The organism is Micromonospora sp. NPDC047793 (assembly GCF_040642635.1).
GTDB lineage: Bacteria > Actinomycetota > Actinomycetes > Mycobacteriales > Micromonosporaceae > Micromonospora.
On the sequence record NZ_JBEYSG010000002.1, the window covers coordinates 281,334 to 336,546 of the forward strand.

The following is a 55,213-nucleotide window of genomic DNA, read 5'->3' on the forward strand; positions in this document are numbered from 1 at the left end:
GGACCTGACCCGGTTCTGCCGTCGGGGGCTCTTCCTCGACGGCGGCCGGTTGAGCGTCGACGGCACCATCGCCGAGGCGCTGGCCGCGTACCACGACGCGGTTCCCCGGTGACCCTCGCGATCGTGCTCGCCGCCGGTTCGTCGGCCGCGAGCCTGCCGACGGAGACGGTGCCGGGCGGCTCCCTGACGGACCGGCTGGCCGAGCAGTGGCGCCGGGCCGGGGTGGCCGACGTGCGGTTCGCCGCGTCCCTGGACGAGGTGGCGGACCTGGCTGCCACGGCGGGTGGCCCGGTGGTGCTCAGCGGTGTGGACCTGGTGGCGCACACCGCCGTACTGCGGCATCTGGTGACCAGCCCGGTCGGGCCGACCGTGGCGCTGGTGCTCACCGATCCGCCCACCGGCGGTCGGACGGCCGTCCGCGAGGAGCGCGGCCAGGTGGTCGACGCCGGTCCGGTCGAGCGGCTCGACGGCGAGGCCACCGGCATCTTCGGGGGTGCGGTACGGGTCGGTCGGGACGACGTACCGGCGCTGGTCTCCGCAGCCCGTGCGGCCGACGGCGACCGGCAGGCCGCGGGCCCGGCGGTGGACCGGGTCTTCGCGGGCCTCGCCGGGCAGGGGGCGCTGGTCTTCGCCCACCGGGTACGCCTGCTGGTCGCGCACCGGGTCGACGACCGGACCGGGCTGGCCGTCGCCGAGGCGGCGGTGGCCGCCGTCGACGAGGACCGGGCCGAGTTGCGGCTCTCGGTGAAGGAGAAGGACGACTTCTTCACCACGTACTTCGTCAGCACCTGGTCGCCGCAGGTCACCAAGGTCTGTGCCCGGTTGGGGCTGAGCCCGACGGCGGTCACCATGATCTCGGTGGTCTTCGCGGTCGCTGCCGCCGCGTTGTTCGCCACCGGCGGCCGACCGGCGCTGGTCGGCGGTGCGGTCCTGCTCTATCTCGGCTTCGTGCTCGACTGTGTGGACGGTCAGCTCGCCCGGTACACCCGCAACTTCAGCGCGTGGGGCGGTTGGCTGGACACCATGGCCGACCGGGCCAAGGAGTACCTGGTCTACGCGGGTCTCGGGTGGGGTGCCACGGCGGCCGGGTTCCGGTACGGCTGGGCGTTGGCCATCGCCGCGATGACCCTCCAGACGGTGCGGCACATGACCGACGCGTGGTACGGCGTGCTGCACGACGAGGCGGCCCGTCGACCGAAGACGGTGGGCACCGGGGGCGGCGGTATCGGTGACCGGCTGAACGCCGCGTCCAACCGGGTGCAGGCCGACTCGGGGTCGCTGTCGTACTGGCTCAAGCGCACGGTGGTCTTCCCGATCGGGGAGCGGTGGGCGCTGATCGCGCTGGCCGCCGCGCTGTTCGACCAGCGGATCGCCCTGTTCGCGGTGCTGATCTGGGGGGTGCTGGCGTTCGGGTACACGGGTGCGCTGCGTACCCTGCGGGCCCGCTGGATGTGGGTGCCGGTGCTGGACACGGTCGACGCGACCCTGCACCGCGACGACGGCCCGCTGGCCACCCGGCTGCCGGTGCTGCGTCGACCCGGGCCGCTGGTCCTCGCGGTGGTCGCGGCGCTGGCTGCGGCGGGGTTGGTGCTGGTGACGCTGGTGGGCGGCGTGGGTGACGGCAGTGATCCGGCGCCCTGGCTGCGGTGGGCGGCGGTGCCGGTGGTGCTGCTGGTCCTGCTGGCCGCTGCGGCGGGGACCGGGGCGGCGCACAACGGGCCGCTGGACTGGCTGGTACCGGCGGCGCTGCGGGCCGCCGAGTTCCTGTTCGCCGTCGCGGTCGGGGTGATCGGCGGCGCGCCCGCGTGGCTGATCTTCGGGTACGTCTTCGTGCTCACCCTGCACCACTACGACCTGGTCGCCCGGCTGGAGAAGCGGCAACCCGCGCCGCCGCTGCACTCGGCCACGCTGGGCTGGGAGGGGCGCTCGGTGGTGCTGGCGCTGACGGCGATCGCCGGAATCGTGAGTATTGGTCTGGCTACACTCGGTATCTACCTTCTGGTGCTCTTCGTGGCAAGTGTGGTGCTGGCCTGGTTCGTCCGGCCGAGCCGTCCCACCCGGGCTCCGGCGGGTACACGACAAGGCGCGACGCTCTGACGGGAGGCCGGGACGATGACGCTGATCAGCTTCGTCGTCCCGGCCTTCCGCGTGCAGGGCTACCTGCGGGAGTGCCTGGACTCGATCCTCGGCCAGCCGATCGCCGACATCGAGGTGATCGGCGTCGACGACTGCTCGCCGGACGCGGTCGGGGACATCCTCGACGAGTACGCCGCCCGCGACGACCGGGTCCGGGCGATCCGGCTCGATCACAACGTCGGGCTCGGTCCGGCCCGCAACGTCGGGCTGGACCTGGCCGTCGGCGAGTACGTCTGGTTCGTCGACGGTGACGACTGGCTCGCGCCGGGTTGCCTGGTCGAGGTGGCCGCCCGCCTGCGCGAGACCCGCCCCGACGTGCTGCTCGTCGACCACGTCCGCACGTACTGGGACGAGCGGGTCAGCGCCAGCGCGATGGCGGAGGTCTTCCCGGAGCCACCCGGGCCGGAGACGTTCCGGCTGGCCGAGCGACCGGAGACGCTGGACCTGCTGCACACCGCCTGGAACCGGCTGCTGCGCCGGCAGTTCCTCGCCGACGTCGGGCTGCGCTTCGCCCCCGGCTGGTACGAGGACGTGTCGTTCAGCTACCCGGCGCTGCTGGCCGCCGACCGGATCGGCGTGCTCGACGTGGTCTGCGTCAACTACCGGCAACGACGGGCCGGGGCGATCACGAAGACCCAGGGCGAGCGGCACTTCGAGGTGTTCCACCAGTGGCGCCGGGTGTTCCAGGAGCTGGACCGGCTCGGTGCCGAGGACCTGCGGCCGGCGGTCTTCGCGCGGATGATGTGGCACTACCTGACCGTGCTCGGCACCGACGAGCGGATCCCGGCCGACCTGCGGCCCACCTTCTTCGCCCGGATCACCATCGAGCACGCCCGCTTCCGCCCGCCCGGCGGCCACCCGGTCCCGGACGGCATCGACGGGCTCAAGCACCGGCTGGTCGCGGCCGGTCGCTGGCGGACGTTCAGCGCGCTGCGGGCCACCGGACGCGCGGGCGAGACGGCGCGTCGGGTCGCCCGCCGGGCCCGACGCCGGGTGGGCCCACCGGCCCGTCGGGGCGTACGCATCGCGCGGGACGTCGCGCTCCGTGAGTTCCAGCGGGTCGAGCGCCGTCGGCCGGTGGACGAGAACCTGGCCGTGTACGCGGCGTACTGGTACCGCGGGTACGCCTGCAACCCGGCCGCCGTGTACGAGGCGGCGCGGCGGCTGGCACCGCACGTGCGGGGTGTCTGGATCGTGCGGCGGGACCGGGTGCACACGCTGCCCGACGGGGTTGAGTACGTGGTGGCGGGTACGCCCGCGTACCACCGGGTGCTGGCCCGCGCCCGGTGGCTGATCAACAACGTCAACTTCCCCGACTCGGTCCGCAAGCGGCCGGGCACGGTGCACGTGCAGACCCACCACGGCACCCCGGTCAAGGTGATGGGGCTGGACCAGCAGCGGTACCCGCTGGGCGCGACCGGCATGGACTTCGCCGGGCTGCTGCGGCGGGTGGACCGGTGGGACTTCTCGGTCAGCGCGAACAGCTTCTCCACGCAGATGTGGGAGCGGGCCTATCCGGCCGCGTACACGACTCTGGAAGTGGGTTATCCGCGCAACGACCGGTTGGTGACCGCGAGCGCCGAGGAGGTCCTGCGGCTGCGCGCGGAGCTGGGCGTCGGCCTCGGCGAGCGGGTGGTGCTGTACGCCCCGACGCACCGGGAGCACCTGCCCGGATACCGTCCGCCGTTCGACCCGGAGCGGTTCCTGGACGCGCTCGGCCCGTCCGGACTGCTGCTGATGCGCAGCCACTACTTCCACGACCGGGACCGCCGGACGTCCGGCCCGCGCAGCCGCGCCAGGATCCTCGACGTCAGCGACCATCCCCGGGTCGAGGATCTCTATCTCGCGGCGGACGTGCTGGTCACCGACTACTCGTCGGCGATGTTCGACTACGCCGTCCTGGACCGGCCGATCGTCGTCTACGCGCCGGACTGGGACGCGTACCGGTTGACCCGGGGGGTCTACCTCGACGTCACCGCCGAGGCGCCCGGTGCGGTGGCGCGGACCTTCCCCGGACTGCTCGACGTGTTCCGCTCCGGCGCGCTGGAGACGCCGGAGGCCGACCGGGCGCGGGCCGCGTTCCGGGAACGCTTCTGCTCACTGGAGGACGGGCACGCCGCCGAGCGGGTCGCCAGACGGGTCTTCCTGGGCGAGACGGCCCTCTGAGTCCCTCTTTCCGAGCAATCGCCGTCATTCGATGGACCGTAATAGGTCTGTCACGATTCGAACATGGCACGTTTACCCGATGTGCTCGCCGCATGATCCTGGCGACAGTCATTCCGGGTTCGCCGACGAGCTGGGGGAGGAGACGGTGACAACCGTCGCGCTCAAGGATGTGACAAAGGTCTTCCGGGACGGCACCGTCGCTGTCGACACCATCAATCTCGACGTCAACGACGGCGAGTTCCTGGTGTTGCTCGGGCCGTCCGGCTGTGGCAAGTCCACGGTACTCCGGATGATCGCCGGGCTGGAGGAACCGACCACGGGCGCGGTCATGCTCGACGGCGAGGTGGCGAACGAGCTGCCGCCACGGGAGCGGCGGATCGCGATGGTCTTCCAGGACTTCGCCCTCTATCCGCACATGAGCGTCAACGACAACATCGCCTTCCCCCTCAAACTGGCCGGCGTCGAACCGGCCCCGCGCGGCGAGCGGGTCACCGACGTGGCCAGCGCCCTCGGCATCGGCGACGTGTTGGCCCGACGTCCCGGCCAGCTCTCCGGCGGGCAGCGGCAGCGGGTCGCGATGGGTCGGGCGATCGTCCGTCGACCCGGTCTGTTCCTGATGGACGAGCCACTGTCGAACCTGGACAGCGGGCTGCGCGCCGAGCTGCGCGCGGAGATCTCCGGTCTCACCCGCGAGCTGGGCGTCACCACCGTGTACGTGACCCACGACCAGGCCGAGGCACTGACCATGGCCGACCGGGTCGCCATCATGCGCAAGGGCGTCCTCCAGGACGTCGGCACCCCCACCCAGGTGTACGGCCGCCCGGCCACCCTCTATGTCGCCGCGTTCCTCGGCAGCCCCCGGATGAACCTGCTGGAGGCGTCGGTCTACGTCCACCTCGACCGGTACATCACCCTGACTCTCGGCGATCAGGCGCTCTATCTGCCCTGGAACGACATCCGCAGTCGGGCCGTGGCGCATTACCACGGCGAGCGGATCGTGGTCGGCATGCGGGCGGAGGCGCTCACCCCGGTCGCGCCGGACACCTCCGGAGACGTGCTCCAGGGCCGGATCCGCTACCTCGAACACCACGGTCACGAGTCCCTTGCCTTCCTCGACATCGGGGCCTCGGCGATCGTGGTCGACGAGGTCGGTGCCCCGGCCGACGGCGACGCCCCGCTCGGTCAGCGCGGTCTGCGCCGGTTCGGCCAGATGATGCAGCGGTTCACCGGCCGGGTCGCGGTCGACCAGGGCGGGCAGGGCGCGAACGGCAGCACCGGCACCAGCATCCTGAACGATCCGGGCCGCCACCACCGCCGCCCGGCCGAACTGGCCGTCCGGTTGGCGCCGTACCCGGCGGTCTCCGCCGGACACTCGCTGAGCGTCAAGGTCCGCATGGACGCCCTGCACTTCTTCGACGACCGGGGCGACCGCATCGACGTCGGCTGGCGCTGACGCAAGGAACGCGCCGCGCCGGCTGGCGCTGATGTAAGGAAGGGCACCTTATTAACGCCTGCCGTATAGCAGGGGTCCCCTGCTAACGCGCCGCCACGAGCGGCTCGCGAATGATCGGCCGCTAGCACGGCTCGACGAGTGGGCGGCGGTAGGGGGACCAGGCGACGAAGCGGGTGAACAGGTCCCGTGGAGTGGGGCCGTCGTCGGGGTTGAGGCGGTAGAGGTCGCGGGTGGCCTCGTAGAAGAGACCCGACAGATAGATCGACAGTCCGACCTCGTTGGGGCCGTACTCGGTCTTCAGCAGGATGCGCGCGGTCGCGCACGGCCACGGGTGCCCGCAGGCCCGGCAACACCACATCGGGCGCAGCGGGGTGTGCGGCTTCTCGTGCAGGGGGTACGCCCGAGGCCGGTCCGGCGTCGGCCCGTCACCCGGTTGCGGCAACTGGTGAGTGATCATCGAAAACTCCTCTGCGCGGTTGCTGCGCTCCCGGCGGAGCGGCTGACCTGGGCCGGGGCCCGTCCAAGCGGGGGACGAGCGGACGGGCCCCGACAGAAATCCCCACGATCTGCCGCAATCGGGGAACTTTCTACGTGACAGTCTGGTGAGGACACCACTACTTTCGGAAGGGAATCACCCCCCACCAGCCCGGCCGTACGAGCCGGTCGTCACCGAAGTGCAGAGGTGTGCAGATGGATCGGTTACCCATGTTGGAGCTGTTCGCCGGTGAGTTACGCCGGCTGCGGACCAAGGCGGGCCTCTCCCAGGAGGCGCTCGGCACGCAGATCAGCTACTCCGCCTCGCTCGTCGCCTCGGTCGAGCAGTGTCGCCGGGCGCCCCGGGAGGAGTTCACCGTGCGCTGCGACGACGTCCTGCACGGCGAGGGGCTGTTGGTGCGGGTCCGGGAGGCGATCCTCAAGGAGAGCCTGATGCCGTGGTTCCGCGAGTGGGTCACGATCGAGCAGGAGGCGACCTCCCTGTGCAGCTTCCAGCCGTTGGTGGTGCCGGGCCTGCTCCAGACCGAGGGGTACGCTCGCGCGCTCTACGAGGGCGCGAGCCAACTCTTCGGCGACCAGGTCGAGGCGCCGCTGGCCGCCCGGCTCGCCCGGCAGCAGGTGCTCGCCCGGCCCAATCCGCCGCTGCTGGTGGCGGTCCTCGACCACACGGTGCTGGAGCGCCCGGTCGGCGGGCCGAAGGTGATGCGGGAGCAGTTGCTGCACCTGGTGGAGGTGGGGCGTCGGATCAAGGTGCACCTGCACATCGTGCCGAAGGGGGTGGGCGCCTATCCGGGGCTCAACGGTGCCTTCGTGATCGCCACCCCGCCGGAGGGCGACGACATCGCCTACCTCGACAACCAGATGCGCGGCACCATCGTGGAGCGCGCTGTGGACGTAAACTCCCTGCGGCAGAACTGGGAGGCTGTCCGGGCCGAGGCGTTGCCCCAGGGAGCCACCCTCAAGATGATCTCGGAGGCGGCGGAAGCATGGACCTGACCGGTGCGATCTGGCGCAAGAGCACCCGCAGCAGTGGCAACCAGGGCGACTGCGTCGAGGTGGCCGACAACCTGGCGCAGGTCGTCGGCGTGCGCGACAGCAAAGACCGGCAGGGGCCGGTGCTCACCTTCACGCCCGAGACCTGGCGAGCCTTCGTGGAGTCCACCAAGAGCCGCTGACCCCGCTCCGTCGCGTGGCCTTGTCGGTTAAGTTACTTACCGGTAGCGTGCGGGCATGACCATCGACTCGCGGCAGGTGGCAGCCGCCATGCTCCAGGCGGTGCCCTTCGCCCGTACGCTCGGCTTCCAATTCGTCGAGGTGGCACCGGAGGCGCAAGGCTCGGTCCGGGCCGTGGTGCGCCTGCCCGACTCGCCGGCCACCCACAACCACGTCGGCGGACCGCACGCCGGGGCCGTGTTCACGCTCGGCGAGACCGCGTCCGGCGCGGTGGTGATGGCCGCGTTCGGCCACCTGCTCGACCGGGCCACGCCATTGGCGGTACGCGCCGAGATCGCTTACCGCAAGCTCGCCCTGGGCCCGGTGCTGGCGACGGCGCGGCTCGGTCGCCCGCCGGCCGAGGTGATCGCGGAGCTGGACGCCGGCGAGCGACCGGAGTTCCCGGTACGCGTGGAGATCGCCACCGAAGAGGGCAAGCCGACCTCGGAGATGACCGTCATCTGGACGCTGCGCCCGAACTGACGCAAGGGCCTGGTCGAGCTGACGAGGGTCAGCGGCGCTGCTGCAACGCCTCGGCGTTGCGGACCTCGTTGTCGCGGTCGCCGCTGCCGGTGGCGATCAGGGTCCGGAGGCTGCTGCCCACGTAGCCACCCCAGGCGTTCGCGCAGACGTCGTAGCACTCGTGGTGCCGGGTCAGGCCGACGTGGGTGAAGCGCAGCCGGGTGCCCTCGCCCTCCGGCGCGATGTCGAATCGGATCCGGGTGTCGGTCCACTCCTGCGGGTCGGCGGTGAAGTTGAAGTAACCCTCCACGCAGAGCCACTCGACCGTCTCGCCGGGCACGAACTCCACGATCCGGAAGCGGCACCGGTGGATGTCCTTGTAGTGGTAGGAGAACTCGGCACCGGCGACGTCGGTCGGCCCGTCGATCTCCGTCGACCACCAGCCGCGTACGTCGTTGACGGCGTCGAACACCCGCATCGGGGTCTGGTCGACCACGAACGTCGTGGTGAAACTCTGCTCGGTCATGGTTCCTGTCTCTCGGTCGGTGTCATTCGAGGTGCGTGCGGAGGGCGGCGAGCGGGCCGTCCCAGTCCCGGGCCAGGGCGGCCAGGAACTGCTGGGCGACCTGCATCGGCGCTGATCGCAGGCGGTAGCGCACGCGGCGGCGCTCGCCCGGCTCGGCGCTCACCAGGCCCGCCTCGGCGAGCAGGGCGAGGTGCTTGGCGATCCCCTGGCGGGTGATCGGCAACCGGGCGGCGAGGTCGGTGGCGGTGGCCGGGCCGCCCTCGGCCAGTGCGGCGAGGATGGCGCGCCGGTTCGGGTCGGCCAGGGCGACGAACACCGCCTCCGCGACGGCCTCGGACGCGGGGTCAGTCATGGAGATAGGCGACCAGCTCGTCCAGCTCGCTCGCCCAGCCTCGGGTGTTGCCCGCGAACGCCACGTCGTGTTCGTCGGGGCCGAGCTGGGCGAACCCGGTCTCGACCACGGTGAGGCTGGTGCCGTCGCCGTCGGCGGTCAGCGTGAACTCGACGTACGTGCGGCGCGGGTCGTCGGCGGGCAGCCCGTGCACGGGCCAGGTGTAGCCAAAGATCGTCTTCGGTTCGAGTCGCTCGATCCGCAACTGCGACCGCTCGCCGGTGTCCCAGGCGACCGTGGCGATGCCGCCGACGCGCAGGTCCACCTCGGCGCGCTGGCCGAACCAGGTGCCGAGCCCTTCCGCGCTGGTGATCGCCGCCCACACGTCGTCCACCGGGCGGGCTATCCGCACGGTGCGTTCGATCCGGTCGGGAAATCCCATCATCGCACCCCTTCTGTAGCAACCAGTAGGTTGCTACAGAAGGTATGGCAACTAGATGGTTGCGTCAACTGTGGCGGCGAACCTCGTCGGTCGGGCGACCCTGAGAAGGAGCGCGACCGGAAAGGACACGATGCGCCGTCTCATTGCGACCGCCTCAGGGCAACTCGACCGGTGACGGCCATCAGGACGGAGCAGACCGCCATGAGTACCAGCGTGATCCAGGGAACCGTCCGGACGACGGCGCCGTCATCCGCGAGCATGGGCAGGACCACGTTGATCGCCGCCCCCAGGGCAACGAGAGCCAGCAACGCGATGCCGGTGCTCGCGAGTCTGTGTGCCTCCTTCGGTGCGACGTTGCGACGCCAACCGCCGCGTGTCAGCCGCCAGGAGACCAGCATGATGAGCGTCAGCGCGACGCCGAACAGGGCGCCGAGCCAGGCCGTCACCGGCCAGAAGACCACCACGAACAGGCCGGTCAGGCTGGCCATCGACGACATCAGCAGGGCGAGGACCAGGAGTCCCGGGTCCTTGGTGGGCTGCGTACCGGACAACGAGACTCCCCGTGATGACTCGCTTCACGATGCTTGCTGCGATGAACGTATGAGTGAGCCTCACTTCCGGCAACTTGAGGCGCGACGTGCCGAGCAGAGGACCCACTGCACGGCACGCCCGGGTCGGTCGAAGTGCGTTTGCGGGCTGGTGGCCGTGGATAGATTGGTACGGTGCTCGGCCTGCCTGACCATGTGACCGCTTGTCTCTTCGACCTGGACGGTGTGCTGACGCAGACCGCCCGGCTGCACAACGCCGCCTGGACCGAGACCTTCGACGACTTCCTGCGGCGGCACGCGGCCTCCACCGGTGAGCCCTTCCGCCCGTTCGACCCGGGTCCGGACTACCACCGCTACGTCGACGGGCGGCCCCGCCTGGACGGCGTACGCACCTTCCTCGCCTCACGGGACATCACGCTGCCGGAGGGAACGCCGGAGGACCCGCCGGGCGCGCAGACCGTGTACGGCCTGGGGAACCGCAAGAACACGCTGGTGCTGGAACGGATGCGGACCGCCGGTGTGGACGTCTATCCGGGCTCGGTGGCGTACCTCAAGGCGGTACGCGACGCGGGGCTGCGTCGGGCGGTGGTCACCGCCAGCGCCAACGGCCGGGACGTGCTGGCCGTGGCCGGGCTGGAACCGCTGCTGGAGGCCCGGGTGGACGGGCTGACCGCACGGGCCGAAGGGCTGCGCGGCAAGCCCGCGCCGGACACCTTCCTCGCCGGGGCGAAGCTGCTCGGCGTCGATCCCGCGAACGCGGTGGTGTTCGAGGACGCGCTGGCCGGTGTCGCGGCCGGGAAGGCCGGCGGATTCGGGTACGTGGTGGGGGTGGACCGGGCGGGTCAGGCCGACGAGTTGCGCGCGCACGGCGCCGACGTGGTGGTCGCCGACCTCGCTGACCTGCTCACCGGGCGGCACGAATGATCCGGGAGCGGGCGTACCCGGTCGAGCCGTGGCACGTGCGGGAGACCCGCCTCGACATGGACGTGCTCGCCCAGTCCGAGTCGGTCTTCGCCCTCTCCAACGGGCACGTCGGGTTGCGTGGCAACCTGGACGAGGGCGAGCCGCACGGGTTGCCCGGCACCTACCTCAACTCGTTCTACGAGTTGCGCCCGCTGCCGTACGCGGAGGCGGGTTTCGGTTTTCCGGAGTCCGGCCAGACCATCGTCAACGTCACCAACGGCAAGCTGATCCGGCTGCTGGTCGACGACGAGCCGCTCGACGTCCGGTACGGCGAGGTGCTCGCCCACGAGCGGGTGCTCGACATGCGGGCCGGGACGCTGCACCGCTCCCTGCACTGGCGCTCGCCGGCCGGGCGCGAGGTGCGGGTGAACACCACCCGGCTGGTCTCCTTCCGGCAGCGTTCGGTGGCCGCCATCCGCTACGAGGTGGCGGTGGCCGACGGCAAGCCGCTGCGGCTGATCGTCCAGTCGGAGCTGGTGGCCAACGAGACGCTGCCGCCGCAGAGCCGCGACCCCCGGGTCGCCGCCGTGCTGGAGTCTCCGTTGGAGGCCGAGGAGGAGCTGACCACGGAGGACGGTGGGCTGTTGATCCACCGGACCAAGGTGTCCGGCCTGCGGGTCGCCGCCGCGATGGAACACGAGGTCGACTCGCCCGCGCGGACCACCGTGGAGTCCGAGGGGTACGAGGACTGGGTGCGGACCACCATCGGTTGCGTGCTGGAGCCGGGTCAGACGCTCCGAGTGGTGAAGTACCTGACCTACGGCTGGTCCAGCCGCCGGTCGTTGCCGGCCCTGCGGGACCAGGTCGGTGCCGCGCTCGCCGCCGCGCGACTCGACGGCTGGGACGGGCTGGTCCGCGAGCAGCGGGAGTATCTCGACGAGTTCTGGGACGCCGCCGACGTGGAGGTCGAGGGCGATCCGGAGGTGCAGCAGGCGGTCCGGTTCGGGCTGTTCCACGTGCTCCAGGCCGGTGCCCGCGCGGAACGTCGGCCGATCAGCGCCAAGGGGCTCACCGGTCCCGGGTACGACGGCCACGCGTTCTGGGACACCGAGATGTTCGTGCTGCCAGTGCTCACGTACACCCATCCGGCGGCGGTGCGGGACGCGCTGTACTGGCGGTTCTCCACGTTGGAGCAGGCACACGAGCGGGCCCGGACACTCAACCTCCAGGGTGCGGCCTTCCCCTGGCGCACCATCGAGGGGCCGGAGTCGTCCGGCTACTGGCCGGCGGGCACGGCCGCGTTCCACATCGCCGCCGGCATCGCCGACGCGATGCGCCGGTACGTGCTGGTCAGCGGTGACCGCGAACTGGAGCGGGAGATCGGGCTGACCCTGCTGGTGGAGACCGCCCGGTTGTGGCGGTCGCTCGGGCACCACGACCGTAACGGCCAGTTCCACATCGACGGGGTGACCGGCCCGGACGAGTACACCGCCGTGAAGAACGACAACATCTACACGAACCTGATGGCGCAGCGGAACCTCCAGACCGCCGCCGAGGTGGCGATGCGCTACCGCGACGAGGCGTTCCATCTCGGTGTCACCGACGAGGAGGCCGCCGCCTGGCGCGACGCCGCCTCGGCCATGCACATCCCGTACGACGACGAGATCGACGTGCATCAGCAGGTGGAGGGCTTCACCCGGCTCCAGGAGTGGGACTTCGCCGACACCCCGTCGGACAAGTACCCGCTGCTGCTGCACTACCCGTACTTCGACCTGTATCGCAAGCAGGTGGTCAAGCAGGCCGACCTGGTGCTGGCGATGCACTGGCGCGGGGACGCGTTCACGCCCGAGGAGAAGCTGCGCAACTTCCTCTACTACGAGCGGCGTACCGTCCGGGACTCCTCGCTCTCCGCCTGCACGCAGGCGGTGCTGGCGGCCGAGGTCGGCTACACCGAGCTGGCGCACAGCTATCTGCGCGAGGCCGCGCTGATGGACCTGCACGACCTGAACGAGAACACCCGCGACGGGGTGCACATGGCCTCCCTCGCCGGGGCGTGGATCGCGCTGGTCGGTGGTTTCGGGGGCCTTCGGGACCATGACGGGGTGCCGTCGTTCGCGCCGCGCCTGTCGAGCGGGTTGAGCCGGTTGGCCTTCTCGCTCCAGTGGTGCGGGATGCGGCTACGGGTCGACGTGCGTCCGCACGAGACGACGTACTCGCTGCACCACGCCGCGAACGACGCGTCGATGGAGGTCCGGCACTACGGCACGTCGATCCGGGTCACCTGCGACGAGGCGGTCACCGTACCGATCCCGCCGGCCGCCGACGACCTGCCGCCGCCGGAGCAGGCTCCGGGCCGGGCACCACTGCTCCGGCTCCCGGAAACTCCCACCTGAGACGCACCGCGTCGACCGGCGGACCGCCGGTCGACGCGGACCGTTCAGATCGGTTCGCCCTGGGACGGGCGGCCGGTGGCGTCGTGCGGTGCCCTCGCCCGGGGATCGTCGGCGTCACGTGCCTGGGCCGCCTCGTCCGCCCAGTCCCGTCCGCGCCGGGTGTCCTGTTCGTTCCGCTCGCGATCGGCGGCCTTCTGCACGGGCTCACGGTGGTGATGCGGCATGACGGTCCTCGCGATCTGCTCGCCGACGCCACGGGCGCCGGTCCGTCTGCGGTCCTCCGTCGGCTACCCGCCGCCGCCGGACACAAACGCGCGTGCGGTCCGCCCGCCGGGGTATGCGAGGGACCGGGAGGCGAGATGGACGTACGCGGTGGCGAGGTGACGATCCCGGCGGGTCAGGTGGAGCTCTCGGCCGACCTGCTGGTGCCGACCGGCACGTCCGGTGCGGTGCTGTTCGCGCACGGCAGCGGCAGTTCCCGGCACAGCCCCCGCAACGTCTCGGTCGCCCACCGGCTCACCTCCGACGGGCTCGGCACCGTCCTGGTCGACCTGCTCACCCGGGCCGAGGACGAGGTGGACGCGGTCACCGCCGAGCTGCGTTTCGACATCGGGCTGCTGGCCGACCGGCTGGTCGCGACCCTGGACTGGCTGGCCGCCGCGCGGCCCTTCGGCGCGGTGCCGATCGGTCTCTTCGGCGCCAGTACGGGTGCCGCCGCCGCCCTGATCGCGGCGGCGCGGCGGCCCGACATGGTCCACGCCGTGGTGTCCCGGGGCGGCCGACCCGACCTGGCTGGAGCCGCCCTGGGCGAGGTGCGCGCCGCCACCCTGCTGCTCGTCGGTGGCCTCGACGAGCAGGTCATCACGCTCAACGAGCAGGCCCGGGACCGGATGGCCGCGCCGACCGACCTACGGGTGGTGCCCGGCGCGACGCACCTGTTCGAGGAGCCCGGGACGCTGGAACAGGTGGCCGAGGCGGCGGCCGGCTGGTTCCGCGACCACCTGCGTCCCCAGCCGGTCCCGGCGTCGGGCTGAGGTCAGACCTTGCGGACCGTCCTGCGGGCACGGGACTGCGCCGTCCGCCCCCGGATGATCCTGGTCCAGCGTCGCTCCGCCGCAGCGGCCTGACGCTGCTGCTGCACGCTGTCGACGACCCGCCAGACGACGGCGGCGATCGGGACCGCGACGAAGGCGCCCGCGATGCCGGCGATGAGCGTGCCGGCGGTGACCGCGAGCAGGATCACCACCGGGTGCAGCCGGACCTGCCGCTTCATGATCAGCGGTTCGAGCAGGTTGCCCTCGATCTGCTGGACGGCGATCACCGCGCCCAGAGTGAGCAGGGCGGTGGTGGGGCCGTTGGCCGCCAGCGCCACCAGCACCGCGACCGCGCCGGCCACGGTGGCGCCGATGATCGGCACGAACCCGCCGATGAACGTGATCAATGCCAACGGGAAGGCCAGCGGCACACCGAGCAGCACCAGCGCCAGACCGATGCCGATGGCGTCGATCGCCGCGATCAGCATGGTGCCCCGGCTGTACGAGCCGAGCGTGCGCCAGCCGACCCGACCCGCCCTGGCGGCGATCTCCCGGTTCGGCCCGCCCGCCCGGCGCAACGTCCAGTGCCACATCGACCGGCCGTCCTTCAGCAGGAAGAAGAGCAGCACCAGGGCGAGCAGGACGGAGCCGAACACCTCGGCCACCGTCTGCGCGCTGGCGACCGGGTCGACCTCCTGCTGGCTGACTGCCTGGCGGAGCTGGTCGACGAGGCCGTCGAGCTGCGCGTCGGTGACCGGCAGCGTGGAGGTGACGAAGTCGCGGCTGCGTTCCAGGCCCTGCCGCAACTCGTCGCCCAACTCGCTGAACTGGCCCGCGGTCATGTTCCAGACCAGCACGCCCACGCCGGACAGGACGCCGAGCAGGAGCAGGACGGTGAGCAGCGCGGCCAGTGCGGCGGGCAGGCGAAGCCGGCGCAACGCGAGCTGGACCGGGTCGAGCAGTGCGGCCAGAAAGAAGGTGACGGCCAGCGCGATGGCCAGCGGCGTGACCAGCATCGTGATCCGGGCCAGCAGGTAGAGACCGGCGGCGATCACCACCAGGCAGGCGCTCCAGACCACCGCCGTGCGCACCAGCCAGGGCAGAGCCGCCCAGGTCTGTCTCGGCCCGGCACTCCGCCGCGTCGACTCCTCGGGCTTACGCCCGTCACCCCGTGCGACCACGTCGGCCTCCTCTTCCCGGCGAGGTCGTACCCGGCCGGTGTCCGTCCGACACCGGTCCCACGCTAGGTTCCCGCCCGACGGGCCGGAGGAGGTTCGCGCTATCTGCCTGTCGCGGCAGACCCGGTCAGTACGCGGCAGCCGCCCGGCCGCGCACCACGGTCGGCATCTCGCGGGTCTGCTCGACCCCACCCAGCGCGGTCAACGGCAGCACCGACTCGCGTTCCTCGAACTTTGGCAGCAGTGCCGAGAGCGCCTCGTCGCGCAGGCTGCGGGCTGCGGCGACGGCCAGCTCGGCGGCCCGCCAGCGCTCCTGCTCCTGGGCGTGGGCCGTCTGCTGGCGTGCGAACAGGTGGTCGCGTACCGCCCGACGGAGCGCCAGCTCCTGCTCGACCGGGTGCCGCCGCGGGTCCCAGCCCCGGTGGGCGAAGACGTCGCTGAGCTGTTCCACCGACAGCTCCCGCCGCCAGTACGCCTCCATCGCCGCCCGGTGCAGCCAGCGCTCCCGGTCGGCGTACTCGGCGGGGGTGCGCGGGGTCTGCGGCAGCGGCATGCCGGTGGCAGCGGTGAGTCGGCGGACGTCCGCCTCCGCCGTCTCGTACGCCTGCCACGCCTGTTCGGCCTCGTCCTGCGCGGCGAGCCACTCCTCGCGGCGGCGGCGGGCCGTGGCGTCGGCGCGGTCGGCGGCGACGGCGACCTCCTCCGCCCAGCGGTCCTGGTCGCGCTGTTCCTCGGTGTGCTCGGTGCGACTCGGCAGTGCCGCCTCGCGGATCCGGGCGCCCGCGTCGAAGCGCAGGAGTCGTCGGGGGCGCAGCAGCAGGGCGGCGATGGCCAGGATCACCACGCCCAGCAGGGTCAGCCAGATCACGGCGGCCCGGGGGACGTCGGGCAGGACGTAGGAGAGAGCGGTTCGCATCATCAACACCTCTCGCGGTCGGATGAGGGTCGTCGACTGGGCAAGGTCTGTGGTCGCCGAGGGCGGCGACAGGACGGCGGCGGGGCCGGACGGGTCCGCGACGGCGGTGTGCCCGGGACGCTCGGCGACGGTCGGTCGGGATCGAGGTCGGGGCCGGGTCGGCGGACGGGCGCGGGCCGGAGGGCGTCCTGGGGGCGGGCCGTCGGTCAGGCCGTCGGTGGACCGCGACGGGGCGGCTCGCCGTGGCCGACGGCGAGCCGCAGCGCGGCGGGCCGGTGGACCGTGGTGGTGCCGGCCGAGCCGGACTCGGCGGCGGGCTCGCGGTGGGCCGGCGGCGCGGTCGGCGCCGTGGGCTGCGTCGGCGACGTCGACAGCGCGGCGGACGCCCGCACGTGCTCGGTGACCGGTGCGACCGTGCCCGGCCAGGTCGGCACGTCGGCGGTGACGGACCAGGCGCGATGGTCGGCGACGGCATGGGTCGGCTGGTCGTCGGTCGGGCGCAGTGGCAGGTCGGCGACGGCCGTGCCGAGGCCGACCGCCACCACGAGGGCGGCCAGTGCCAGCCGGGTCAGCTCCCGCAGCGTACGCAGCGTCGCCGGCCACAGGGGACGGGCGAGCACGGCGGACGACACGTGTCCAACCTATCGTTTCGGTGCGGAGAACGCATTGGCGCAGCCCCCGTCGGGTCGGTGAACCACGCCACGTCGTCGACTGTGGACGGTCAGCGATCGCCGCTCGCGGTCGAGGGCGCGTCGGTGAAGAGGGCGAGCAGGTCGCCGATGTGGCGGTCGGCCTCCGCCGGGTGACGGAACCGCCCGGCCGGGTTGAGGGTGTACTCGTTGCGGCGGCCGACCCGGGTGCGGTGCAGATAGCCGCCCGCCTCCAGGTCGGCGACGATCGCCTGGGCGGCGCGTTCGGTGACCCCGACCTCACCGGCGACGTCGCGCAGCCGGGCGGTGGGGTTGCGGGCGATGGCGAGCAGCACGTGCGCGTGGTTTGTCAAGAAAGTCCAGTTCCGGGTGCTTTCTCGCTCGTCTGAGGTCGCCATGCCCGCCATCGTATGGCCTGCCCCTGACGTACTCGGGCTGCGCCCGCACCCGCCCGCGCCGGTTGGCAAGCGTTCTGGAATACATGAAATGCAGATCACGCATAGCTTGACGCGCCTTGCGCTGCGTGTGACGGTTGGTGGCAGCCCGTGGCCAGCGCCGGCCGGGATGACCAGGCATTCCACCGAGAGGCGAGGTGACGCCGGATGAGTCGACCCGGAACGATCGGAGCGCAGCCCGGTCCCGAACGCGAGTACCTGACCGCTGACCTTCCCGGCTCGCGGGAGCGCGCCCTCGCCGAACTGGTCGCCGGAAACCGCCGCTTCGTCAGCGACACGCTCCGGCACCCCAACCAGAACGCCAGCCACCGGGCCGCCGTCGCCGCCGAGCAGCACCCCTTCGCGGTGATCGTGGGCTGCTCCGACTCACGGTTGGCTGCGGAGATCATCTTCGACCGTGGGTTGGGTGATCTCTTCGTGGTCCGCACCGCCGGCCACACCATCGGCCCCGAGGTGCTGGGCAGCGTCGAGTACGCGGTGAGCGTGCTGCGTACCCCGCTGGTGGTGGTGCTCGGGCACGACTCGTGCGGTGCCGTCCAGGCGGCCCGTGCCGCGGCGGCCACCGGGACCGCGCCGACGGGCCACCTGCGTGCCGTGGTGGACGCGGTGGTGCCCAGCCTGCGCCGGGCCGAGCGGGCGGGGATCGACGACCTGGACGCGATCGTCGACATCCACATCGCGCAGACCGTCGAGGCGATGCTGGAGTCCTCCGAGGCGTTGGCCGCCGAGGTGGCCGCCGGCGGGTGCGCGGTGGTGGGCATGTCCTACCGACTGGCCGCCGGTGAGGTGCGGACCGTCGCGGCGGAACCCGCCGAGATGGCGGGCGTGGTCACTCCGGTGGGCTGACCCTCGGGCCGCCCACGGACACGGACGACGAGGGCCGCTCCGCCAGACGGCGGAGCGGCCCTCTCAGGTCGCCGGGACGCTGCTCAGAGCAGCGACACGTGTACGTGGTCCGTGTGGTTGGACGGGCCGCTGTAGGACCGCCACCGGTTCTCGGTCGGGAACCAGATCTGCCGGTTCCAGATCACGTAGTAGATGCCGAGCCGGTCGGCGTTGCGGACCAGGAAGGCCGCCAGGTTGTTGCCGTAGATCCGGGTGTCGTCGTTGTGCCAGGGGCTGAACCCGCTGTTCTGCAACGACCAGTCACAGGCCCGGCCCTTCGGGTGCTCGAACTTGTCACCGGGCCGCCAGCAGCCGACGAAGCGGTTGAAGCCGGCCCGCTTGACCTCCTTGTACATGTGCAGCGTGCGCGGCGTGATGCAGCCCGACGTGGTCGGGTCGTTCTGGTTGCACGACTCCGCCTTCCAACTCCCGTCGGACGCGCGGTTCGGTGCCACCCGGGCGACCGGTGAGGTGGCGGCCACCAGGCCACCGGTCAGGCTCTCGCCACCGACCAGGCGGAGCGACTTCTCCGCCTCGGTCTTCTTACGCGCCATGTCGTTGGTCAGCTTCTGCTGCTCGCGGACCTCGGCGTCGGACGCGAGCTTGGCCCGGTCCGCGCGCTCCCGGATCGCGTTGACCTCGCCCAACTTCTTGTCGTTGAACAGGTTCAACTCGTCGAGGGCGGAGGCGCGGTCCATGAACGAGTCCGGGGCGTTGCTCTGCAACAACATCGCTATCGCACCGACCCGGCCGGTCCGGTACGACTGCGTCGCGATCTCGGCGACCTGCGGCCTGAGCGCTTCGAGGTCGGCCTGTGCGCGACGCAACTCGACGTCGAGCTTGAGCTGCCGCTTCTTGGACTTCTCCAGCTGGTTCTTGGCCTTGGAGAAGTCGCGGTTGGCCGACTCGATCAGGTCGTTGAGCATCGGCGGGTCGTCGTCGTGCTCGGCGGGGCTGGGTGGGTTCGGCGCGGCCATGGCCGGCAGAGGTCCGGCGAACACGGCGAACGCGGCGAACACGGCCACCACGGGGGTCATCCAGCGGCGTAGGGGTGCCGTCACTTCTTTCCCTTCCATCGACCGCCGACCGAGTTAGCTGACGGGTTCGGAACGGAAGTGGCCCCTACCGCTGACGCGGATTCACCCCACCTACCTGGGTCCCCGGCTCGCCTCGCGGCGATTGGGCGGTGGCACCGCAGGCGCCGCTGCGCGCCTTCGGCGGTGACCGGCAGTGAGGTTACCCGAGAGTCCATGTCGGTCTCTACGCCCCGAACCTGACTAGATGCGTCATTTCGTAATCGCGATGGGTGACCAACGACACGGGCACGAACCGTGTCGGCAGGGGCGGTCACGCTGCGGGGTGTCACCATGTGGTGTCCGTGCTCCTGTCCGGATCGGGCCACCGCGAACCGGTGGCGGGGGATGTGTCACGCGCACGCGCGGTGCTGAGTGCGTGCAGTGCCTCGGACCGGTCCGAGCCGGGCCGGGGAGTCGGTGGGGTGGGGCCGTCGCCGTCCGGCCCGTCGTCGTGGCCGCCGGGTCCGCCGGGCTCCGGCGTGTCCCGCCGCCCGGCGGTGACCACCAGCGCGGCCAGGGCGGTCGTCAGCGGTACGGCGGCGACCAGCCCGAGCGTGGCCACCACGCTGCGGACGATCTCCTGGGTGAGGAACTCGCTGGTCACGATCTGGCCGAGCGCGCGGGTGTCGGCGGTGAGCAGGAGCAGCAGCGGCAGCGACGCGCCCGCGTACGCCAGCACGATGGTGTTCACCACCGAGGCGATGTGGGCCCGGCCGACCCGGGTCGCCGAGCGGTACAGCTCCCGGCGGGTGAAGCTCGGGTTGGCGTGCCGCAGTTCGGTCACCGCGGCGGCCTGGGTCACCGTGACGTCGTCGAGCACGCCGAGCGAGCCGATGATGATGCCGGCGAGCAGCAGGCCGTGCAGGTCGACGTCGCCCCGGAACATGGAGAGCGTGGTGGCGTCCTCGCTGCCGAAACCGGTCAGGTGGGTGGCCCGGGTGGCGGCCAGCCCGAGCAGGCCGGTGAGCACCAGGCTGCCGAGCGTGCCGAGGACGGCCACGGAGGTCTGTGCCGAGATGCCGTGCGTCAGGTACAGCACCACGAACATGATCAGTGCCGCGCCGACGATGGCCACCACCAGCGGCGGCTGGCCTGCGCTGATGCCGGGCAGCACGAAGGTGAGCAGGATGGCGAAACTGGCCGCCAGGCCGCCCAGCGCGGCCAGGCCGCGCAGCCGTCCGAAGGCCACGATGGCGGCGGCGAACAGCACCGCGAGCCAGATCAGCGGCTTGCCCCGCTGGTGCTCGGCGATGTTGTAGGTGCTGATCGAGGGATCCTCGGGATCGATCAGGGAGACCAGGATGATCGCGTCGCCGACGCTGACCCGGGGTGCCCCCGGCCCGTCCGGCAACGGCGCCTGCACGTCCTGACCTTCGTCCGGGCCGCTGTCGACCCGCACGGTGACCGTGCCGCACTGCTGCCCGGCCGTGGTCGGGGTGCCCTCGGGCACGACCGGGTTCGGTGGACAGGGCTCGTTCACCACCCGCGTGACCGTGCCGTGGTATCGGGGCAGGTCGTCGGCGGCCTCGGGCCGGGGCGGGTCCGAGGGCCAGAGCACGAGCGCGGCGACCAGGGTGGCGAGGAAGAGGGGGACCACCGTCACGATGAGGATCCGCCGCACCCGGGGTGGGGTGGGCGGAGCGGAACGGGTGTGGTCGGCGCCCATTCATTGTCTCCCAACGATTCCAAGGCGAACTACGTACCGGCGGGCGAGATGGTTCAGCGCCGCCGGTCGGCCACGGCGGCGGGCATCCGGAATGGCCCGAGCGTGGCAGGATGGCTGCGTACCGTGAGGGTGGGGCCGGCTCTCGGCAGCCGCAGCAGGGCTGCGGCGGGGCGGTCGGGCCGCAGCAGGGCTGCGGCTGGACTGCCGGCACCCCGTGGGGGTATGGCGGCGGGCCGCCGGAGGGCTGCTGCGGCGGTGGTGCGTGCCCGACGGCGGGCGGGGGCCGGGAGGTCTCCGGATCGGCTGGCCATCGTGGCGAATGGTAGCCAGGTCGGCATCGGAACGCAGGTCGCGAGCGTGTGTCGGATGCCGGGCGTCGGAGCCGACACCCGAGGCGGGCGTGCTGGTGGGGCGGGTCAGCCGCGCTTCATCAGACGGCCGACGGCGGCCATCATCTCGGAGGCCATCTCGTCGGCGCGGCCCTCGGCGGCGCCCTCGTGCATGCAGTGCCGGGCATGCCCGTCGAGCAGGCCGAGGGCGACCTTGTCCAGGGCGGCCTGGATCGCGGAGATCTGGGTGAGCACGTCGATGCAGTAGCGATCCTCGTCGACCATCTTCTCGACGCCGCGTACCTGCCCCTCGACCCGGCGTAGTCGGGCGAGCAGTTGGTCCTTGCTGGCGGTGTAGCCGCGGATCGGCGCGGGTGTGCTCATGAACACGAGGATAACGTACCCCTGGGGGGTATGGTACGGTCACGGTTGTAGATACCCCCCGAGGGTATTCGACGGGGTGCCCGGCCCGGGTTGACGGGCCTGGAGAGGAGAGTTGCCATGGTCACCACCACGTACCAGGTGCAGGGCATGACCTGCGGCCACTGCGTCAACGCGGTCAGCACCGAGGTCGGCGCGCTCCCCGGCGTCGACGACGTCCGGGTCGACCTGGCCAGCGGCGAGGTCACCGTCACCAGCGAGCAGCCACTGGACCCGGCCGCCGTCCGGGCCGCAGTCGACGAGGCCGGCTTCGAGTTGGTCGCCGCCTGAGGCGACCGGAGACCGAGGTGTCCCGATGAACACGGCGACGAAGGTGAGTGGCTTCGCGCTCGGCCTCGCGGCGGTGTTCGCCGCCGCGTACGGGGTCGGCCAGGTGACCGGGCCGCCGGCCCCGGTCACCGCGACCAGCCACGACGGCACGGCGGACCACGGCGACGACCCGGCCCGGAACGGCCACGACGGTGACGCCGGACACGACGCGGGCGCCGCCGGGCACCTGCCCGGCGGGCTGCTCGTCTCCGAACGCGGCTACACGCTGGTGCCGGTCGGCGCCCCGGCCGGAGAGTTCGCCTTCCGGATCACCGGCCCGGACAGCCGGCCGGTGACCGGGTACGACGTGGTGCACGACAAGCCGATGCATCTGATCGTCGCCCGGCGTGACCTCTCCGGCTTCCGCCACGTACACCCCGAGCTGACGCCCGACGGCACCTGGCGGGTCGCCACGCCGCTGACCGCGCCCGGGGTGTGGCGGGCGTTCGCCGACTTCACCCCGACCGGAGGCGAGCCGTTGACACTCGGTGTCGACGTGACGGTCCCCGGTGCCCTGACCGAGCGTCCGCTGCCCGCACCGGCCCGCACCGCCACGGTCGACGGCTACACGGTCACCCTGGACGGCACGCCACAACCGGGCCACCCGTCCACGCTGACGCTGACCGTCGCGCGCGACGGCGTACCCGTCACGGACCTGGAGCCGTACCTCGGGGCGTACGGGCACCTGGTCGCACTACGGCAGGGTGACCTGGCGTACCTGCACGTCCACCCGGAGGGAGTGCCGGGCGACGGGCGCACCGAGCCCGGACCACGGGTGAGCTTCGCCACCGAGTTCCCGTCCGCCGGTGCGTACCGGCTCTATCTCGACTTCCGCCACGGCGGGGTGGTGCGCACCGCCGAGTTCACCGTGCACGTCGGGGACCCGGTGCGCGTCGGGGACCCGGTCGGTCCGACCGCCGCACCGGACGACGGGCACGGTACGCCCGGACACGGGCACGACTGAGGGACCAACCATGACCACGAGTCGACCCCTGCCCACGGCAGCGAACCTGATCGAGTTGTCCATCGGCGGCATGACCTGCGCCTCCTGCGCCGCCCGCATCGAGAAGAAGCTGAACCGCCTGGACGGCGTGCAGGCCAGCGTCAACTACGCCACCGAGAAGGCCACCGTCACCTACGCCGACCCGGTCACCCCGCAGGAGCTGATCGCCACGGTCGAGAAGACCGGCTACACGGCGGCGGTGCCGCCGCCCCGGCAGGACACGCCGGAAGTCGTCGAGCCGGTGGACGAGCTGCGGGTGCTGCGTACCCGCCTCTGGGTGTCGGTGGTGCTCAGCGTGCCGGTGATCGCGCTGGCCATGGTGCCGGCCTGGCAGTTCACCTACTGGCAGTGGCTGTCGCTGACGCTGGCCGCCCCGGTGGTGGTCTACGGCGGACTGCCGTTCCACCGGGCCGCCCTGGTCAACCTGCGGCACGGCGCGGCGACCATGGACACCCTGGTCTCGGTCGGCACGCTCGCCGCCTTCGGCTGGTCGATCTGGGCGCTGTTCCTCGGCACCGCCGGCACGCCCGGCATGACCCATCCGTTCAGCTTCGCGATCAGCCGGACCGACGGCACCGGCCACATCTATCTGGAGGCGGCGGCCGGGGTCACCGCGTTCATCCTCGCCGGGCGGTACTTCGAGGCCCGCGCGAAGCGCACGGCAGGTACGGCCCTGCGAGCGCTGCTGGAGCTGGGTGCCAAGGACGTCGCCGTGCTGCGCGGCGGCGTGGAGACCCGGATCCCGGTCGACGAACTCGCCGTGGGGGACCGGTTCGTGGTGCGGCCGGGCGAGAAGATCGCCACCGACGGCACGGTGCACGAAGGTTCCTCGGCGGTCGACGCCAGCATGGTCACCGGCGAGTCGGTGCCGGTCGAGGTGGGCGTCGGCGACACCGTGGTCGGTGGCTGCGTCAACGCCGGTGGCCGGCTGGTGGTCACCGCCACCCGGGTCGGTGCCGACACCCAACTGGCCCAGATGGCCCGGCTGGTCGAGCAGGCGCAGACCGGCAAGGCCGCCGCGCAGCGGCTCGCCGACCGCATCTCGGGGATCTTCGTCCCGATCGTGATCGCCCTGGCCGTCGGCACGCTGGGTTGGTGGCTGGGCTCCGGTGCCGGGTCGACCGCCGCCTTCACCGCCGCCGTGGCGGTGCTGATCATCGCCTGCCCGTGCGCCCTCGGCCTGGCCACGCCGACCGCGCTGCTGGTCGGCACCGGGCGGGGCGCGCAGTTCGGCGTACTGATCAAGGGGCCGGAGGCGCTGGAGTCCACCCGACGGGTGGAGACCGTGGTGCTGGACAAGACCGGCACCGTCACCACCGGCCGGATGACGCTCCTCGACGTCCACGCGGGCGAGGGTGAGCAGCGGGCCGTGGTGCTGCGGCTGGCCGCCGCGCTGGAGTCCGGCTCCGAGCACCCGGTCGCCCGGGCGGTCGTGTCCGGCGCGGACGAACTGGGCGAACTGCCGCCGGTCACCGGGTTCGCCAACGTCGAGGGGCTGGGCGTGACCGGCACCGTGGACGACCGCGAGGTGCTGCTCGGCCGATCCCGGCTGCTGCGGGAGCGGGGACTGGACGTACCCGACGATCTGGTGCGGGCGGCGAACGGAGCGGAGGCGGCCGGACGTACCGCCGTGCTGGTCGGATGGGCCGGGCGGGCCCGGGGCATGCTCGCGGTGGCCGACCAGGTCAAGCCGACCAGCCGGGAAGCGGTCCGCCGGCTGCGCGCCCTCGGTCTGACCCCGGTGCTGCTCACCGGCGACAACACCACCGTCGCCCGCGCGGTCGCCGCCGAGGTCGGCATCGACGAGGTGATCGCCGAGGTGCTGCCGACCGAAAAGGTCGAGGTGGTCGCGGGGTTGCAGGCCGAGGGCCGGGCGGTGGCGATGGTCGGCGACGGGGTCAACGACGCCGCCGCGCTCGCCCAGGCCGACCTGGGGTTGGCCATGGGCACCGGCACGGACGTGGCGATCGAAGCCTCCGACCTGACCCTGGTCCGTGACGATCTGCTGGCCGCCGTGGACGCCATTCGGCTCGCCCGCAGCACCCTCGGCACGATCAAGGGGAACCTGTTCTGGGCGTTCGCCTACAACGTGGCGGCCCTGCCGCTGGCCGCCGCCGGGTTGCTCAATCCGATGATCGCCGGTGCGGCGATGGCCTTCTCCTCGGTCTTCGTGGTCGCCAACAGCCTCCGGCTGCGCCGCTTCCGACCGATTTCTTGGAAACAGGATGGTTCCGATGCGGTTCGGCTGGGTACCTGATTCGCGTAGCAAGAGCATGAGCCGATACCCCGGGAGGCTGACATGGGCTTCGATGACAAGTTGAACAACACCACCGAGAACACCACCGGCAAGGTGAAGGAAGGTGTCGGCCGGGCCACCGACAACGAGCAGTTGGAGGCCGAGGGTCGCGGCGACCAGGTGAAGGCCAACATCAAGCAGGCGGGCGAGAAGATCAAGGACGCCTTCCGGAGCTGACCGGATCGCACCTCCGACACCGCCGGGCCGCACTTCAGGCCCGGCGGTGTCGTGTGCGTCGATGATTTTTCGGAAGTCGTCGGGAACCAACCCGGGAGCCGGAGCGACCAATACGGCGATGACTGCCGTGACCGACGACATCAGCGGGTACGCGTTCGCCGCAGGGCGGGGCGACCAGGCTGCCGCCGCCGCATTCGTGCGCGCGACGCAGCACGACGTACGGCGGTTCCTGGCCCATCTGCCCGGCGTGCGGGACGTCGACGACCTGGTCCAGGAGACGTACCTGCGGGCCTGGCGCGCGTTGCCCTCGTTCGCCGGCCGCTCCAGCGCCCGGACCTGGCTGCTCTCCATCGCCCGACGGGTCGCCGTCGACCAGGTGCGGGCAGCCGTGTCCCGGCCCCGCACCGCCAACCTCGCCGACTGGCAGTCCGCCGCCGAGGCGACTCCGGCCGGCGTCGAGGCCGCCATGGACGAGCAGGTGGTGCTGCGCGGGCTGCTGGACGGGCTCGTGCACGAACGGCGGGAGGCGTTCGTCGCCACCCAACTGCTCGGGCTCTCCTATGCTGAGGCGGCCCAGGTGTGTGACGTACCGATCGGCACGATCCGGTCCCGGGTGGCCCGCGCCCGCGAGGACCTCGTCGCAGCTCTGGAGACGGCGACCCCGCGCCTCCGTCGGGGCCGGGACGGCACCGCCGGCTGACGCGGCGGTCGGCGCAGCTCTTGTTGGTGCTGCGTTGTCAGGCGGCGCCTGTCGCGGCCCGTGTGGGGGCTGCCTTGTCGGGCGGCGCGGCGCTTGTCGCGGCCCGTGTGGGGGCTGCGTTTTGAGGCGGCGCGGGTCGTCGCGGCTCTTGTGGGGGCTGTCTGCGGCGGTCGTCCCGGCCCCTGTGGGGACGCGTCGTCAGGCGGCGCGGCGGTCGTCGCGGCCGTGCCGGGCCTGGGCCGAGTGCGGCGGCAGCAGCCGCAGCGGAGCAGGCTCGTCGATCTCGTCGAGACGCAGCCGCCAGCGGGAGCGCTCGGGTCGTTGCCGGTCACTCGGGTCACCGGGGCGGCGCAGGCTGCGGGCCAGCAACACGGTGATCAGGTAGCCGACCACCAGGAACCCGTGGCTGACCAGCCGTTCCACGGCGACCTGCGAGGCGACCAGGTCGTTGACCGAGAGCAGGACCAGGGTGGCCACGAAGGCGCTGAGCATCGGCAGCAGCCCGGACGGGGCGGTCCGACGCAACGCGACGAAGAGGAAACCGGCGCCGACCGCCACGTTCCAGGCGGCGGACTCGTGCCACAGGTGTTGGCCGGTGGAGTGCACGTGCTCGGCCACCTCGGCCCGGCCGATCTGCGCCAGCCCGAGCACCAGTTGCACCGCGCCCAGCAGACCCAGCGACACCCGCAGCGCGGTGATCGTCCGGGCACGTCCGGCCAGCGACGTGAAAAGGTCGCCACGGGACGTGACGGCGGCGAGCCGGACGCGCCAACCCGGGCGCGGCGGCGGTGCGGCGGCGAGGATCGTCGCGGTCAGGTCCGGCAGCGCGGACACCACCTGGGTACGCGCCCGCCGGGTCACCGTCGCCGCCGTGTTCAACCACCGGCGGCAGCCGGCACACCTGCTCAGGTGCAGATCGACACCGCGCTGCTCATCTGTCGTCGCCTCGCCGTCCAACTGCGCCGAGAGAATCTCCCGCCACTGCTCACACCCCATGTATCCGTAGTCGCTCCCGGGCCCGGCATGGTTCCCGCCGAACCCGAAAGAGCCGAGGTCAGGACTCCGACACGCGGCGGGGGGTCAGGAGGCCGTCGGTTCCGGCGCGGCTCCGGTTCCGGTTCCGGCTCGCTTCCGGCTCCGGTTCCGGCTCGCTTCCGGCTTGGGTTTCGTTTCGGCTTTGGCGGTTAGGAAGGGTCCCCTGCTATGCACGAGGCGTTAGCAGGGGACCCTTCCTTGCACCGTGGTCGGGGTCAGGAGCCGCCCCGGGCGGCCCAGGCGTGCAGGGCGTCCCGGTCGCCGGCCTCGTCGAGGTTGATCGCCGCCTCGATCAGGGCCAGGTGCGTGAACGCCTGCGGATAGTTGCCCAGCGCGGTGCCGTCGGGGTCGAGTTGTTCGGCGTACAGACCGAGCGGGCCCGCGTAGCTGAGGAGCTGGTCGAACGCCTTGCGGGCCTCGTCCCGTCGACCGGCCAGCACCAGCGCCGAGACCAGCTCGAACGAGCAGAGCAGGAACGCGCCCTCCTCGCCGGGCAGCCCGTCGTCGGCCCGGTAGCGGCGCACCAGGGCGGGGCCGATCTCCAACTCCTGCCGGATCCGGTCGATGGTGGACTGCATCCGGGGATCGTCGCCGGGCAGGAAACCGACCAGCGGGATGCGCAGGAGGGAGGCGTCCAGCTCGGTGGAGCCGTACGCCATCACGAAGCTGCCGACCTCTGGGTCGTAGCCGCGTTCCAGCACCTCGGCGTGGACCGCGTCGCGAGCCGTACGCCAGTGTGCGACGTCCGCCGTCCGGTCGTCGAGCAGTTCGGCCAGCCGGATGCCCCGGTCCAGGCAGACCCAGGTCATCACCTTGGCGTTGACGTAGTGCTGGCGCGGTCCACGGATCTCCCAGATGCCGTGGTCCGGCTCGCTCCACCGGTCGGCCATCACCTCGACGTGCTTGCGGAGCAACTCCCACTGCTCCTGGGTCAGCTCGCCGGTCAGCTCGTGGTACACCAGCGCGGCATCCAGGATGTGCCCGTACGTGTCGAACTGCACCTGCTCGACGGCCTCGTTGCCGACCCGGACCGGCCGGGAGCCGGCGTACCCCTCCAGGTGTTCCAGCTCGCGTTCCTCGTCGATGTGGCCGTGGATGCCGATCAGCGGCGTGAGCAGGTCACCGGAGCAGACGGAGATCAGGAAGTGCAGGTAGCGTCGACCTTCCTCGGCGTGCCCGAGGCGGAACAACGCGAGCAGCAGCAGCGCCGAGTCCCGGTGCCAGGCGTACCGGTAGTCCCAGTTGCGGACCCCGCCGATGTGCTCGGGGAGGCTGGTGGTCGGCGCGGCGATCAACGCGCCGGTCTCGTCGAACGCGAGCCCGCGCAGCACCAGCGCGCTGTGCCGGACCTCGTCCGCGCCGAAGCCGGCGTAGTCGCTGCGGGTGGACCACTCCTGCCAGGTCCGGCAGGTACGCGCCAGCATCTCGTCGGCGTCGACGTCCCGGGTGGCGTCCTCGTCGTAGCCGACCAGCACGGCCGCCTCCTGGCCGGCGGAGAGTTCCGCTTCGATCCGCAGCACCCCGTCGGCGCTCTCGGCCGGCAGGTCGGTGTCGACCCAGAGCGGGGTGTCGGCGGCCCGCCAGCGTCCGTCGACCTGTTCCCACGTGGTGTCGCGGGCGCCGTGGTCGGGCCGGGGCCGGATCCGCACGTCCAGCCGGACCGTGCCCTCCTCCACCGTCACCCGGCGCACCAGCACCTTGTCCGCGCGTAGCGGCTGGGCGTCGTCGCCCGGCGCCACCGCGAGGAAGTCCTTGACGACCGCCACCCCGTCGGGCGTCGACCACCGGCTCTCCAGCACCAGCGTGTCGGGCAGATACCGCCGGGTCGGGGCGGCGCATCCGGCCACGGTGAGGTCGAGCGCGCCGCCGACCTCACGATCCAGCAGGCGGGCGAAGACGGCGTCACCGGCGAAGTGCGGCACGCAGAACCACTCGACCGCGCCGTCGGCGGCGACCAGCGCGGCGGTGTGGGTGTCGGAGAGAAAGGCGTACGAGTCGATCGGGGGATAGGTCATCGCAGCTCCGGTAGGACGTGGTTGCCGAATTGCTCGTTCGACACGGGTTTGGTTCATGAATACCCAGCTCGCGGCCGGGTAAGCGCCCCGCTCGCCACGGAGAAGAGGTCGTGATGCCCCAGCCGTTCGTGAACTGGTCCGGCAGCCTCTCCTTCACCCCCGGTGGCAACGCCGAGCCGGCCGACGAGGACGAGGTACGCGACCTGGTGTTGCGGGCCCGCGAGTCCGGCACCCACCTGAGGCCGGTCGGCTCGGGGCACTCGTCGAGTCCACTGGTCCGCACCAACGGGACGCTGGTCAGCCTGGACCGGCTCGCCGGGGTCGTCCACCAGGACGATGACCAGTTCACGGTCTGGGGCGGCACCCGGTTGAAGGCGCTCGGTGAGAGCCTCTACGACGCCGGTCTGGCGATGGAGAACCTCGGCGACGTCGACTACCAGTCGATCGCGGGCGCCACCGCCACCGGTACGCACGGCACCGGCGTCCGCTTCGGCAACCTCTCCACTCAGGTCACCGGGGTGCGGTTGGTGACCGGCACCGGCGAAACGCTGGACATCTCGCCGACCAGCAACGCCGAGCTGCTGCCCGCCGCGCGGCTGTCGCTCGGTGCCCTGGGCGTGGTCACCAAGATCACCATTCACGCGCAGCCCCGCTACGAACTGCGCCGACGGGCCTGGTGCGCGCCGGTCGACTGGACCCTGGACCACCTGGCCGAGTTGCAGCACACCAACCGCAACATGGACTTCTACTGGTACCCGCGCAGCGACCTGACCCAGATCCGCACCATGAACCGCGCCGACGACCTGCCGGAGGGGCAGATGTGGGTGGCCCGCCAGGCGCTGGAGTCGACCCCGTGGACCGAACCCCTCGAACTGGAGATCGGCCCGACCCACCGGACCATCCCACAGGACCGGGACCTGCGCTTCGAGGAGATCGAGTACATGCTGCCGGCCGAGGCGTTCACGTCCTGCTTCGCCGAGGTCCGCAAGCGGATCCTGAACCGGCACCGGCGCGTCGTGGGGTGGCGGGTGCTGGTGCGGACCATCGCCGCCGACGACATCTGGCTCAGCAACGCGTACGACCGCCCCACCACCACCATCGCCTGCCTGCAGAACACCTCGCTGCCGTACGAGGAGTACTTCCGCGACATGGAGGCGATCTTCCGGCAGTACGGTGGCCGACCGCACTGGGGCAAGAAGCACTGGCTGACCGCACGGGAACTGCGCCCCCTCTTCCCGCACTGGGACGACTTCCGGGAGGCACGGCGTCGACTCGACCCGGACGGGGTGTTCCTCACCCCCGACCTGGCCCGACTGCTTGAGGAGGCGTGATGGGGCAGCTCGGTGGACTCGTCTGGGTGGTGCCGGGCGGACACATCCCGCTCGACAGCAACGGACCCGAACCGGAGTTCACCAGCTTCGACAAGATCTGCGTCCTCAACACCACCGACGCCGACGCCCGGCTCACGCTCACCTTCTACTACGAGGACGCCGAGCCGGTCGGCCCGTACCGCTTCGTCGTCGGTGCCCGACGGATCCGGCACGTCCGCGTCAACGACCTGATCGATCCGGAGGCCGTCCGCCTGGACCGCCCGTACGGCTGCGTGGTGCACGCCTCGGAGCCGGTGGTGGTGCAGTTCCTGCGGCAGGACTCCCGTCTCCCGGGCACCGTCACGCTCACCGGCACCATGGCCCATCCGGCCGGGTAGGCCGGGATGTAAGGAAGGGACCCGTACTAACGCCTGGTGCGTAGCAGGGGTCCCCTGCTTACATCCGGGTAGGGTGCGGCCCGTGACCGTGCTGCGTTCCGTGCTGCTGTTCGTGCTCGCCGCCATCGCCGAGATCGGCGGGGCCTGGCTGGTGTGGCAGGGCTGGCGGGAGCATCGCGGACTGTGGTTCGTAGCCGCCGGGGTGCTCGCCCTCGGGGCGTACGGCTTCGTCGCCACCTTCCAGCCGGACCCGAACTTCGGGCGCATCCTGGCCGCCTACGGTGGCGTCTTCGTCGCCGGTTCGCTGGCGTGGGGCATGATCTTCGACGGGTTCCGGCCGGATCGGTGGGACGTCACCGGCGCGGCGATCTGCCTGCTCGGCGTGGCCGTGATCATGTACGCCCCGCGCGGCGCCTGACGAGTAGGAGACCTCGATGCGTCTGATCTTCGCCAGCCTGGCCTCGATCGGTCACGCCTACCCGATGATCCCGCTGGCCGTCGCCGCCCGCGAGGCCGGGCACGAGGTGCACTTCGCCGCCGGGGAGGCGGTGCACGCCCCGCTGGCCGCGAACGGACTACGACCGTTCCGTCCCGCCGACACGTTCTACGAGATGTACGCCGAAGACCTGGCACCGGAACTGGAGCGGTTGGCGCCGGATCTGGTGGTGCACGGCTGGGGCGTACCCGGGGCGGCCGTCGCCGCCGCGCGGGCCGGGGTTCCCGGGCTCTGGCACGGCTTCGGCCGGATGTTCCCGCCGCACATCGGCCTGGAGTCGCCGACCGCGATCGCCGACGCACCCGGGCGGCCGCACCTGGACATCTGCCCACCGTCGTTGCAGGACGCCACGTTCGCCGCGACGGCCGAGCGGATCGTCCTGCGGCCCGTCCCGTTCTCGGCACCGGGACCGACGCCGACCTGGGACGACGACAGGTCAGGGCCGCTGGTCTATCTGACCTTCGGGACCGCCTTCGGGACCGCTGACCTGGTGACGACCGCCGTCGCCGGGTTGGCTCGGCTGGGGGCCCGGGTGGTGGTGGCCGCCGGGCGGGTGCCGGTGGAGGAGATCGGCGTCGTACCGGCCGACGTGGTCGTGCGGGAGTGGGTGCCGCAGGCGGAGGTGCTGCCCCAGGCGGACCTGGTGGTGCACCACGGCGGCAGCGGCACCACGCTCGGTGCCCTCACCGCCGGTCTGCCGCAACTGATCCTCCCGCAGGGCGCCGACCAGTTCGCCAACGCCGACGCCGTGGTGGCCGCCGGTGCGGGGCTGCGGTTGCGGCCCGACGAGGTGTCCGCCGAGGCGGTCGCCGAGCAGGCCGCGCGCCTGCTGCCGCGCCGGTCGGCGCATCGTGAGGCCGCCGCCGCGCTGGCCCGGGAGATCGCCGCGATGCCGGGGCCGACCGAGGTGGCGCGGCGACTCCCTGAGTACGCCTGACCCGAGCGCGCGTCGGCGATCCGGCCGGACGGTGCCGCGTCGTCGACCCCGGCCGGAGGCCGCGCCGCCGACATCGCGGGTGGGTCGGCACGCCGACAGGGGCTGGACCGGCGACACCGTCGCAGTGACCATAGGTAGCGGTCCGAACGCCTTCAGCGACGAAGTCGGTGGTCCTCGTCCGGCGCGCGACGGGGCGCCGCGCCGTCACCGCCCCAGGAGGTACGCCCATGGCCGTCACCCCGACCCGACGTCGTGTCCGCCCTCCGCGCTCCACGCCGGTGCCCACCGAGTCGGTGCTGCCCGAGCTGCGGACGATGTGGTGGGAGACCGGGATGCGGGCCCGGACGGAGGCCGGCCTGTTCGCCGTCTTCGCCGAACTTCCCAAGCTGGTCTGGGCGGCGCTGCGGATCAGTTGGCGGGCGGACCGGCTGCGTACCTCGGTGGTGGCCGTGGCGACGGTCGGCGCGGGGGTGATGTCGGCGTTCGGGCTGCTGGCGACGCAGCGGGTGCTGGTGGAGCTGTTCGCCGGTGGGCCGACCGGGGACAAGGTGGTGGCGGCGCTGCCGGCGCTCGCGGTGCTGGCGGCGGCGACCGCAGCGCGGTCCGGCATGGCGATCGCCACCGGGTACGCGTTGAACGGGCTGACGCCCCGGGTGAGCCGGGAGGTGGAGCGGGGCCTGTTCGAGGTGACCACGGCGGTGCGGTTGGAGGCGTTCGACGCGGACGCGTTCGCCGACGACATGGAACGGGCGTCGAGGGGCACCGACTCGGCGGTCAGTCTGGTGCCGGCCTCGATGAACCTGCTCGCCGGGTTCGTCGGCGTGGTGGCGGTGGCCGTGGCCGTGGTGGTGGTCCACCCGTTGTTGCTGCTGGCGTTGCTGGTCGCGACGGTGCCGAACGCCTGGGCGTCGCTGCGCGCCGGACACCTGCACTACCGGACCTACATCGCCGGCTCGGTGCGGCGACGGCGGATGTGGTTGCTGCACCGGCTGATGGCCGAACGGGACTCGGCACCGGAGCTGCGCTCGTACGGGCTGCGCCGGTTCCTGCTCGACCAGCACGACCGGGTGATGGGGGTGGAGACCGACATCCAGCTCGCGTTGGCCCGCCGGGTCACCACGACCACCACGGTGGGGTCGCTCGTCGGCGGTGTCGCCACCGGTCTGGTCTACGTCCTGCTCGGCCTCTTGCTCATCGACGGGCAGATCCCGCTCGCCGCCGCGGCGACGTGTGTGATCGCGGTGCAGGCGGCGCAGCGTTCGCTCTCCGTGGTGACCTTCCAGATGGACCGGGTCTACACCGAGGGTCAGCACTTCCGCGACTACACCGGCTTCATGACGCGGGCCGCCGGGTACCTGCCGGAGGCGGTGGACGCCGTGCCGCCGGAGCGGTTGCGGGAGTTGACCGTCGACGGGGTGAGCCTGCGCTACCCGGAGCGGGACGACCTGGCCGTCGACGGGGTGACGCTGACCGTCCGGGCGGGGCAGACCGTGGCGTTCGTCGGGGAGAACGGTTCCGGCAAGAGCACTCTCGCCGCGTTGATCGCCTCCCTGCGTACCCCCACCGAGGGGACGATCCGGTGGAACGGGCGGGCGCTGACCGAGTGGGACCGGGACGGCCTGCGCGGTCGGATCGCCGTGGTCACGCAGGAGTACCACAAGTGGCCGTTCACCGCCGCCACGAACATCGCCATCGGCGACATCGAGGGCGAGGTCCGGCAGGACCGGATCGAGGCGGCGGCGGCCCGTGCGGTCGCCGACGAGATGATCCGCGAGTTGCCGTACGGGTACGAGACGCTGCTCGACCGGACCTTCGCCAACGGGCAGGACCTCTCCGGCGGTCAGTGGCAGCGGATCACCGCCGCCCGTGGTTTCCTGCGCGATGCGGAGTTGCTGGTGATGGACGAGCCCTCCTCGGCGCTCGACCCGAGAGCGGAGGACGCACTGTTCCAGGCGATCCGCGACCGGCAGGGGCGGGCGACCACGATCCTCATCACGCACCGGCTGGCCAACGTCCGGCACGCCGACCGGATCTTCGTGCTGCACCACGGTCGCCTGGTCGAGGCCGGCACCCACGACGAACTGATGGCCGCCGCCGGCCGTTACGCCGACCTGTTCACCCTTCAGGCGGCCGGGTACGGTCCGGTCGACCGGCTGCCGGGCCCGCGACCGCCGGCCACGTCGGCCCCGGGCAGCACCGAGTCCTGACCTTTCCGAATGTCTGGTTCAGCCATTTTCGCCCCTCTGTGAACGCGGAAGGGCGCAGGCTGCCGGTCATGGCCAGCGCCCGACCGTCGGTGTTGGTCACCCGGGCGGTCACCACCGGAAACCCGCCGGTGCCCGGCTCGGCTGCCGATCTAAGGACTAAAAACCCTAATGGGCTATAAGTCCGTTTGTCTGACGCGGCGTTTGTCGCCCACGGCGGTGGGAACGGGAAGCGGCACCGACAGTCAGGAGCGGGGCATGAGTCAACCGGTGCCGGGCGAGCCCGTCGGCGAACTGGAACTCGTCCACACCTTCACCGGGCCGATGCCGACCGGGGTGAGCGTCTCGCACACCGGCCGGATCTTCGTCACCTTCCCCCGTTGGGGCGACGAGGTCCCCGCCACGGTGGTCGAGCTGCGCGACGGTGCCGAGGTGCCGTACCCGGATCCGGAGTGGAACCAGCCGGGCGGCGACGACGACGTGGGGGCGTTCGTCTCGGTGCAGAGCATCGTGGTCGACCCGGCCGACCGGCTCTGGGTGCTCGACACCGGCAGCCCGATGTTCCAGCCCACCCGGCCCGGCGGCCCCAAACTCGTCCGCGTCGACCTGACCACCGACACCGTCGCCCAGGTGATCACTTTCCCGCCGGACGTGGCGCTGCCCACCACCTACCTCAACGACGTACGGTTCGACCTGCGGCGCGGGGCCGCCGGGATCGCGTACGTCACCGACTCGGCGGTCGCCGGGGCGAACGGGATCATCGTCGTGGACCTCGACACCGGCGCCTCGTGGCGGCGGCTGCACGAGCACCCGTCCACCAAACCGGAGCCGCTGTCCCGCTTCCGGCCGGTGGTGGAGGGCCGCCCGTTCCTGGAGCGGCCGGCGCAGGGGCCACCGAAACCGGTCACCGTCGGCTCGGACGGCATCGCCATCTCCGCCGACGGGACCCGACTCCACTTCTGCGCGCTCGCCTCACGCCAGTGGTACAGCGTGTCCACCGACGCCCTGGTGGACGTCTCGCTCGGCGAGGACGAGGTGGCCGCCACCGTCCGGCACGAGGGCGACAAGGGCACCGGGTCGGACGGCCTGGAGAGCGACGACGCCGGGCGGATCTACCTGACGTCGTACGAGCACAACGCGGTGCTCCGCCGCCGCAGGGACGGCGACTACGAGACGGTGGTGCACGATCCCCGCCTGCTCTGGCCGGACAGCATGTCGGTGGCCGTCGACGGGTATCTCTACGTGACCGCCAACCAACTCCACCGGCAGGCCGTGTACCACCGGGGCGAGGATCTGCGCCGCAAGCCGTACGCGTTGTTCCGGACCCGGATCGACGCCGGGCCGGTGCTGCTGCGCTAAGCCGGGCTCACTGCCCGGCGGGGCGGCGACGGCGCAGCAGGAACACCGCCGCTCCGACCGCCAGGATGACCAGCACCCCGGCGCCGACCAACAGCCCCACCGGGGTCGAGTCGTCGTCGGCGCCGCTCGCGGCGGGACTGGTGGAGACGGTCGGCTCGGCCGAGGGGGTGGTCTCGGTCGGCTCCGCGCTGGGCGTGGGGCTCGGGGTCGGGCTGGGGGTCGGCTCGGCGGTGGCGGTCGGGTCGGCCACGGTGAACGTGTACGACCCCTGCACCGGGTGCCCGTCGGCGGAGACGATCCGGTACGCCACCGTGTAGACGCCGTTGACCAGCGGCTCGTCGATGGTGACCGTGCCCTTGGTGCCGTCCACCTCCGGCTCGCCGGTGGCCACCTTCTCCTTGTCCGCGTCACTGAGCGTGATCGTGGTGTAGTCCGGGTTCAGCCGCTGGAGGAACTGCAGGGTGACCTTGGTCGGCGCCTTCTTGACCTCGGCGTCCTGCGCCGGGGTGGCCTTGGTCAGCACGTTGTGCGCATACGCGGGGGAGGCGGGCGTGGCCAGCAGCGCCGTGGCGGCCAGCAGCGAGGCGGCCAGCGCGGCGGTGACCCGGTGGCGGAGGCGGGTGGACATGCGGGTGATTCTCCTCGTCAGTCGAGCAGTTGCCGGCCGATCCAGCCGTCCTCCGGGCACCCCGGCGGGACGGCGAAGACGGCGGAACCGATCGGGGTGACCCACTCGTTGAGCAGGTCCCGCTCGGCGAGCCGCCGCTGGATGGGCAGGAACTGGCGGTCGATGTCGGCCTGGTAGGAGGCGAAGATCAGTCCGCTGTCGGCGGTGCCGTCGGCGGCCGGTGTTCCATCGTAGTTGTAGGGGCGGCGGAGGATCCGGAACCGGTCGTCGGTGACGTGTGCGCGGGTGACGTGGGAGAAGTCCGGCATCACGGTCAGCCCGTCCGGGCCGAGGGCGGCGAAGTCCGGCTCGTCGTGCTCGTCCGCGCCGGTCAGCGGGGCACCGTCGTTCAGTCGCCGGCCGACGGCCATTTCCCGGTCGACGCGGCCGAGCAGGTCCCAGGTCTCCAGGTCCATCCTGATGCGCCGCACCACGAGCGTGGTGCCGTGCCGCAGCCAGTCCGGGCCGTCCGGCACCCAGACCGCAGTCTCCACCGGCGCGCCCGGCTTCGGGTTGGCGGTGCCGTCGAGCTGACCGAACAGGTTGCGTTGGGTCCGGCCCGGCTCGGCACCGGCGGCCCGCCGGAAACCCTGCTGGACCCAGCGGACGGTGGCGAACGGGCGGCTGTCCTTGACCAGCACCCGCTGGGCGTGCGCGACGGTGATCGGGTCGTCGGCGCAGACCTGCACCAGCAGGTCCCCGCCGGACCAGCGCGGTTGCAGCCGGTCGATGCGGAACGCGGGCAGGTCGGCGACCGAGGGCGGGCGGCGGTCGTCGAGGCCGGCGGCGGTGAAGAGACCCGGGCCGAAGCCGAAGGTCACGGTGAGCCGGGCGGGAAGCATCCCGAGTTCGGGCTCGGTGTCGGCCAGCGCCGGGCGGCCCTGGGTGAGCCGGGCGGCGTCGTCGGAGAGCAGCCGTAGCATCCGGCCGAGGGCGGCCCGGTCGGTGCCGGGGCGCAGGGTGAAGGCGACGAACGCCGCGTGCGCCTGGGGCTCGGTGGTGATCCCGGACTGGTGTACGCCGTGGAACGGCTCGACCGCCGCGCCGACGGTGACCGCGACCGGCTCGGGGCGTACCGGTGGCGGGTCGTTGCGGCCGGCGGCGACCGCAGCGGCGCCGGCCAGCGTGCCCCCGGCGGCCAGGGCGCCGCCGGTGAGCAGGCCGCGTCGGCTCACCGGCCGACGGGTCGGGGTCACGACGCGGGGCTGGGGCTGGTGTGCGGCATCGGTTCGCCGTGGCCCGGGGCGTAGCTCTCCTGCGCGCCGGTGAACGGCTTGGCGACGGCGGTGAACGACTGGGTCCGGCCGTCGGCGAAGGTGAGCGTGATGGTCAGCTCGTCACCGGCCTTGACCGGCGTGGCGAGGTTCATCAGCATCAGGTGGTCGCCGCCGGGCTCCAGTTTGTGCTCGCCACCGGCCTTGATCACCACGCCGCCCTCCTTGGCCTGCATGACCATCTTGCCGTCCCGCATGGCCATCTCGTGCACCTCCATCGGGGAGACCTCGGTGCTGGCGCCGGTCAGGGTGACGTCGGTGGTGCCGTCGTTGACCAGTGTGGCGAACGCGGCGGTCATGCCGTCGTCGGCGGCCTTGACCCACGGGTCGCGTACGCCCAGCACGCCGGCGGCCTCGCTCGATGCGGCGGCGGCCGGGGTGGCCGACGGGCCGGGGGCGGCGGTGGAGGTGTCGTCGGACGAGCCGCAGCCCGCGACGGCGGCGGCCAGGACGACGCCGGTGAGCAGGAGTGCCGGGCGGACGAGCCGGCGGGAGGCGGTGCTGGACATGGGCTTCCCCTCGATGAGCGATCTCGTGAGTTTGGTCGGCCCCGACGGGTCGGAAGTTCCGGGCCGCCAGGTAACCCGGATCACGGTCGTTCCCCGGGCGCGGCAGGTTCGGCCGGTATCGGGCAAAGGTCATCGTGAATGCGACCGTGATCGGGCCTGTCGAGCCGCACCTGCGGCCGTTACGATCCGTCCGTGACGATGTTCCGGATGGGTGAGGCGGCCGAGTTGCTCGGGGTCAGCGTCGACACCATGCGTCGGTGGGTGGACGCCGGTCGGCTCACCGCCGACCGTGACGAGCACGGCCACCGGGTGATCGACGGCGTCGAGCTGGCCGCGTTCGTCCGAGCCCAGGCCGCCGAGCCCGGCGGGCGGACCGACGAGTCCTCGGCGCGGAACCGGCTGCGCGGCATCGTCACCGCTGTGGTCAAGGACGCGGTGATGGCCCAGGTCGACATCCAGGCCGGGCCGTTCCGGCTGGTCTCGCTGATGAGCCGGGAAGCGGTCGACCACCTCGGCCTGGAGGTCGGCTCGGTGGCGGAAGCAGTGATCAAGTCGACCACCGTCGTGGTGGAGAAGCCTGCCGTGACCGGCAGCAGAGGAAGGGCCCACGCGTGAGAGCAGTACGTCTGCTGGCCGCCGTCACCGCACTCGCACTGCTCGGCGGATGCGCCGAGGACCCCGCCGACCCGACGACCGACGGCACCGGGATCGGCGGTGAGCTGACCGTCTTCGCCGCCGCGTCACTGACCGAGTCGTTCACCCGGATCGGGCGGGACTTCGAAGCGGCCCACCAGGGCGTGAAGGTGACGTTCAGTTTCGCCGGCAGCTCCGCGCTGGCCACCCAGATCAACCAGGGCGCACCCGCCGACGTGTTCGCCTCCGCCGCCCCCGCCCCGATGGCCACCGTCACCGAGGCGGGCAACGGCGACGGCGAGCCGGTCACCTTCGTACGCAATCAGCTCGTCATCGCCGTACCCGAGGGCAACCCCGACCGGGTGACCGGGCTGAGTGACCTGACCAGGCCCGGCGCGAAGGTGGCCCTCTGCGCCGAGCAGGTGCCGTGCGGGGCGGCGGCACGGATGGTGCTGGACGCGGCCGGGGTGGCGCTCACCCCGGTCACCCTGGAGCAGGACGTGAAGGCCGCGCTCTCCAAGGTGCGCCTGGGCGAGGTGGACGCCGCGCTGGTCTATCGGACCGACGCGCGGGCCGCTGCCGCAGACGTGGACGGCGTGGAGTTCCCCGAGTCGGCGGAGGCGATCAACGGCTATCCGATCCTGGTGCTCAAGGAGGCGCGGAACACGACGACCGCGCGGGCCTTCGTGGAGTACGTCCGCTCCGACACCGGGCAGGCCGTGCTCACCGAGGCCGGATTCCAGGCGCCGTAGCCCGTGACCCGCGCCGTGCCCACCCGTACCCGCCGCACCGGGCGGATACCGATCGCCCTGCTGGTGCCCGCGACGCTCGGGATGGTCTTCCTGGTGCTGCCGTTGGTCGGGCTGCTGGTCCGGACACCGTGGAGCACGCTGCCGCAGCGGCTCACCGAACCGGGCGTGCTGACCGCGTTGCGGCTGTCGGTGCAGACCGCCTCGCTGGCCACCCTGCTCTGCCTGGTCCTCGGCATCCCGCTGGCCTGGTTGCTGGCCCGGGTGTCGTTCCCCGGCCGCCGGGTGGTGCGCGCCCTCATCACGGTGCCGCTGGTGCTGCCTCCGGTGGTCGGCGGCGTGGCGCTGCTGCTGGTGTTCGGCCGGCGCGGGCTGGTCGGTTCCTGGTTGGACAGCACGTTCGGCATCACGGTGCCGTTCACCACCACGGCGGTGGTGCTCGCCGAGGCGTTCGTGGCCATGCCCTTCCTGATCATCGCGGTGGAGGGGGCGTTGCGGGGCGCGGACACCCGGTACGAGGAGGCCGCCGCGACCCTCGGCGCGGGCCGGTGGACCACCTTCACCCACGTCACACTGCCGCTGGTGGCACCCGGTATCGCGGCGGGGGCGGTGCTCTGCTGGGCCCGCGCGCTCGGCGAGTTCGGGGCCACCATCACGTTCGCCGGCAACTATCCCGGCCGGACGCAGACCATGCCGTTGGCCGTCTATCTGGCGCTGGAGACCGACCTGGAGGCCGCGATCGTGCTCAGTCTCATCCTGCTCACCGTCTCCGTGGTGATCCTGGCCTGTCTCCGCGACCGGTGGATCAGCTCGCCATGACCGCCTCGCCGCTGCTCGACGCCCACCTGACGGTGGCGCGCGGCGACTTCCGGCTGGACCTGCCGCTGACCATCGGCCCCGGCGAGGTGGTCGCGCTGCTCGGGCCCAACGGGGCCGGCAAGACCACGGCCCTGCGTACGCTCGCCGGGCTGCTTCCGCTCTCGGCCGGGCATCTCACCCTGGACGGCCGCGACCTCGACCATCCCGAGCGGCGGATCTGGACCCCGCCCGAGCGCCGCTCCATCGGCGTGGTCTTCCAGGACTACCTGCTCTTTCCGCACCTCAGCGCCGTCGACAACGTCGCGTTCGGCCCGCGTCGGCAGGGCCTCAACCGTCGGGAGGCCCGCAGCCGGGCCGCCGACTGGCTGGCCCGGATGGGGTTGACCGCACACGCCGGGCACAAGCCCCGGCAGCTCTCCGGCGGGCAGGCCCAGCGGGTCGCCCTCGCCCGGGCGCTGGCGGTGGAACCGGCGCTGCTGCTGCTCGACGAGCCGCTGGCCGCGCTCGACGCCGGGACCCGGCTCGACACCCGGGCCCAGTTGCAGCGGCACCTCGCCGCGCACACCGGTGCCACCCTGCTGGTGACGCACGACCCGCTCGACGCGCTGGTGCTCGCCGACCGGCTGGTCATCGTCGAGCAGGGCGAGGTCGTACAGGAGGGCAGCGCGGCCACCATCACCGCGCGGCCGCGCACCGACTACGTGGCCCGCCTGGTCGGCCTCAACCTGTATCGGGGGCAGGCCAACGGGCATCAGGTCCGGCTCGCCGACGGGTTCCGGCTGACCGCCGGGGACCCGCAGGACGGCGACGTGTTCGTGGCGTTCCCGCCGTCCGCGGTGGCGCTGCACCCCCGGCAGCCCGACGGCAGCCCGCGCAACACCTGGCCGGCCACCATCACCGGCGTCCAGCGGCACGGCGACAACCTGCGTATCCAGCTCAGCGGCCCGATCGAGGTCGCGGCCGACGTCACGCCGGCCGCCGCCGCGCAACTCGCGCTCACCCCGGGCCAACCGGTCTGGGCTGCGGTCAAGGCCGCCGAGACCCGCGCCTACCCGGCCGGGCCGGTCTGATCCTGCGGCCGGAGCCGGACCCGGCGCAGCAGTTGGGCGTTGAGGGCGACCACGATGGTCGAGGCGGACATCAGCACCGCCGCGACCGCCGGGCTCAGCGCCACTCCGACCCCGGCCAGCACCCCGGCGGCCAGCGGCAGCGCGACCACGTTGTAACCGGCGGCCCAGACCAGGTTCTGGACCATCTTCCGGTACGCGGCGCGGGACAGCCGGATCACCCCGGTCACGCCGCGCGGGTCGGAGGAGGCGAGCACCACCCCGGCGGACTCGATCGCCACGTCGGTACCCGCGCCGATCGCGATGCCCACGGTGGCGCGGGCCAGCGCCGGAGCGTCGTTCACCCCGTCACCGACCATCGCCACCCGCAGCCCGCGCCGGTGCAGGTCCGCCACCGTGTCGTCCTTCTCCGCCGGCAGCACCTCGGCGAAGACCTCGTCCTCTCCGGGGCGGAACCCGAGATCGGCAGCGACCGCCTCGGCCACCGGACGGGCATCACCGGTGATCATCACGATCTTGCGGATGCCCTCAGCGCGCAGGTCGGCGACAGCCTGCCGAGCCTCCGGGCGTACCTCGTCCTCCAGGGCGAGCGCACCCACCACCCGTTCCCCGTCGTCCTGCACCCGCAGGAGGTGCAGCACCGCCGCGCCGCGCTCGGACCACTCCCGCTGCCGTCGGGCGAGGTTCTCGGGCACGCTCACGCCGAACTCCCGCAGCAGCGCCGGTCCGCCGACCGCGTAGGCGACGCCGTCCACCTCGGCGCGGACGCCCCGGCCGGGCAGCGACCGGAATCCGGTCGCCGTCCGCCGGTCCGCCTGCCGGTCGGCGGCGGCCACGATGGCCCGGGCCAGGGGATGCTCACTGTCCGCCTCCACCGCCGCCGCGATGGCGAGTACGTCCCGCGCGCCGTCACCGGCCCCGTCCGCTGCGGGGTACCCGCTCGTGACGGCGACGTCGGTGACCACGTGTTCGCCCCGGGTCAGCGTGCCGGTCTTGTCGAACAGCACGGTGTCCACCGTGCGCATCCGCTCCAGCGCCAACCGGTCCTTGACCAGGATGCCACCCTTCGCGGCGACCGCCGTGGAGAGGGCGACCACCAGCGGGATGGCCAGGCCGAGCGCGTGCGGGCAGGCGATGACCAGCACCGTCACCGTACGCACGACCGCCTGGTCCAGGTTGCCGAGCACCGTCCACACCAGCAGGGTGACCAGGGCGGTGGCGGTGGCGACGAAGAACAGCCAGGCGGCGAAGCGGTCCGCCAGCACCTGCGCCCGTCCGCCGGACTGCTGGGCCTGCGCCACCAGTCGTTGGATGCCGGCCAGTGCGGTGTCGTCGCCGACCGCGTCGACCCGTACCCGCAGGGCCGCGTCGGTGGCAACCGTGCCCGCCACCACCCGGTCGCCGGACGAGCGGGACACCGGCCGGGACTCCCCGGTGATCATGGACTCGTCCATCTCGGCCGCGCCGTCGACGACCTGCCCGTCCGCCGGCACCCGACCGCCCGGCCGGACCAGGACCAGATCACCGACGCGCAGGTCGGCCACGGAGACCGCCTGCGGTCGGCCGTGCGGGTCGAGGCGTTCCGCGTCGTCGGGCAGCAACGCGGCAAGCGCCGACAGGGCGCCACGGGCCTGGCCGATCGCCTTCATCTCCTGCCAGTGCCCGAGCAGCATGATGGTGACCAGCGCGGCCAGTTCCCACCAGAAGTCCAGGTCGAACGCGCCGAACGCGGTGGCCAGCGACGCCACGTACGCGACCGTGATCGCCATGGCGATCAGCAGCATCATTCCGGGGGCGCGGTCACGGACCTCGCGGACCGCGCCCTGGAGGAAGGGCCAGCCGCCGTAGCCGAAGACCACCGTGCCGAGGACCGGTCCCACCAGGTCGACGCCGGGGAAGTCCAGCCGGTAGCCGAACCAGTCCATCACCATGGGGCTGGTGAACACGACGGGCACGGTCAGGGCCAGGCTCAGCCAGAACTTCCGGCGGAACGCCTCCGGATCGTGCCCGGCGTGCGGATCGTGCCCGGCGTGTTTGTCGTGCCCGCCGTCGTGGTGACGGCCGTGCTGAGGCATCCGACGGCTCGCGTCAGCGGGAGGCGTCGGGGTGCCCCGGCATGCTGGAACCGCCGCCACTGCTGCCCGAGGAACCGCCCGTCATCCCCGACCCGTTGTCTTCGGTGACCAGGTCCGGCCGTACGTCGGTGTCGGCCGGCGCGGGCACCTCGGTATCCGCTTCGACCTGGACCAGTGGCACCTGACCGGCTTCGTCCTCGGCGTGGTCCGGATCGACCGGCTGCTCGCCGTCCCGCGCTCTGAAGCTCACGGTCGCCTCCTGTCGTGCGGTGTCTGCACCGCGACGTCGCTTTTCCGGTGGCGGGGAATGTCAGCCCTGTCGGGCCTTCTGGCGCGGGTCCTTCTTGTTGACCACGACGACCTTGCCCCGACGGCGGACCACGATCGAGTTCATCTTCCGCGTCAACGACCGCAACGAACTCCTGACCTTCATCGCCCCTCCCGTCCCCAGCGGGTGACCGCACGCGGTGCCGCGTGCCGTGCGACCCGTCTACCCGTACCTGCGGACACCACACGCGGTATGCGGGCCCGGCGGGGCCGCGACCGGCCGCAGGATTCGATGCGGCCGGGGTCCGTCTCGCGGCGGCCCTGGCCGCTTTCGGCGCGGGCCGCGCGATCGTCGGCCAGGGTGATCGGGTCACAGACCTTCTTTGCCGGTCGCCCAGTACGGCTTCGTGACGATGGCCCTCCGCGTCAGTACCTGGCGCCGAAGCAGGTGTGTGCGGTGCCGTTGCAGGGACTGCGCATGGCCGAGCAGCAGGGCGCCGTCGATGCCGTCGAGAGTGCCGGCGTCGATCGCCCTCTCCAGCCAGTGCTCCATCGCGTCGCCCGGCAGCGGGCCGGCGGGGACGAAGTGGTGGTGGGGCCATCGCTGTGCGAGTGCCGCGACGGCGGCCGGCGGGACCTCGACGGCCACGAGGTGGCCGGTGCGGTCGTGGGTGTGGGCGTCGATCGTGCCGAGGGCGGAGCTGTCACCGAGGTGGAGCCGCCGGGTGCCGGGCAGCCGCAAGGGTATGTGCCGGCCCGCCAGGATCGTGGTCTCGGCGCCTGCGCGGAGATTCTTCGCCCAGGTGGTGCCCGGTCCGTTGGCGCGGGTGGCGACGAGGAGACCGATGCGGTCGGCATGGTCCGGGTCGACGGTGCGGATGTTGTACCGGCGGCTGCGCGTGGGGGTGACGCGGAACTGGAGTTCCTGGGTGGGGTGCCAGCCACCAGGTGGTGGGTCGGCACGCAGGCGCACGTCGAGAAAGCCGGGAAAGGGCTCGGTGACGCCTTCGACGCGGCCGGTACGCCCGAGCAGCGCTTCGGCGATGGCTCCCAGGACGGCTGGTGCTGTGGGCATGGCTCTCTCGTGCTCTCTGTCGAGTGGTGGCGTCGGACCGACGCTCGACAAAAACTAAACGGTTCAGTTCAGTAGGGCAAGACTGAACGGTATAGTTCACTTGGGTGGACACAACGATGACGAGGAGCGAGGTCAGTGGACGCAGGTCAGGCCGAGAAGCCGGTGCGGGAGAGGGCGGCGGCCAAACGGAAGGCGGTCCTCGCGGCGGCGCGCGAGCTGTTCGTCCGGCAGGGCGTCGACCGGGTGAGCATGGACGCCGTCGCGGCCGAGGCAAAGGTCTCCAAGGCCACCGTCTACGACTACTTCGGCGACAAGCGGCGTCTCTTCCTGGCCATCCTCGCGGACGCCTCCGACTCGCTGCTGGCCTCCGCCCATCACGCCTTCGACGAGCACCTCGCCGCCGAGGTGCCGATCACCACGGTCGCCCGACTCGAAGAGGCCCTGACCGCACTGCTCGTCGACTTCGGCACGACGATGGTCGGGTCCGCCGACTACGCCGCCGCCTTCGCCCTCGCCGCCCAGGAGCGCCTGCGTACCCCCACCGCCAGCGACGACGTGTCGACCGACATGGCCGAGGAGTTGATGGCGGAGTACGTCGCCGGCTTCGCCGAGGCCGGCCTGCTGGAGACCGACGACCCGCGTCTGGCCACCGAGCACCTCTTCGCGCTGACCGTCCTGTTGGCCTACAACCAGCAGCCCGACCCGGCCCGCGTCGATCCCGACCGGGTCAGAAAGACCATGATCGACGGCGTACGCGCCTTCATCCGCGCCTACGGCGCGCGTTGATCTCCGTCCGCCCTCCCCGGCTCGCGCGACGCGCGCCCTGCCCGGCTCACGCGGCGCGGCGCTCGTCGACCGGGCGGCGGCGTAGGGCGGGTTCGATCAGGGCCGGCGGCACGTATGCCTGGTCGAGTCGGGTGACGTCGGTGCCGGGCGGGACGATCTCGTCGATCCGGTCGAGGACGTCGTCGGAGAGCGCGACGTCGACGCCGTCGAGCAGGCCGTCGAGCTGGTCCAGGGTGCGGGCACCCAGCAGCGCGCTGGTCACGCCCGGGTGCGCGATGGCGAAGGCCATGGCGAGGTGGGTCAGCGGCACGCCGACCTCCTCGGCGAGCGGGACGAGCCGTTCGACGACGTCGATCCGGCGTACGTCGGTGAGGTGGCGGAAGAGGTGGGCCCGCCGCAGGTCGTTCTGCTCGCCCTTGCGTACCCGGCCGGTGAGCATCCCCTGGCCGAGCGGGCCCCAGACCAACGTGCCCATCCCGTAGCGCTGGGCGGTCGGCAGCACCTCGTTCTCGATGCCACGGTTGAGGATCGAGTACGGCGACTGCTCGGTGCGGAACCGTGCCAGTCCGCGTCGTTCGGCGATCGTCTGCGCCTCGACGATGTCACCGGCCGGGGTGTTGGACGATCCGATCGCCCGCACCTTTCCGGCGCGGATCAGGTCGGTGAGCGCGGAGAGCGTCTCCTCGATGTCGGTGTCCGGGTCCAGCCGGTGCACCTGGTACAGGTCGATGTGGTCGGTGCGCAGGCGGCGCAGGGAGTCCTCGATCGCGGTCATGATCCAGCGTCGGGACGTGCCCTGCTGGTTGGGGTCGGTGCCCGTCGGCCGACTGAACTTGGTGGCCAGGACGACGGTGTCCCGCCGCCCCACGAGCGCCCGGCCGACGACCTCCTCCGAGTCGCCGTACGCGTCGGAGGTGTCGATGAGGTTGACGCCGGCGTCGAGTGCCTTGTGGATCACCCGGACCGAGTCCTGCGGGTCGGGGTTGCCGACCTGGGTGGCGAACATCAGCGCGCCGAGCGCGTACGGACTGACCTTGATGCCGGTCCGGCCCAGGGAGCGGTAGTGCATGATCGTCTCCTCGCGGTATTGTCAGGTAAAGCGGAATGGTTTTCCGGAACTATACGGAACAGCTTTCCGGAACAGCAAGGGGGTTGATGTGTCGGAGGCTGGTCCACAGGCGGTCGGGCGGGTGCCGCGCCGGAAGCGCACCGACGCGCAGCGCAACGTCGACGCGCTGCTCGACGCGGCGAAGACGGTCTTCGGCACCGCCGGCGTGGACGCGCCCGCGAAGGAGATCACCGATCTGGCCGGCGTCGGGGTCGGCACGCTCTACCGGCACTTTCCCCAGCGCTCCGACCTGATCAAAGCGGTGATCGAGCGGGAGATCGACGCCTGCGCCGACGCGGGCCCGGCGCTGGCCGCCGCACACGAGCCGCTGGCCGCCCTCGCCGGGTGGCTCGACCGCCTCGCCGCGCTCGTCGCGACCAAACGAGGCTTCGCCGCGGCGTTGCACTCCGGCAATCCGGCGTACGACGGCCTCTCCGGCTATCTGATGGAGAAGCTGGGCCTGCCCCTCGAATCCCTGCTCGACAGCGCGACGGCGGCCGGCGAGATCCGGGCCGAGGTCAGCCCGCAGGACCTGATCTATGCGGTCGCGAAGCTGTGCGCGCCGATGCCGGACGAGGAGCCCGACTACGCGCGTCGCATGGTCGCGCTCCTGGTCAACGGCCTACGGTCCGGTGACGTGCAGCGCTGAGACCACGGGGAAAGGGCCTTCGTCAGAGCGGGGAGCAGACGTCGTTGCGCCATGCCCAGGCGGCGATCTCGACGCGGTTGCGAACGGCGAGCTTGCGCTGCACGTTGGCCAGGTGCGTCTTGACCGTCGACAGCGTCACGAAGAGCCGTCCGGCGATCTCGTCGTTGGTGTTCCCGTGCGCCACGAGCCGGACCACGGCGAGTTCGCGTTCGGTGAGCGGCTCGGTGGGGGGCGCCTCCGGCGTCTCGGGTTCGTCCCCTCGGCGCGGTGCCAGGTGCGACAGCAGACGTACGGTCACCGCCGGGGAGATCAGCGAGGTCCCGGCGGCGGCGGCGCGTACCGCCTCCACCAGCAGGTTGGGTGACGTGTCCTTGAGCAGGAACCCGCAGGCGCCGTTGCGGAGCGCCCGGTACACGTACTCGTCTAGGTCGAAGGTGGTCACGATGAGGACGTTCAGCGGGTTCCGGACACCCGGACCGGCCAGCAGCCGGGTCGCTTCGAGGCCGTCGAGCTTCGGCATTCGGATGTCGAGCAGGCACACGTCGGGGCGGAGCCGGCGGGCCTGGTCCACGGCGGCCTCGCCGTCCGCCGCCTCGGCCACCACCTCGATGTCCGGCTGGGTGGTGAGGATCATGCGGAACGCCGTACGGATCATGTCCTGGTCGTCGGCGAGCAGAAGTCGGATCGTCATCTGAGCTCCTTCACGGCTGTTCCGGATGCTGCCCGGCGCAGCTCCGATCGCCATCGACCCGTCGCAGGGCGGTCGGTGATCGGCAGGACGGCGGTGACCCGCCAACCTGACTCGACCGACCCGGCCGAGAGGTCACCGCCTGCGGCGCGTACCCGCTCGCCGAGGCCGGTCAGGCCGAAGCCGCCAGCCGGTAGCGGCGACACGGTCGGACGGCCGTCGTTCTCGACCATCACCTCGGCGTGATCGGGTCGATCGGGGTGGACCCGGACCCGGATGTCGATCCGGGTCGTTCCGCTGGTGTGGCGCAACACGTTCGTCAGGGCCTCCAGGACGGTATGGTGCGCCGCGTCGAGGCTGGCCGGGGGCCACGGCCGGTCGGACAGCGCCTCGTCGACCGAGACCGTCGGCGGGGGATGTCCAGGCGTCAGGGTGCCGACGACCTCGGTGAGCATCTCGTCCAGACCGGCATGCGCGGTCGCGGTGGCGGGTGTCTCGTCGCGCAGGATGCCGACGAGCTTGCGCATCGAGGTGAGGGCCTGCCCGCCGGCTTGTTCGACGCCGGCCAGCAACTCGTCCAGATCCTCGGCCGACGGCGCGGCACCGGAACTCGTGACGAATCGGATGGCACGCGTCTGCGCGACGATCGCGGTCACGTGATGGGCGACGTAGTCGTGCAGGTCGCGGGCGTGGTCCATGCGCTCCGCCTGCCGGGCCAGCCGGTCGAGGTCGGCCCGGCGGCGCTCCAGCAGGCGCAGATAGAGGCCGAGCAGCGCCAGGAACAGCACCCAGGCGGTCAGCGCGACGACGAGCACGTCGCCGTACTGCGACATCGTTCCCGCGTTGACCGGATGGAGCAGGACCCGGGTCGGCAGCACGGCGATCGCGAGGATCGCCAGGGCGGCCGGACCCGCCGCGCGCCGGAGCGGATGCTGCATGACCAGGCGGATCACCGCCACCGAGAGCACGGCGAGTTCCACGATGCCGAAGGTGTGCTCCGGGCGGAGCGTCGGCACGAGCCCGAAGGCGGCCGAGACCGCGAGAGAGACCGCCGCCGCCACGGCGAGGGCGATCGGGCGGGCCTCGGCGAGCAGCACCACGGCGACCGCGAGCAGCCCGCTGACGATCAGGCCGAGCGTGGCGGGCAGGGTGGGGCCGTCCAGCCCTTCGAGGACGACGAGGACCGCCGCCACGGCGGCGAGCAGACCCGCCGTCACCCGCTGTGACCTGCGAGGGCCCGGAAAGATAACGAACACGGAAGGCCACGGTACGACACCGGCGTGCAGGCGGCGTAGTTCTTTCGGCCGACTCCCCGCCGGATCGCTCGGCAACACGGCCGAGGTGTGCGCCCGCCCCGGCAACGCACGATCGACACCGCACCGAACAGACGAGCGGAGAAGATCGTGGCAACGACAGTGCAGGCCGAGGGCCTGCGAGTGAGAACCGGCCGGTACGTGGCCGTCGACGGCGTCGACCTGGACCTGGGTCCCGGCGTCCACGGGCTGCTCGGCCCGAACGGCGCCGGCAAGACCACCCTGATCCGGGCGCTGGCCACCGTGCTGCCCCCGTACGCGGGTCGGCTCCGGTTGCGGGGACAGTCGATGGATTCGCGGCCCGACCTGCGGGCGGTGCGGCGTGGCCTGGGCTACCTGCCCCAGGAGTTCGGCTACTACCCGCGCTTCACCGTGTCCGAGTTCGTCGAGTACATGGCGTGGACCAAGGACGTACCCGGCGGCCGACGTCGCCGTGCCGTACGCCACGCGATCGAGCGGGTCGGTCTGACCGACCGGGCCGACTCCCGGATGAAGGCGCTCTCCGGTGGCATGCTGCGACGCGCCGGCATCGCCCAGGCGATCGTGAACGAGCCGGACCTGCTGCTGCTCGACGAGCCGACCGTGGGCCTCGACCCGCAGCAGCGGCTCGACTTCCGGGCCCTGCTGCGTGACCTCGGCGAACGCTCCTGCGTCGTCGTCTCGACCCACCTCGTCGAGGATGTGGCCGCCGCCTGCACCAGCGTCGTACTCGCCGACGCCGGCCGGATCGTGTTCCACGGCACGCCGGACGACATCGCGGCGGCCGGCGGTCCCGGCGACGCCGGGGACAGCCCGATCGAACGCGGCTACTCGGCGCTGATCGGGCGGCACCGCGCCGGACTGGTGGTGGCGCCGTGAACCGCATCCTCCGGATCGAGCTACGCCGTTCCGACGCGCTTCTCGCGGGTGCCGTGACCGCCGCGCTCGGCGTGGCGGGACTCTATGTGCTCGCGTTCACCGGGCAGACCGCCCTCTGGGACCAGCAGTGGAACCTCCTCGCCGTCTTCCAGCGCATCATGCTGGTGATTCTCTGGCCGCTGGCGCTGGCGGCCGGCGCCTGGCAGGCCGGCCGGGACCGACGCCACCGGATCGAGGAACTGCTCGGCACCACACCGGCTCCCCGCTGGCGGCGCACCGGCCCGTTCGCCGTGGTCACGGCGGCCTGCCTCGCTGCCGGTTTCCTGCTCGTGCTGCTCGGCGGGGCACCGAAGGTCGCCGCCACCGCCGGGTACCCGGGCACCGGTTGGCCGGCGGTGACGCTGGTCGGCGTACTGGCCCTGGTCGCCGCCGGGTGGCTCGGCCTCGGCGTGGGCCGGTTGCTGCCGTTCGCGTACACCCCTGCGGTCCTGGGTGTGGGTGGTCTCGCCGGACTTCTCGCGGCGATCGAGCTGACCCGGCCCAGCGAGGCCACGGACCCCGGCGCGGCCCTCCTGCTGCCCTTCTTCACCAGCACGATCTCCGAGTTCGAGATGGTCGCCAGCGCGGTGAGCGCGGGCCAGGCCTGGTGGTTCGGTGGGTTGGCCGCCGGGGGACTGGTGCTGTTCCTCGTGAGGAACCCGCTGGTACGGCTGCTCGCCGTCGTCCCGCCGGCACTCGGCCTGGCGCTCGCCGCGCCGATGCTGACCGTCCCGCTGGAGGAGGCGTTCCCGGTCGACCCGGCCGCAGTCGCCGAGGTCTGCACCACCGACGACGGGCCACGGGTCTGCGTCACCGCCGCCCACAGCCGGGAGCTGCCCGCTCTCGTCGCACCGGCCCGGGAAGCACTGCGCATGATGGCCACGCTGCCGGACGCGCCGACCTCGGTCCACGAGGCGGCACCCGGCCGCGACCGCCCACAGCCAGCTTCCGAGGCGTGGGTGGACACCGACAACCTCGGTGCCACCGACGATCCCGCCGAGCTGACCGCCCGCATCCTGGCCGGTGCCGGTACGCCGCTCTGCGTCCGCGCCGACGACGACGCGTACCTCGACGTGCTGCGCGCCCGCTCCGTGGCGGCGGCCTGGCTGCACGGCACTCACCCGGTGCCCGGTCAGAGCCTCTTCGGGGACGAACAGGCCGTGCGGGAGCAGATGTGGCAGACCTTCACCGCGCTCCCCGCCGACGAGCAGCTACGCCGGGTCGCCGCCGTCCGCGCTGCCGGCCTGACCTGCGGTGACCAGGCAGCCGCCCTCGGCATCGGCGCCGACCGATGACGCCCGCGCTGCTGTTCCTGCGCTCCCGTGAGGTGCCGGGCGGGCTGCTGTTCGCGGTGCCGGCCATGGCCCTTCTCGCCTGGTTCGGCGCCATCCAGACCCACCCCAGCCACGCCGTGACCACCGCCGCCCTCGCCCTGGCGCTGGGTGTGGCCGTCCTCGGGTACGGCCTCGGCGGGCCGGACGGCACCCTGGACGCGACCGCCGCGATCCGCTGGGCCCCGCGCCGAGCGGCACACCTGGCCGCCATCTTCGTGGTCGCGTCCGCCGTGGTGACGGCCGTGACGACGGCGCCGGTCGGCATCGTCCTGCGGGACGCGGCGGGCTTCACCGGGCTGGCCGCACTGGCGGTGGTGGTGTTCGGTCGGCGACTGGCCTGGACGCTGCCGGTCGTCGTGGGTTGCGTGTCGGCCGCCATCCCGGCCGTCCCGGAGCCGTTCGCGCTGTACCTGCTCACCTGGGCGGGCCAGCCGTCGGACAGTGTCGCGGCCATGGTGACCGCAGGGGTCCTCGCGGTGATCGGTGTGAGCGCCTACGTGATCCGTGGTCCCCGCCTGATCAGCCCGGTCAGCTGACCCCGTTCCGCCCGTGGTCCGTCGCTCGGCGCCCGTGGTCCGGCGGGTCGCCGGTCGATGGGCTGTTCGCTGGGAGATCCGCGGCGCAGCGCATACTCGACCGGTGTCCTCCCAGCAGCACAAGAAGATGCGGCAGCGGTATGTGAGTATCGGCAGCGGGGAGCTCGTTTCCGTCGTGGTGTTCGCCGTGGTGGCATGGCGGGTCACACCACGATTCGCAGACCCGACGGATGTACGCGCTCTGTGGTCCGCGCTCGTTCCGCTCCTGCTGATCCTGATTCAGGGCGGGGCGTACTGGCTGCTCGCGCGTCGCTGGATCGGGACGGGCCACATGCCGCGCGGGCTCGCGGCGGTGTATCGCGTATTTCGCGTGGTCGATGTGGCCATCCTCGCCGGCGGTCTGGTCGGGGTGCTCGTATGGTTCCCGGACTCCCTCGCCATGAGCGCCCTGGTGGTCGGAATCTGGCTGTTCGGTGTGCTCGAGTATGTGAACTACTTCGTGGTGAGGCTGAGCTACCCGCTGCGCACCTGGTTGTCGCAGGTCGCCCGAGGACGATCACCACGGCTCGTCCAGGACCTGCGCCGCAGCCGGCAGCAGCCGCCCCCGGCGGACTATCACCATCGAGGCAGCACCGACTGAGGAGGCATCCCTGCGGTCGTGGTCCCCTCCGGCCCGTCTCGACCCCCCGGCACCAACCCGCCCGGCGACGTGCGGGCGTGGGTGATCCGCTGGTGGCGGTGCCAGCGCTGATCACCCCGGGAGCTTCCTGCGGTACGCTGACAGCCGCCGCCGAGCGGCGTTGATCGTCCGGCCCTCGTAGCTCAGGGGATAGAGCATCGGTTTCCTAAACCGTGTGTCGCAGGTTCGAATCCTGCCGGGGGCACCTCGAAGATCAGCCCAAACGCCTTCTGGCCTGCAGACACGCTTCACCGTCGATCCGTCGAAGTGTCCGCTGCGGGGCTAACAGCTCGCCAACCTCTCGATCAGCAGTTTCAGCAGCTTCTCGTGCTCGGGTGCCGGCACACCGTTGCGGTCGGGGTGGCCGGGAATGCCGAATATGAGCACCCGACCGCGTAGCTCGTCCATCCGGTCCACCCAGAACGCTTTGTCGAGCGGATCGAGTTCGCAGGCGTCCACCGCGTCGATTTCCGGCCAGCCTCCGGTCGGCCCGGGGGTCCCTGCTCTCGTCACCGACATTCTCAGCACGCGGTGCACGGCGGCGAAGACCATCGCGTTGCCCTGTCCGTAGTCGAAACCGGCATGCCGGCCCTGCGTCGGGTGCTCGCCGCGCTCGACGACACCCCATGCCAGCATCACTGCCAGCTCTCGGAACGCCTCTCGTTCGTACATCATGCGGAGAAGTTGGTCGTTCCACGGTCGGCGGGCCTGTCGATCGGGTCTCACCCGCAAGTAGTCGAAGGCGAACGCCGTCGGCACGGGGCCGGTCGGCACCAGCCACGGCTGCGTACCGTCGGGGTCCATCGCTGTTTCAGGGCGGTGTCGCGCGTCGGTCGGCCCCGCCACGCCGCCGGCGAGATCCACCAGTTCGAGAATCGCGCGGTAGGGGGCCGCCACGCGATTCTCCGGATCGTGGTGACTGAGGGCGCGCATCGCCTCGATGCTCTCCCGCTGCTTCAGCTCGGCGACGTGCTGCCGGAGGTACTGCTGGGCGGCCGGCCAGTCCGCCTGCTCGAGCCATCCGGTCAGGACCTCCGGCAAGATGCGCGGTGGGGCGGCCGGACCCGACGTCTCGGGTGTGCTGAAGATGCCCGGTGCGCCGCGAAGGGACCACAACTCGTCCGCGAACCGCTGTGCCGTACGTCGGCTCAGCTCGGAGACGTTTTCCCCGGTGAGCGGGGAGAGGGTCAACGACAGTCTCGCGTCCGCCGGTACACCTGCGGCGGTGAGTTCGTCGTTGAACCTCACCGGTCCGTAGCGGCGGGCGCCGGCGACCAGTTCTGCCGTGCCGGGGTCCAGGGTCGCGAAGGCCGAGACGTAGCTCTGGTATCGCGGCATCCATTCGATTACCGGCGGGGGAGCAGGGTCGTCTCCATGCGGCAGGTACACCCCGGCCCGGAACGGCACCAGCACCGGCTGCCGTTGCACCGCCACCGGTGCCTCGGCAGGTTCTGCCGGTTTGCCGGTCATCGGTTCAGCCTCGTCTGTGGCGGTGACATCGGTCAGCAGCCCGGCGAGGCCCGCGTCGGTGAGTCTGGTCCCTGCCCAGCTCAGCAATCTGTCTCGGGCGTTCGCTGCGCGCTCCTGCGTCGGGTCGCCGGTGTGGAAGCCCTGCCGCTCAGCCAGCCGGTCCAACCGGCCGACCAGGACCTCGACGTCGCTCTCCGTCGGATCGGCGCCGGCGAGGTCCAGCAGTACGTCGGCCACGTGGCTGAGAGTCAGCCTCTCCACGACGGCGACACCCTCGTTCGACACCAACACATCAGCCTCGACAAACGGGCTCTCGTTCTCGAAGGCGCGCTGGAACAGCTGCACGTCCCGATCACCGACCTGGTGGGCAACCGCCGGGTCCAGGGGTGGCACCGACGGCTTCGGGCCGAGGCGTCCGAGCCGGTGGACGATCTCCTCGGACGTGAGGTCGGTGCCGACAGTGGCCGCCGTGCCGAGCCGCTGGCCCAGGACCCACACTGTCCATGGTGTTTCCTCCTCCGGTACGCCGATGACGATCCGGGCGGACCCGGAGTAGGGCAGATCCTGCTCCGGGTGGTCGGCCGGGCGGATCCAGAGACGGTCGCCCATCGGCACGATGTGCCAGCCCGGCAGCAACTCGTGTCTGCCGTCACCGACGTGTGCCAGAGCAAGGTCGGCGATC

General features: G+C 72.0%; 58 protein-coding genes, 1 tRNA gene and 1 riboswitch (2 of these 60 only partly in view). Of the genes, 33 read left to right on the top strand and 26 right to left on the bottom strand.

Annotation, left to right across the window (positions count from 1 at the left end; genetic code table 11):
- The 4 genes from ABZ738_RS06040 to ABZ738_RS06055 all read left to right on the top strand — a co-directional run.
- Positions 1-112, top strand: the end of a protein-coding gene (locus ABZ738_RS06040; RefSeq protein WP_131055152.1) for an ABC transporter ATP-binding protein. Its footprint begins 635 nt before the window's first position; 112 of the gene's 747 nt are visible here — the last part of the coding sequence; its start codon lies beyond the left edge, outside the window; its stop codon occupies positions 110-112.
- Positions 113-153: 41 nt separating this feature from the next.
- Positions 154-2,097: a DUF5941 domain-containing protein gene (locus ABZ738_RS06045; RefSeq protein WP_357211780.1), complete on the top strand. Its 1,944-nt coding sequence runs from the start codon at positions 154-156 to the stop codon at positions 2,095-2,097.
- A gap of 15 nt (positions 2,098-2,112) precedes the next feature.
- A complete protein-coding gene (locus ABZ738_RS06050; RefSeq protein ID WP_357211427.1) occupies positions 2,113-4,302 on the top strand; it encodes a bifunctional glycosyltransferase family 2 protein/CDP-glycerol:glycerophosphate glycerophosphotransferase in 2,190 nt (729 codons plus the stop codon).
- 145 nt (positions 4,303-4,447) lie between these two features.
- Entirely contained in the window at positions 4,448-5,755 is a 1,308-nt protein-coding gene (locus ABZ738_RS06055; RefSeq protein ID WP_131053179.1) for an ABC transporter ATP-binding protein, read from the top strand.
- A 121-nt stretch (positions 5,756-5,876) separates the two neighbouring features.
- On the opposite strand, the gene ABZ738_RS06060 is transcribed toward ABZ738_RS06055, so the two are convergent.
- On the bottom strand, positions 5,877-6,212 hold the full coding sequence (locus ABZ738_RS06060; RefSeq protein ID WP_176092420.1) for a hypothetical protein: 336 nt from the start codon (positions 6,210-6,212) through the stop codon (positions 5,877-5,879).
- A gap of 233 nt (positions 6,213-6,445) precedes the next feature.
- Here ABZ738_RS06060 and ABZ738_RS06065 point away from each other — a divergent pair, with 233 nt between their 5' ends.
- The 3 genes from ABZ738_RS06065 to ABZ738_RS06075 are packed head-to-tail and all read left to right on the top strand — an operon-like array spanning position 6,446 to position 7,945.
- Positions 6,446-7,246, top strand: coding sequence for a helix-turn-helix transcriptional regulator (locus ABZ738_RS06065; protein ID WP_357211432.1), 801 nt, complete (start codon positions 6,446-6,448; stop codon positions 7,244-7,246).
- A complete protein-coding gene (locus tag ABZ738_RS06070) occupies positions 7,237-7,425 on the top strand; it encodes a DUF397 domain-containing protein (RefSeq protein WP_131053176.1) in 189 nt (62 codons plus the stop codon). Before ABZ738_RS06065 ends, ABZ738_RS06070 begins: the two co-directional genes overlap by 10 nt.
- A 55-nt stretch (positions 7,426-7,480) precedes the next feature.
- Positions 7,481-7,945, top strand: a complete 465-nt coding sequence (locus ABZ738_RS06075) for a DUF4442 domain-containing protein (RefSeq protein WP_357211435.1) — start codon at positions 7,481-7,483, stop codon at positions 7,943-7,945.
- A 28-nt stretch (positions 7,946-7,973) separates the two neighbouring features.
- On the opposite strand, the gene ABZ738_RS06080 is transcribed toward ABZ738_RS06075, so the two are convergent.
- The 4 genes from ABZ738_RS06080 to ABZ738_RS06095 form a co-directional block, all read right to left on the bottom strand.
- On the bottom strand, positions 7,974-8,450 hold the full coding sequence (locus ABZ738_RS06080) for an SRPBCC domain-containing protein (protein ID WP_131053174.1): 477 nt from the start codon (positions 8,448-8,450) through the stop codon (positions 7,974-7,976).
- Positions 8,451-8,472: 22 nt separating this feature from the next.
- On the bottom strand, positions 8,473-8,802 hold the full coding sequence (locus tag ABZ738_RS06085) for a metalloregulator ArsR/SmtB family transcription factor (RefSeq protein WP_131053173.1): 330 nt from the start codon (positions 8,800-8,802) through the stop codon (positions 8,473-8,475).
- Positions 8,795-9,226, bottom strand: coding sequence for an SRPBCC domain-containing protein (locus ABZ738_RS06090; RefSeq protein ID WP_357211440.1), 432 nt, complete (start codon positions 9,224-9,226; stop codon positions 8,795-8,797). The genes ABZ738_RS06085 and ABZ738_RS06090 overlap by 8 nt, the downstream gene beginning before the upstream one ends.
- A 137-nt stretch (positions 9,227-9,363) precedes the next feature.
- Positions 9,364-9,774, bottom strand: coding sequence for a hypothetical protein (locus tag ABZ738_RS06095; protein ID WP_131053171.1), 411 nt, complete (start codon positions 9,772-9,774; stop codon positions 9,364-9,366).
- A gap of 171 nt (positions 9,775-9,945) precedes the next feature.
- On the opposite strand from ABZ738_RS06095, the gene ABZ738_RS06100 reads away from it, so the two are divergent.
- Both ABZ738_RS06100 and ABZ738_RS06105 read left to right on the top strand, forming a co-directional pair.
- Positions 9,946-10,695, top strand: coding sequence for a beta-phosphoglucomutase family hydrolase (locus ABZ738_RS06100; protein WP_357211443.1), 750 nt, complete (start codon positions 9,946-9,948; stop codon positions 10,693-10,695).
- Positions 10,692-13,067, top strand: coding sequence for a glycosyl hydrolase family 65 protein (locus ABZ738_RS06105; RefSeq protein WP_357211445.1), 2,376 nt, complete (start codon positions 10,692-10,694; stop codon positions 13,065-13,067). The genes ABZ738_RS06100 and ABZ738_RS06105 overlap by 4 nt, the downstream gene beginning before the upstream one ends.
- A gap of 44 nt (positions 13,068-13,111) precedes the next feature.
- Here the strand turns inward: ABZ738_RS06105 and ABZ738_RS06110 are convergent, their stop codons facing one another.
- A complete protein-coding gene (locus ABZ738_RS06110) occupies positions 13,112-13,291 on the bottom strand; it encodes a hypothetical protein (protein ID WP_131053168.1) in 180 nt (59 codons plus the stop codon).
- Positions 13,292-13,426: 135 nt separating this feature from the next.
- Between ABZ738_RS06110 and ABZ738_RS06115 the strand changes: the two genes are divergently transcribed.
- Positions 13,427-14,101: a dienelactone hydrolase family protein gene (locus ABZ738_RS06115; RefSeq protein ID WP_357211448.1), complete on the top strand. Its 675-nt coding sequence runs from the start codon at positions 13,427-13,429 to the stop codon at positions 14,099-14,101.
- Between the two features lie 2 nt (positions 14,102-14,103).
- On the opposite strand, the gene ABZ738_RS06120 is transcribed toward ABZ738_RS06115, so the two are convergent.
- The 4 genes from ABZ738_RS06120 to ABZ738_RS06135 form a co-directional block, all read right to left on the bottom strand.
- A complete protein-coding gene (locus tag ABZ738_RS06120; protein WP_357211451.1) occupies positions 14,104-15,282 on the bottom strand; it encodes an AI-2E family transporter in 1,179 nt (392 codons plus the stop codon).
- Between the two features lie 124 nt (positions 15,283-15,406).
- Positions 15,407-16,198, bottom strand: coding sequence for a hypothetical protein (locus ABZ738_RS06125; protein WP_357211453.1), 792 nt, complete (start codon positions 16,196-16,198; stop codon positions 15,407-15,409).
- Between the two features lie 203 nt (positions 16,199-16,401).
- Entirely contained in the window at positions 16,402-16,827 is a 426-nt protein-coding gene (locus ABZ738_RS06130; protein WP_357211455.1) for a hypothetical protein, read from the bottom strand.
- A gap of 89 nt (positions 16,828-16,916) precedes the next feature.
- A complete protein-coding gene (locus ABZ738_RS06135; protein ID WP_131057343.1) occupies positions 16,917-17,252 on the bottom strand; it encodes a MarR family winged helix-turn-helix transcriptional regulator in 336 nt (111 codons plus the stop codon).
- 195 nt (positions 17,253-17,447) lie between these two features.
- Here ABZ738_RS06135 and ABZ738_RS06140 point away from each other — a divergent pair, with 195 nt between their 5' ends.
- Positions 17,448-18,146 carry a carbonic anhydrase gene (locus ABZ738_RS06140; RefSeq protein WP_131057345.1) on the top strand — a complete coding sequence of 233 codons (699 nt, stop codon included), beginning with the start codon at positions 17,448-17,450 and terminating at the stop codon, positions 18,144-18,146.
- Positions 18,147-18,229: 83 nt separating this feature from the next.
- Here the strand turns inward: ABZ738_RS06140 and ABZ738_RS06145 are convergent, their stop codons facing one another.
- The 3 genes from ABZ738_RS06145 to ABZ738_RS06155 all read right to left on the bottom strand — a co-directional run bounded on the left by ABZ738_RS06145 (position 18,230) and on the right by ABZ738_RS06155 (position 21,640).
- Positions 18,230-19,246, bottom strand: coding sequence for a hypothetical protein (locus ABZ738_RS06145; RefSeq protein WP_131057347.1), 1,017 nt, complete (start codon positions 19,244-19,246; stop codon positions 18,230-18,232).
- A 3-nt stretch (positions 19,247-19,249) separates the two neighbouring features.
- Positions 19,250-19,381, bottom strand: a riboswitch (cyclic di-AMP (ydaO/yuaA leader).
- A gap of 166 nt (positions 19,382-19,547) precedes the next feature.
- Positions 19,548-20,927: a YibE/F family protein gene (locus ABZ738_RS06150; protein ID WP_357211457.1), complete on the bottom strand. Its 1,380-nt coding sequence runs from the start codon at positions 20,925-20,927 to the stop codon at positions 19,548-19,550.
- Between the two features lie 416 nt (positions 20,928-21,343).
- A complete protein-coding gene (locus ABZ738_RS06155) occupies positions 21,344-21,640 on the bottom strand; it encodes a metal-sensitive transcriptional regulator (protein ID WP_117230386.1) in 297 nt (98 codons plus the stop codon).
- 117 nt (positions 21,641-21,757) lie between these two features.
- On the opposite strand from ABZ738_RS06155, the gene ABZ738_RS06160 reads away from it, so the two are divergent.
- The 5 genes from ABZ738_RS06160 to ABZ738_RS06180 all read left to right on the top strand — a co-directional run bounded on the left by ABZ738_RS06160 (position 21,758) and on the right by ABZ738_RS06180 (position 26,182).
- On the top strand, positions 21,758-21,967 hold the full coding sequence (locus ABZ738_RS06160) for a cation transporter (RefSeq protein ID WP_131055038.1): 210 nt from the start codon (positions 21,758-21,760) through the stop codon (positions 21,965-21,967).
- 25 nt (positions 21,968-21,992) lie between these two features.
- Complete coding sequence (locus tag ABZ738_RS06165; RefSeq protein ID WP_131055036.1) at positions 21,993-22,970, top strand: hypothetical protein; 978 nt, start codon at positions 21,993-21,995, stop codon at positions 22,968-22,970.
- Between the two features lie 10 nt (positions 22,971-22,980).
- Positions 22,981-25,266 (top strand): heavy metal translocating P-type ATPase, encoded by a 2,286-nt coding sequence (locus ABZ738_RS06170; protein ID WP_131055034.1) that lies wholly within the window; start codon positions 22,981-22,983, stop codon positions 25,264-25,266.
- Positions 25,267-25,308: 42 nt separating this feature from the next.
- A complete protein-coding gene (locus ABZ738_RS06175) occupies positions 25,309-25,482 on the top strand; it encodes a CsbD family protein (protein WP_131055032.1) in 174 nt (57 codons plus the stop codon).
- Positions 25,483-25,600: 118 nt separating this feature from the next.
- Positions 25,601-26,182: a sigma-70 family RNA polymerase sigma factor gene (locus tag ABZ738_RS06180; protein WP_131055030.1), complete on the top strand. Its 582-nt coding sequence runs from the start codon at positions 25,601-25,603 to the stop codon at positions 26,180-26,182.
- 198 nt (positions 26,183-26,380) lie between these two features.
- On the opposite strand, the gene ABZ738_RS06185 is transcribed toward ABZ738_RS06180, so the two are convergent.
- Together ABZ738_RS06185 and ABZ738_RS06190 are read right to left on the bottom strand one after the other, a co-directional pair.
- Positions 26,381-27,178 carry a zf-HC2 domain-containing protein gene (locus ABZ738_RS06185; RefSeq protein ID WP_357211462.1) on the bottom strand — a complete coding sequence of 266 codons (798 nt, stop codon included), beginning with the start codon at positions 27,176-27,178 and terminating at the stop codon, positions 26,381-26,383.
- Between the two features lie 254 nt (positions 27,179-27,432).
- A complete protein-coding gene (locus ABZ738_RS06190; protein WP_131056146.1) occupies positions 27,433-29,232 on the bottom strand; it encodes a glycoside hydrolase family 15 protein in 1,800 nt (599 codons plus the stop codon).
- A gap of 113 nt (positions 29,233-29,345) precedes the next feature.
- Between ABZ738_RS06190 and ABZ738_RS06195 the strand changes: the two genes are divergently transcribed.
- The 6 genes from ABZ738_RS06195 (at position 29,346) to ABZ738_RS06220 (ending at position 35,936) form a co-directional block, all read left to right on the top strand.
- A complete protein-coding gene (locus tag ABZ738_RS06195) occupies positions 29,346-30,563 on the top strand; it encodes a D-arabinono-1,4-lactone oxidase (protein WP_357211466.1) in 1,218 nt (405 codons plus the stop codon).
- Positions 30,563-30,940, top strand: coding sequence for a sensory rhodopsin transducer (locus ABZ738_RS06200; protein WP_176092433.1), 378 nt, complete (start codon positions 30,563-30,565; stop codon positions 30,938-30,940). Before ABZ738_RS06195 ends, ABZ738_RS06200 begins: the two co-directional genes overlap by 1 nt.
- An 82-nt stretch (positions 30,941-31,022) precedes the next feature.
- On the top strand, positions 31,023-31,358 hold the full coding sequence (locus tag ABZ738_RS06205; protein ID WP_131056141.1) for a YnfA family protein: 336 nt from the start codon (positions 31,023-31,025) through the stop codon (positions 31,356-31,358).
- 16 nt (positions 31,359-31,374) lie between these two features.
- Positions 31,375-32,373 carry a glycosyltransferase gene (locus ABZ738_RS06210; protein WP_357211469.1) on the top strand — a complete coding sequence of 333 codons (999 nt, stop codon included), beginning with the start codon at positions 31,375-31,377 and terminating at the stop codon, positions 32,371-32,373.
- A gap of 227 nt (positions 32,374-32,600) precedes the next feature.
- The gene (locus ABZ738_RS06215; protein ID WP_357211471.1) at positions 32,601-34,580 is read left to right on the top strand and encodes an ATP-binding cassette domain-containing protein; all 1,980 of its coding nucleotides are present in this window, start codon (positions 32,601-32,603) and stop codon (positions 34,578-34,580) included.
- 255 nt (positions 34,581-34,835) lie between these two features.
- Entirely contained in the window at positions 34,836-35,936 is a 1,101-nt protein-coding gene (locus ABZ738_RS06220) for an L-dopachrome tautomerase-related protein (protein WP_131055990.1), read from the top strand.
- A 7-nt stretch (positions 35,937-35,943) separates the two neighbouring features.
- Here ABZ738_RS06220 and ABZ738_RS06225 read toward each other — a convergent pair whose 3' ends face one another.
- Genes ABZ738_RS06225 through ABZ738_RS06235 form a run of 3 tightly spaced genes read right to left on the bottom strand, consistent with a single transcriptional unit; the run spans position 35,944 to position 38,386 of the window.
- Positions 35,944-36,564 (bottom strand): copper resistance CopC family protein, encoded by a 621-nt coding sequence (locus tag ABZ738_RS06225; protein WP_357211475.1) that lies wholly within the window; start codon positions 36,562-36,564, stop codon positions 35,944-35,946.
- A 17-nt stretch (positions 36,565-36,581) separates the two neighbouring features.
- The gene (locus tag ABZ738_RS06230; protein WP_176092437.1) at positions 36,582-37,799 is read right to left on the bottom strand and encodes a Dyp-type peroxidase; all 1,218 of its coding nucleotides are present in this window, start codon (positions 37,797-37,799) and stop codon (positions 36,582-36,584) included.
- Positions 37,796-38,386 carry a copper chaperone PCu(A)C gene (locus tag ABZ738_RS06235; RefSeq protein WP_357211478.1) on the bottom strand — a complete coding sequence of 197 codons (591 nt, stop codon included), beginning with the start codon at positions 38,384-38,386 and terminating at the stop codon, positions 37,796-37,798. Before ABZ738_RS06235 ends, ABZ738_RS06230 begins: the two co-directional genes overlap by 4 nt.
- 192 nt (positions 38,387-38,578) lie before the next feature.
- On the opposite strand from ABZ738_RS06235, the gene ABZ738_RS06240 reads away from it, so the two are divergent.
- Genes ABZ738_RS06240 through ABZ738_RS06255 form a run of 4 tightly spaced genes read left to right on the top strand, consistent with a single transcriptional unit; the run spans position 38,579 to position 41,657 of the window.
- Positions 38,579-39,001 (top strand): TOBE domain-containing protein, encoded by a 423-nt coding sequence (locus ABZ738_RS06240; protein WP_131056780.1) that lies wholly within the window; start codon positions 38,579-38,581, stop codon positions 38,999-39,001.
- 38 nt (positions 39,002-39,039) lie between these two features.
- Positions 39,040-39,771 carry a molybdate ABC transporter substrate-binding protein gene (modA, locus tag ABZ738_RS06245; RefSeq protein ID WP_357211782.1) on the top strand — a complete coding sequence of 244 codons (732 nt, stop codon included), beginning with the start codon at positions 39,040-39,042 and terminating at the stop codon, positions 39,769-39,771.
- 3 nt (positions 39,772-39,774) lie between these two features.
- Complete coding sequence (locus ABZ738_RS06250; RefSeq protein ID WP_236145992.1) at positions 39,775-40,587, top strand: ABC transporter permease; 813 nt, start codon at positions 39,775-39,777, stop codon at positions 40,585-40,587.
- The gene (locus tag ABZ738_RS06255) at positions 40,584-41,657 is read left to right on the top strand and encodes an ABC transporter ATP-binding protein (RefSeq protein WP_131056789.1); all 1,074 of its coding nucleotides are present in this window, start codon (positions 40,584-40,586) and stop codon (positions 41,655-41,657) included. The genes ABZ738_RS06250 and ABZ738_RS06255 overlap by 4 nt, the downstream gene beginning before the upstream one ends.
- Here the strand turns inward: ABZ738_RS06255 and ABZ738_RS06260 are convergent.
- The 4 genes from ABZ738_RS06260 to ABZ738_RS06275 all read right to left on the bottom strand — a co-directional run bounded on the left by ABZ738_RS06260 (position 41,636) and on the right by ABZ738_RS06275 (position 45,071).
- Entirely contained in the window at positions 41,636-43,729 is a 2,094-nt protein-coding gene (locus ABZ738_RS06260; protein WP_357211483.1) for a heavy metal translocating P-type ATPase, read from the bottom strand. The two genes, ABZ738_RS06255 and ABZ738_RS06260, sit on opposite strands and share 22 nt — an antisense overlap.
- A gap of 13 nt (positions 43,730-43,742) precedes the next feature.
- Complete coding sequence (locus tag ABZ738_RS06265) at positions 43,743-43,979, bottom strand: preprotein translocase YidC (protein WP_131051345.1); 237 nt, start codon at positions 43,977-43,979, stop codon at positions 43,743-43,745.
- Between the two features lie 60 nt (positions 43,980-44,039).
- A complete protein-coding gene (locus tag ABZ738_RS06270) occupies positions 44,040-44,162 on the bottom strand; it encodes a 50S ribosomal protein L36 (RefSeq protein WP_131051346.1) in 123 nt (40 codons plus the stop codon).
- A gap of 204 nt (positions 44,163-44,366) precedes the next feature.
- Positions 44,367-45,071, bottom strand: coding sequence for a hypothetical protein (locus ABZ738_RS06275; RefSeq protein ID WP_131051347.1), 705 nt, complete (start codon positions 45,069-45,071; stop codon positions 44,367-44,369).
- 135 nt (positions 45,072-45,206) lie between these two features.
- On the opposite strand from ABZ738_RS06275, the gene ABZ738_RS06280 reads away from it, so the two are divergent.
- Entirely contained in the window at positions 45,207-45,857 is a 651-nt protein-coding gene (locus tag ABZ738_RS06280) for a TetR/AcrR family transcriptional regulator (RefSeq protein WP_131051348.1), read from the top strand.
- 46 nt (positions 45,858-45,903) lie between these two features.
- On the opposite strand, the gene ABZ738_RS06285 is transcribed toward ABZ738_RS06280, so the two are convergent.
- A complete protein-coding gene (locus ABZ738_RS06285) occupies positions 45,904-46,926 on the bottom strand; it encodes an aldo/keto reductase (RefSeq protein WP_131051349.1) in 1,023 nt (340 codons plus the stop codon).
- Between the two features lie 121 nt (positions 46,927-47,047).
- On the opposite strand from ABZ738_RS06285, the gene ABZ738_RS06290 reads away from it, so the two are divergent.
- The gene (locus ABZ738_RS06290) at positions 47,048-47,614 is read left to right on the top strand and encodes a TetR/AcrR family transcriptional regulator (RefSeq protein WP_236145564.1); all 567 of its coding nucleotides are present in this window, start codon (positions 47,048-47,050) and stop codon (positions 47,612-47,614) included.
- Positions 47,615-47,636: 22 nt separating this feature from the next.
- On the opposite strand, the gene ABZ738_RS06295 is transcribed toward ABZ738_RS06290, so the two are convergent.
- The gene (locus tag ABZ738_RS06295) at positions 47,637-48,305 is read right to left on the bottom strand and encodes a response regulator transcription factor (RefSeq protein ID WP_131051351.1); all 669 of its coding nucleotides are present in this window, start codon (positions 48,303-48,305) and stop codon (positions 47,637-47,639) included.
- Positions 48,302-49,519, bottom strand: coding sequence for a histidine kinase (locus ABZ738_RS06300; RefSeq protein ID WP_131051352.1), 1,218 nt, complete (start codon positions 49,517-49,519; stop codon positions 48,302-48,304). The genes ABZ738_RS06295 and ABZ738_RS06300 overlap by 4 nt, the downstream gene beginning before the upstream one ends.
- A gap of 186 nt (positions 49,520-49,705) precedes the next feature.
- Between ABZ738_RS06300 and ABZ738_RS06305 the strand changes: the two genes are divergently transcribed.
- The 5 genes from ABZ738_RS06305 to ABZ738_RS06325 all read left to right on the top strand — a co-directional run bounded on the left by ABZ738_RS06305 (position 49,706) and on the right by ABZ738_RS06325 (position 53,266).
- Positions 49,706-50,473 (top strand): ABC transporter ATP-binding protein, encoded by a 768-nt coding sequence (locus tag ABZ738_RS06305; RefSeq protein WP_131051353.1) that lies wholly within the window; start codon positions 49,706-49,708, stop codon positions 50,471-50,473.
- Positions 50,470-51,807: a hypothetical protein gene (locus ABZ738_RS06310; RefSeq protein ID WP_176092444.1), complete on the top strand. Its 1,338-nt coding sequence runs from the start codon at positions 50,470-50,472 to the stop codon at positions 51,805-51,807. Before ABZ738_RS06305 ends, ABZ738_RS06310 begins: the two co-directional genes overlap by 4 nt.
- A complete protein-coding gene (locus ABZ738_RS06315) occupies positions 51,804-52,382 on the top strand; it encodes a hypothetical protein (protein WP_176092445.1) in 579 nt (192 codons plus the stop codon). The genes ABZ738_RS06310 and ABZ738_RS06315 overlap by 4 nt, the downstream gene beginning before the upstream one ends.
- A gap of 103 nt (positions 52,383-52,485) precedes the next feature.
- Positions 52,486-53,022 (top strand): hypothetical protein, encoded by a 537-nt coding sequence (locus ABZ738_RS06320; RefSeq protein ID WP_217705943.1) that lies wholly within the window; start codon positions 52,486-52,488, stop codon positions 53,020-53,022.
- 171 nt (positions 53,023-53,193) lie between these two features.
- A tRNA-Arg gene (locus tag ABZ738_RS06325) sits at positions 53,194-53,266 on the top strand.
- Positions 53,267-53,343: 77 nt separating this feature from the next.
- Here the strand turns inward: ABZ738_RS06325 and ABZ738_RS06330 are convergent.
- On the bottom strand, positions 53,344-55,213 hold the 3' portion of the coding sequence (locus ABZ738_RS06330; RefSeq protein WP_357211489.1) for a hypothetical protein. The gene runs 11,483 nt beyond the window's last position; only the last 1,870 of its 13,353 coding nucleotides appear in the window; its start codon lies beyond the right edge, outside the window; its stop codon occupies positions 53,344-53,346.

Coding starts and splice junctions, on each gene's coding strand:
- ABZ738_RS06050 (WP_357211427.1), top strand. CDS start 2,113: ATGACGCTGATCAGCTTCGTCGTCCCGGCCTTCCGCGTGCAGGGCTAC.
- ABZ738_RS06060 (WP_176092420.1), bottom strand. CDS start 6,212: ATGATCACTCACCAGTTGCCGCAACCGGGTGACGGGCCGACGCCGGAC.
- ABZ738_RS06065 (WP_357211432.1), top strand. CDS start 6,446: ATGGATCGGTTACCCATGTTGGAGCTGTTCGCCGGTGAGTTACGCCGG.
- ABZ738_RS06070 (WP_131053176.1), top strand. CDS start 7,237: ATGGACCTGACCGGTGCGATCTGGCGCAAGAGCACCCGCAGCAGTGGC.
- ABZ738_RS06075 (WP_357211435.1), top strand. CDS start 7,481: ATGACCATCGACTCGCGGCAGGTGGCAGCCGCCATGCTCCAGGCGGTG.
- ABZ738_RS06080 (WP_131053174.1), bottom strand. CDS start 8,450: ATGACCGAGCAGAGTTTCACCACGACGTTCGTGGTCGACCAGACCCCG.
- ABZ738_RS06085 (WP_131053173.1), bottom strand. CDS start 8,802: ATGACTGACCCCGCGTCCGAGGCCGTCGCGGAGGCGGTGTTCGTCGCC.
- ABZ738_RS06090 (WP_357211440.1), bottom strand. CDS start 9,226: ATGATGGGATTTCCCGACCGGATCGAACGCACCGTGCGGATAGCCCGC.
- ABZ738_RS06105 (WP_357211445.1), top strand. CDS start 10,692: ATGATCCGGGAGCGGGCGTACCCGGTCGAGCCGTGGCACGTGCGGGAG.
- ABZ738_RS06110 (WP_131053168.1), bottom strand. CDS start 13,291: ATGCCGCATCACCACCGTGAGCCCGTGCAGAAGGCCGCCGATCGCGAG.
- ABZ738_RS06115 (WP_357211448.1), top strand. CDS start 13,427: ATGGACGTACGCGGTGGCGAGGTGACGATCCCGGCGGGTCAGGTGGAG.
- ABZ738_RS06125 (WP_357211453.1), bottom strand. CDS start 16,198: ATGATGCGAACCGCTCTCTCCTACGTCCTGCCCGACGTCCCCCGGGCC.
- ABZ738_RS06135 (WP_131057343.1), bottom strand. CDS start 17,252: ATGGCGGGCATGGCGACCTCAGACGAGCGAGAAAGCACCCGGAACTGG.
- ABZ738_RS06140 (WP_131057345.1), top strand. CDS start 17,448: ATGAGTCGACCCGGAACGATCGGAGCGCAGCCCGGTCCCGAACGCGAG.
- ABZ738_RS06150 (WP_357211457.1), bottom strand. CDS start 20,927: ATGGGCGCCGACCACACCCGTTCCGCTCCGCCCACCCCACCCCGGGTG.
- ABZ738_RS06155 (WP_117230386.1), bottom strand. CDS start 21,640: ATGAGCACACCCGCGCCGATCCGCGGCTACACCGCCAGCAAGGACCAA.
- ABZ738_RS06160 (WP_131055038.1), top strand. CDS start 21,758: ATGGTCACCACCACGTACCAGGTGCAGGGCATGACCTGCGGCCACTGC.
- ABZ738_RS06165 (WP_131055036.1), top strand. CDS start 21,993: ATGAACACGGCGACGAAGGTGAGTGGCTTCGCGCTCGGCCTCGCGGCG.
- ABZ738_RS06170 (WP_131055034.1), top strand. CDS start 22,981: ATGACCACGAGTCGACCCCTGCCCACGGCAGCGAACCTGATCGAGTTG.
- ABZ738_RS06175 (WP_131055032.1), top strand. CDS start 25,309: ATGGGCTTCGATGACAAGTTGAACAACACCACCGAGAACACCACCGGC.
- ABZ738_RS06180 (WP_131055030.1), top strand. CDS start 25,601: ATGACTGCCGTGACCGACGACATCAGCGGGTACGCGTTCGCCGCAGGG.
- ABZ738_RS06185 (WP_357211462.1), bottom strand. CDS start 27,178: ATGGGGTGTGAGCAGTGGCGGGAGATTCTCTCGGCGCAGTTGGACGGC.
- ABZ738_RS06190 (WP_131056146.1), bottom strand. CDS start 29,232: ATGACCTATCCCCCGATCGACTCGTACGCCTTTCTCTCCGACACCCAC.
- ABZ738_RS06195 (WP_357211466.1), top strand. CDS start 29,346: ATGCCCCAGCCGTTCGTGAACTGGTCCGGCAGCCTCTCCTTCACCCCC.
- ABZ738_RS06200 (WP_176092433.1), top strand. CDS start 30,563: ATGGGGCAGCTCGGTGGACTCGTCTGGGTGGTGCCGGGCGGACACATC.
- ABZ738_RS06210 (WP_357211469.1), top strand. CDS start 31,375: ATGCGTCTGATCTTCGCCAGCCTGGCCTCGATCGGTCACGCCTACCCG.
- ABZ738_RS06215 (WP_357211471.1), top strand. CDS start 32,601: ATGGCCGTCACCCCGACCCGACGTCGTGTCCGCCCTCCGCGCTCCACG.
- ABZ738_RS06220 (WP_131055990.1), top strand. CDS start 34,836: ATGAGTCAACCGGTGCCGGGCGAGCCCGTCGGCGAACTGGAACTCGTC.
- ABZ738_RS06225 (WP_357211475.1), bottom strand. CDS start 36,564: ATGTCCACCCGCCTCCGCCACCGGGTCACCGCCGCGCTGGCCGCCTCG.
- ABZ738_RS06235 (WP_357211478.1), bottom strand. CDS start 38,386: ATGTCCAGCACCGCCTCCCGCCGGCTCGTCCGCCCGGCACTCCTGCTC.
- ABZ738_RS06255 (WP_131056789.1), top strand. CDS start 40,584: ATGACCGCCTCGCCGCTGCTCGACGCCCACCTGACGGTGGCGCGCGGC.
- ABZ738_RS06260 (WP_357211483.1), bottom strand. CDS start 43,729: ATGCCTCAGCACGGCCGTCACCACGACGGCGGGCACGACAAACACGCC.
- ABZ738_RS06270 (WP_131051346.1), bottom strand. CDS start 44,162: ATGAAGGTCAGGAGTTCGTTGCGGTCGTTGACGCGGAAGATGAACTCG.
- ABZ738_RS06275 (WP_131051347.1), bottom strand. CDS start 45,071: ATGCCCACAGCACCAGCCGTCCTGGGAGCCATCGCCGAAGCGCTGCTC.
- ABZ738_RS06285 (WP_131051349.1), bottom strand. CDS start 46,926: ATGCACTACCGCTCCCTGGGCCGGACCGGCATCAAGGTCAGTCCGTAC.
- ABZ738_RS06295 (WP_131051351.1), bottom strand. CDS start 48,305: ATGACGATCCGACTTCTGCTCGCCGACGACCAGGACATGATCCGTACG.
- ABZ738_RS06315 (WP_176092445.1), top strand. CDS start 51,804: ATGACGCCCGCGCTGCTGTTCCTGCGCTCCCGTGAGGTGCCGGGCGGG.